The sequence below is a fragment of the Leptolyngbya sp. FACHB-261 genome, assembly GCF_014696065.1.
In the GTDB taxonomy this organism is placed as follows: Bacteria; Cyanobacteriota; Cyanobacteriia; order FACHB-261; family FACHB-261; genus FACHB-261.
In genome coordinates, this window is record NZ_JACJPL010000029.1 from 1 (window position 1) to 57,671 (window position 57,671).

Genomic DNA, 57,671 nt, shown 5'->3' on the forward strand with positions numbered 1-57,671 from the left:
GTGGTTTGTGCTGAAGAATTGGATGCGACAGCGATTGGATGAGTTTGAGAACTTTCGAGATTGTGTGGATGCTGCGTTCAAGCAATGTCCTAACGTATGCGCGTAGAGCTATACTAGACTGTTTTGCTAGTCTCAAGGAGAGGGATGTTGCAGCACCCATTTGTATCAAGAGATGGACTTGCACGGCCTCCAGAACGAGATCGATAACCTAAGAGCTGAACTGGCTAAGGTGCCACCCCTACGATCTAAGATCAATGATCTAAGGGCTAAGCTTGCTGCGGTGCCTAAACTTCAAGCAGAAGTCAAGATGTTCTGTTCAGAAGTTGCTGAGTTTCGACAGAGTATCACTCTAGCGCAGCAGTCGGGGCTATCAATAATGGCAATAGAAGCGCCAACAGAGCCTAAAGAAGCCGAAGGTTCATAACAGTGTAATTAGCGGCTTGTGAAGTGGAATCATTGGCACTAGTCTCTACATTGGGTCTGTCCAGCCAGTTCTAGGAAAGCCTTGCCAAACAGCGCCCTCTCTAAAGTCCATCCTTGCTAGAAACAACGGAACCAGCACATTGTCACAAGTTGTCGCAAGTTTGTAGTAGCGCAGGATTAAGGCGGTAGTAGAGCTGGTTTGTCTCGCCTTCGGGTAAAAGCAGACCTCGATCCACAATGGTTCGCAGTTCACGCTGTAGCGTTCGTCGTGATGGTTCTGGGCAAATCTCCTCAAAGTTTTGAATCGTTAGCCCTCCATGTTCGAGAGCGAAAGCTAGAGCCAGACACTGACGGTTGGAGAGTTGATATTGCTGCGCCAGTAGGTGGCAACGGCTGAGCGGCTGGGCCAAATTCGGCTCCTGCTCAGGCAAGGGGTCCTCGCCTATATAGGGCCGCAGATAGTTCATCAATAGCACCCGAATCTCCTCGTAGAGTTGCTTTCGGTGCGTCTGCCCACTACGTAATGCCACCAGAAGCAAGGCGTTATAGCTTTGGATACAAACCTCAGCAACCAGTTCAGTTTTCTGAATACTTAAACCGGGATTGCGAACCCGAAGTAGGCCGGCAAAACTTCGAATCAAGCCTTGGGTAAAGCTCTCATCAAATCGAGAGAACATCTCTGGAGCCACAAAATACTGGATGTAAACAACGCGAGGCCCTGGATGCTCAAAGTAGGCAGCAAAGCTTTCTACAATCAGATGAACCATTGGCTCAAGCGGCAGTCGAGCGATTTGGGATAGCAACCGATTGTGAATAGACAGCACCTGCTCCATGTGCCGTTCTTCTAGAGCATGGAAGATCGCTAGCTTGTCTGGAAAAAATTGATAAAGCGAACCGATTGCCGTCTGAGCCCGAGCGGCAATGAGATGGGTCGTCGCCGCCTCGTAACCGACCTCAGCGAACACCTCTGCTGCGGCTTCTAAGATGCGCTCGACTCGTTGTTGACTGCGCTTCTGCTTGGGCAGGCGACGCATGACTCCCCTTCTCCTGGTTGAAGCATTCATCGCTTGAGTGTACTTGACAAACACGAGTGATTGGTCATATTTTTCAGTTAGACACGAGTAATTCGTCGCAATTTGTTAGGCTATCATCCCTGAATTTGGCCGAGCTATCGCTCAGCTGATTCGGGCAATTTAATCAGGAGTAAAACACCCATGTCGATACTTGCTGGTGCCCCTTGGCTATTGGCGCACAGATCTATGTTAGGGATCAATAAACCCCAAAAATTATCTCTTTACGGCATTGATTATGTACTTTGGCAAGATAAAACAGGCAAGGTGAACGCTTTGCCCAATGCCTGCCCACACATGGGAGCCATGTTGTCAGAGGGCTGGTGTCACGAAGGGAAAGACCAGACGAGTGTGGTGGTTTGCCCTTTTCATGCACTGGAGTTTGATGGCGAAGGCTGCACGATTTTGCCAGGCTCCCAGAAGAAAACTTTGCCCCAGTTAGCTCCACTGGAGCTGATTATTCAAAATGACTTTATCTGGTCCTACGGTGGGCATGAACCTCAAATACCAATTCCTAACATCCTGAATGAAATCGCCTCTGAATATGAGTTGATCGGTCATACCGCTGATACCAGCGTAGAGACTGATTTGCTGACGATGCTATTGAATATGCACGACTATAACCATCAGAATGGCACTCACCGACCTTTATTTAGAATTGAGGAAGTTCTATTTAAGAGTTTTAGCGATCAGGGGCACCACTCCCACGCGTTTTATAGCATGCCAACAGCGTCTACTAACTTAGTTGAAAAACTGACCAACCTAGATTCGTTGCTGCTCCCCAAAGTCATTGAGGCTCATTTGGAGAATTATTTTCCCTTTCTGATAATATTTCATGTAGAAAACGATCTTGGTAAAGCCAAGCAAATTCACCTGTTTGTGCCGGAGTCCGAAACTCGAACCAGAACTTACGTGTTGATGTATGGGCTACCTAAAAACCCTGTGTTTAGACTTCTAGGGAAAAAGTTTCTGAATTTCGCCAAAGTCGTTGTCGAGCAGGATGCTGATATTCTGCACAAAATCTACCCGAACACACCTCAAAAGATCAAACTCAACAACGAAGTTGGCATGGATTGGGTAAAACGCAACTTCGCAAGTTGGCCGCAAGTTACGGAGCCCAATCTTTCTAAACAAGCTGATTAATCAAAGCTCTATGGCCACAAGCCTAGCTCATGCCTTTTATAACAATGTCTCCTGTCAGTCAGTAACTCCAGTGGCCACAGGAGCATTACTTTTCAATATCAGGTTTTCAATATCCCTAACTCACAGCAGATCTCAGCCTGAGCTTAAGAAACTGGCCCAAAACCTTCGTGACAGCCAATAGCAAGAAATCAGCCAGGTGAAGCAATGGTACCAGCAGTCATGCAGTTTAAAATTCCAATGCCCCACTAGCAACAGCTTTTTCAACTACAAAGGTCGTTGCTAGTGGGTAACTCCGTAGAATCAGTTACTAAAATTAGAAACAGAGTAATCCTTCTACATTGCAGGGCTCGCTTATATACCTTTACCTATATACAGGGCCATCCACGCCTCTCAGGATTAAATGAGATTTTTATTGCAAAGAATATAAAAATGCCTGAAGCCTTGGCATGTCCCAGCAAAATTGGTCAGCAGAATTCTCTGCGTATCTGGTACGCTGCTTACAAGTACCAGATACGCCAAAGCCTTGTTTTATACTCTATATTCAAGTATTTTGCGTATTGATTTCAGACTTCTCATACGGTTGTTTTTATAGGCTAGCTTACAACTTTTATTGGCTAGATCAATCGATCTCACCGCAGTTGAGAGGCTGAAAAGTGACAGCTTAGGGTTGAATTACCTGTCCTTTAGGCTCTGTGGAAACGCGATTATTAACTTCCCCTAAAGGCAATACGAAGTTTGTAAAACTCACTGATTTCTACTTGTCTTCTAAACAAAAAATGCTATGTTTGCATAGGTCCCAGTATCCAAAAGCTCTGGTACAAGCTTGAGATAAGGACCTGTTGAGCTGTCGACTTGAGGAAGAAAATATATTCCAAGCGCTCTCGATCATCTTAACCAGCCATTTTAAACCTGAGGGCTGTGGGGGAAGGTGTTGTTGGAGCATAACAAGTCAAGGCTTCATCGTTAGCTTCTGTTGTTCAAAGGTCAGGGTCTGCCGCTACCAAGCTTCCTTCTTGTAACTGTGTGTAAGGATTCAGAGCTGAAAGTGACATGGCCAAGGGACGCTTCAAGAAGGGTGAGTTCGGAGCTTTGCTCAACACCTTGCATCAGAGACGGTTTACTGGCAAATTACAGGTTCTCAGCGAGCAAGAGACATCGAGCCAACTGATTGAGCGAGTAATTTTCTTCAAAAATGGCTGGATCATTTATGCCGGTATAGGCGCGCCTACCATCGAGCTTTACATTCGTATCCTCAGCCCTCATCTCAAAAAAACTTGGGAGCGTATCAGTGCCGAAGCTGGCTTGAGAAAGCTGGGCAACATCAAAGTTCCATCGATTAATAACAGCTACTCTTTCTTGGGTTGGCTGGTCTACAAAGGGATCTTGACTTGGGAGCAGGTCTTATCGATTCTGGAGCCTCATGTGTTGCTTGTGCTGGAGCGTCTGCTGCCTAACTTAGGCACTTTTAGCTTGACCGCTGAGCCGCTCGATACTATCGCCATTGGCTTTCATGTTTCAGAGCTGCTCCACAAGGTGACCACTCGCCAGCGGCAATTGTCTACTCTTGCTCCCCAGCTCACATCGCTGAATGACAGACCAGTTCTTAATTCGCTACCCTGCCCTGAGTCGGCTGATATTCTCAACTCGGCTCAGTACAAAAGCTTTCAAAAATTCATCCCCTGGATCGACGGTGATCGCTCCATTCTTGACCTGGCCGAACTTCAAAGCCAAGACACCCTCAAGCTAGCTCACGCCTGTTCCGTCTGGAGTAAGGCGGGTTGGCTGCGCATGGTTCAGACGACTAGTGCGGCTTACGCACCCACCATTGTTGCCATTGACGATAGTGCAGTCATGCTGGAACTGGTCAAACGCTCGCTGAAGCAGTACCGGGTACTGACCGCACAGAGGGCAACTGAGGGGCTAGCTTTGATCTTTCATGAAAAGCCAGACTTGGTCGTGTTAGATGTCTCAATGCCAGAACTAGATGGCTTTAACCTGTGCAGTACGATCCGAAGCGTTGATTCTTGCAAGCATATCCCTGTGCTCATGTTGACTGCCAGAGATGGTTTTCTAGACAAGATGCGGGGGCGAATGGCTGGCACAACCGAATATCTGACCAAACCATTCGAAGGAGAAAAATTATGCGAGGTTGTAGACAAATATCTTCAACGAAAAATGGTTAATCATCAGGATTCTGTCTCCAAAACTGGATAAACAGGATTAAGGATGTAACTCGTTCTATCTTCGGCCTATCGTTTAGGCTCAACCCGAACGTAGCCAAAATCATAGGGTGGTTTGCCCGGTGTTGGATTGTCCAGTTAGCCATTAAATCAAGCGATATCGAAGGGGATGTCATGTCGAGAGTATTAGTGATTGACGATGTGCCCTCGCAGCAGGATTTAATTTGCCGGATGCTCCAAGAAGGCGGCATCAGCGTTATCCGAGCCAGCAGTGGCGAAGAAGGGCTTAATCGCATTCGTAAAGAAAAGCCGGACTTGTTGATTCTTGATATTGTCATGCCGCGAATGAACGGCTATGAAGTTCTGCGAGAGCTCCGAGCCGACGCAGCAACGAAGCGATTGCCAGTTGTGCTTTGCACAACCAAAGGAACGGACTATGACAAGTCTTGGGGCATGGATATGGGAGCAGATGCTTACATCACCAAGCCATTTGACGAAACGCAGCTGCTCAACACAGTCCGACGTTTGCTTTAAGCCCAAATTCTGTTGGGAGATAATCCTAGATCTTCATGACATCCTCCGCTATTACCCCCCTTAGTAAAGCTGCATTTCCTACGCAGTTCCTGGTATTTCAGCACCAAACCAGTTCTTTCGCGATCGAACTGCGCTTGGTGCAAGAAGTTTTAACCACCATTGAGCAGCCAATCACCCCGGTACCCAACACCGCCCCCATGTTGTTGGGATTAACTAATCTGCGGGGAGAAATTGTGCCAGTCGTAGATTTCGGCCAGTTTGTTGGTCTAGAGATTGTACGTCTCAATTCTCTAGAAAGCCGGATTCTGATTTTAGAAAATACTCAGACCAGTTCCAGCCAAACCACAGCTCGGCAAAATACCATTCGATTTGGCGTAGCGGTCGAGCGAGTTCAAGGCGTGGTGCAATTTCAGGCTGGGAAAATTGAGCCTTCGAGCAATGCCAGCCCGGAGTTAATTCCCTATTTACGGGGATTGTATGACTTGAATGGGCAATTGCTGATGGTGCTTTCTGTGGCAACCTTTGCCAATGACTCTCGCTGGTAGGCCCGCTGCCTAATCAACTGCCTAATTGGCTGCTAATTGGGGTGTTTATCTACCTTATCTACACTCTCGACATGCTTGGAGGAGCGCTCTGATATGTATACTTCACAACGGCTGGAAGATGGTGTTCGGGCCCTCCGAGCTGGGCGCTATGAAGAGGCAATCCAGCTATTAGAAGAAGGGCTTAAAGACGATCCATCTAATCTTGATCTGCGCTACTGGTTATCTAAAGCGCATCAGCAAGGGCAGCGAGATCTAGACACAGCGGTTGAACTTGACCAAGAGTATTTAACAGCTCAGGATTGGCCAGAGCGCAACGGGCAGAATGGCAAGTTAGTACGCAGGGCAGAGGCTTACAGGTCAGAAGCGGAAGACAGTTTTGTTGACGTCTCCACCACTACAAATGTTGACGACCAGCAAAGCTACGAGCGTTCTGGCAAAAACCTGAACAAGAGCCAATCGGAGTCAAACGCCAAGGATAAAAAGACCACTGTTCGCCCCTGGGACAAATTAAGTCTGAGAACTAAGGCAACTGTTTTAGCAGTCGCCTTGGGAACAGTTCCAGTCTTAGGGGTAGGGGCAACTGCCTACTACTTCACCAGTCAAAGAATCACCAACAACCTAATCAGCCAGCAGCAGGTTCGTGCAACCTCCATATCTAGTACCCTCAGCCGTCTTACTCAAGAGCGCTATCAAGACACGATCGGTCTTTCTACGCGGACTTTTCTCACCGACCCCAATGGACGAGCCGCAACTTCTGACCAGGTCAAGGTAACTTCGTTCAAGCAATACCTAGAAAAGGGTTACGACCTTGCTGGTTTTGCCGATCTCAATGGCAGAGTGCTGATCAAAGCAGGCGATGGTTTAGATGATGTGTCAGAGCGTGACTGGTTTAAGGCAGTGAGCAGCACTCAACGCCCGGTCATTATTCCTCCTCGAAAATCATCTGTGACCGGTGAGTATTCAATGTTTGTCGGTGCTCCTGTTGTAGATGGAACCACGGGCAAAATGATCGGGGTCGCTTATACGCGGACGCCTGCCTCCTATTTCAACGAGGTTTTTGCCAAGGAAGCAAAAGCAATCTCTGACAACGTAAAAGACTTCGGCTCCCAAAAATATCTAGCTATCAATGATTTGGGCAACGTTTTTATCGCCCCAGAAAAGAATTACTACGACAAGACGGTTCAAGAGGTTTTTGCTCGCGCCGCAGTTCAATTAAAAACGGTCAACAAAGTTGGCAGTGTCCAAGATACCAACCGGCTGGATAAACAAGAATACGTAGTGTCTTACATTCCTCTACCGGGTGGTGATGGCTTACCTGAGCTGAACTGGGGGGCACTGGTCGCACAGCCTACGGCTGAGTTGTTTGCGGCTCGCCAAGGACTTCTGTTCACCTTTGCGATTGGTATAGGAGTTGCATCTCTGCTAGTCGGGGTGATTGCAGCTTACTTAGCCAACCGAGCTACGCAACCGATTGTGGCGGCAGCAGGAGCGGTCGAGAAGTTGGGGCAAGGCAAACTTGATACCCGCATTGGGGTAAGCGGCGAGGATGAGCTAGCCGTTTTGGGCTCCAACATCAACCGCATGGCGGTGCAGCTTCAATCGTTGCTGAGCCAAACTCAGCAACAAGCCAGAATGCAGAAAGCAGAGCGGGAAAAACTGCAACGTCAGGTGGACGCCATCGCGCTTGCAGTAAATAGCATCGCTCAAGGTAAGCTCGACACCCGCATCCCGGCGTTGACTGGGGAAGGAGTGGTCAAAGAGCTAGCCGACCAAATTAACGGCATGACCGCTCAGCTCCAAGAACTGGTTGATGGGCAGATTGAGCTGGCAGCCCAGCGGAAAGCAGAAGCCGATGCCTTGACCGAGCAGGTACTCAAACTGTTGGGTGAAATCAAGGGCGCAGCTCGAGGCGACCTGACCGTTCGGGCTGAGGTAACCGAAGGCGCAATGGGTAGTGTGGCTGACTCCTTCAACTTCCTGGTCAGTTCCCTCCGCCGCGTGGTTAACGGCATTCAGGAAGTAGCCACGCAGGTCACTAGTACCACGGGTGATTCTATTTCTGCGACTCAAGAACTCGCGACCCAAGCTCAGACCCAGGCGGTTCAGATTCAGGGCACGCTCAGCCAGTTGGAGCAGATGATTCATTCCATCCGGGATGTGGCAGAGGCCGCCCGCATGGCTGAACAGGTAGCTCAAAAAGCAGCGCTGACCGCAGAGGACGGCGGTCAGGCCGTAGACAAGACAGTCGAGGGGGTCAATGAGCTGCGCGACACCATCGCTCAAACCACAAAGATGATCAAACGCTTAGGCGAAGACTCCCAAAAAATCGAGAGCATCGTCAGTGTAATTTCCAAAATCGCTTCTCAAACTAACTTGCTGGCACTCAACGCCACAATCGAGGCAGCCCGAGCCGGGGAGCAGGGTGAAGGGTTTGCAGTGGTTGCTGAAGAAGTCCGCAAGCTGGCCGAACGCTCAGCCGAAGCGACCGAAGAAATCGATGCGATTGTGCGTTTGATTCAAGAGGGAACCGCCCAGGTCGTCATTGCCATGGAAGAAGGCACGCAGGAGGTCGTCCAGGGCACCCAGCTAGCGGCTCAAGCCAAAGAGCGCTTGGTCAGCATCATCGAAGTCAGCCGCGAAATCAACCATCTGGTGGTCAACATCTCTCAAGCGGCTCAGCAGCAAGCCTCAGTTGCTGACGTCATTGCTGGAACGGTGCAGCAGATGAGCCAAGCGGCAGGTGAGACCTCCAAGAGTGCTGAGTCTGTGACTGACACCCTCGGTTCCTTGAATGAGGTTGTCGACCAGTTGCAGAACTCTGTGCAGAACTTCCGTACCACTTGAGGCTCTACCCCGACCTTAAACTTTGCAACCGTCTCCGGCGAGAACCGACTACTGTGAACCAGGAAGACTACCGCCAGCTTATCGGTGCCTTCATGAGCGAAACTCAAGAGTTCTTGCAGAGCCTTGAGCGCAACCTGCTGAACTTGGAGAAGGCCACCGATTCAGCGGCGCGTTCTAAGACGATCGAGAACTTATTTCGAGCAGCTCATTCAATCAAAGGCTCGGCCTTGATGTTCGGGTTTGAAGACCTCTCTCGCTGTGCCCACAGCCTAGAGGACTGCTTTGCGGTGTTGCGCGACCAAGCCGATCTCACACAGCCGGTCCCAGACATAGTGATCAATCTGCTCTTGAGCGGCTTGGATCAGCTTCAGGCAGCAGTGAGCTTTGCCCGTCGTGGCAACACCCAAGATCCAACCCGAGTGGGCACGCTGGCCAAAATCCTCGTTGAGTTAGAAGCCGAGTTTAGGGCGCAGGTTCCCACGCAGGCTCTCGATCAGCCGTCTAATCAATTGCCTCTAGTCTTGCCTAAAGAAACCACTGCCTCCGCTGCCATCCAGGCTGTATTCGCCAATGAGGTGTCAGAGATCTTGCAACAGCTGGGCACGCAGATCCAGCGGGGAGTCAAGCAGGGCAGCTACGAGGGACTAATCTCAGAAGCACGCAAGCTTACGGGTCTAGCAGGCATGTTGCAAATGCCTGGCTTCCAGAAGATTGCCCAACTCCTGGAAACTTTAGGCGACCTGAGCCCGACCGTCGTAGATCCAGAATTACTCGTCGCAGTTTACCCACAAGTTTTGCGGGAACTCCAGGCCGGCCAGGACGCGATCCTGAGCGGTCGCGCTGATGCCGCAGGTCCCAGTCCTGAGCTCCAAACCGCAGTGCTGCAACTTCAGCAGCAAGCTCTGAACGCTGACCTCAACGCAGAATTTAATTGGGACAGCTTCAGCACAGAAGCTGATCTAGCTGATCTGGACGAAGTTTCGCCTCTAGAACCGCTTTGGGACAGTGAACCTTTAGATACTGACCAATTCGCTGCCCTGCTAGATGCAGCCAGTGATAGCGAACTGAGTGAGCTAGGTGAGCTGAGTGAAACGGAGGTGGAGATTCAGAGCCTTGGGCAAGGCAGACAAACTAAACGGGTTGATGCAGATGAAATCCCGTTGCATCTGATTTTCCCAACTCTAACTGAGGTCGTCGAGACGCCTGTTTCTGAGGTGACGCTTGTAGATGCAAGTCTCTCTGGAACAACCCGAGAAGAGACAACGATCTCAGAAAGGATTTCAGAGACGACCATCGCTGAACCAAGTCTGAGCGAGGCAACTGTTGCAGAGCTAGAACCCGAACGCCTCAAAGACTCTCCACCTGCTTGCGAAGAGCCATCTGGGCCTGCGCCTGACTCTTTTATTCGAGTTGAGGCCAGTCGCCTGACCGAACTGCTCAACCTGGTTGGGGAACTGGTTATCAACCGTACCAACCTGGAAAGTCAGGTTGCTCAATTACGAACCACGGTGAAGCAGTTGCGCGGTGGCACAGCTGAATTACAACGAGCGGGGGCAGAGCTGCGGGAAGACTATGACCGGCTGACCGTGCCTCAACGGCAGCAACCTGCATCCCGTCCCTCACAAGCAGCTGCCGCCAATTCCAATGGCAAGCTCAGCGCTGGCTTTGATCCTCTAGAACTCGACCAGTATGGAGAGTTTCACATCCGCGCCCAGGGCGTCATTGAAACAACTCAAGATATTGACTTTGCCTCAGACCGCACCAATCAGATTGTGTTTGACGTTGAACGTGGACTCGATCAGCTGCGTCGAATCACCAATCGCCTGCGCTCGCGGGTTTTGCAATTACGGGTTCTGCCCTTTAGCCACATCGTAGATCCTCTGCCTCGGGCGATTCGAACCCTCTGTCGGACCTATGGCAAAGAAGTCAATCTGCTGTTGCTGGGCCGGGAGCTGGAATTGGATGAAAGCATCTTGGAGGAATTGCGGGATCCCTTGATTCATCTCGTGCGCAATGCTTTTGACCACGGGATTGAGCCCCCTTCAGAGCGTCGGCAGTTTGGTAAACCGGTTTCTGGAGAGATTGAAATTGCCGCCCGCCGTCAAGGGAGCCATACCCTGATTTCAGTGCGCGATGATGGCCGAGGCATCGATTTAGAGAAGGTGCGTGCCCATGCTGTAGAGCGCCGATTGGTGTCAGTGGGCAAGGCCCTGGATCTCAGCCCCGCCGATCTCTACAGCCTGCTATTCACCCCAGAGTTCAGTACCACTGACCAAGTCACTGCTCTCTCTGGCCGGGGCATGGGCTTAGACATTGTTCGGACAACCGTGCAGCGTCTGCGTGGTTCGATTGCCATTGATTCCACGCCAGGACAGGGCACCCTGTTTACCCTGAAGCTGCCGCTCGTGCTTTCGATTCTGCAAGCCCTGTTGGTGCAGGTGGGACAACAGACCCTGGCGGTGCCGATGGATGTGATCGAAGAGATGTTGCACATCGAACCTGAACGTATTCACACCGCAGGCCAACACCAGATGTTTCGCTGGCGGGGCGAGTTCCTAAGGCTCATTCGCCTGTCCGATCTGTTGTCCTACAGCCAGCCAACGGCTGAACTACCCAACACACTGGCAGACTCAACTCACCTTTCGTTGCTCATTGTCAATATCAGCAATGGCTACTTGGCCGTTTTGGTTGATCGCCTGCTGAGCCAAAAAGAAATCGTGATTAAGCCCCTGCCAGCTCCCCTATCCAAAACTAAGGGCATCGCAGGCAGCACCATTGTGGGCGATGGCAGCGTTGTCCTGATCGTCGATGTGAGCGATCTGGCAGCCGCTGCACCTGTGCTCAATCAGCTGAGCGAGCCGGTTTTGCCTTACAGTGCTCAGGCACAACGAGTTCGGCCGGCGCTCCCCTCTCAGGCTACAGCGGCCAAAGCCACGCAGTTCTTGCCAGTTCCTGAGCGGCCAGCGGTGACGGTAATGGTGGTAGACGATGCCTATGCCGTGCGTCGCCTAGTTGCTAACTGCCTGATGCGGCGGCAGTACCAGGTGTTGCAGGCAAAGGATGGGCAAGACGCCTTAGAGCAGCTTCAGGCTGGAGCCAAGTGCCACTTTATCCTCGCGGATATTGAAATGCCTCGAATGAATGGCTTTCAGTTATTGCAAGCACTCAGGGCCAATTCTGAACTCCAGTCAATCCCAGTTGCCATGTTGACCTCACGCACCGGCCAAAAGCATCGACAGATGGCTTTGGAACTGGGAGCCAACGCTCACTTCATCAAACCTTATAAAGAGTCAGAACTACTGGATACAATCGCCCGGCTCACGCAGCAGAGTAGGCTCTCCCCTTCTATTTAGCCCGCAGGACAGTAGCTGTAGTTTTTGACCTCTCACTTCAAATTCTCGTTTTGTTATGAGCAAACTTCCAGCTGACCGGACTCTAGACCCTATCGGAAGCCAATCGGATCTCTCGACTCTGCGCTCACAACGGCGACGAGCGGGTCTCAAGCTAGTCTGCTTCCGAGTCGAGGGCGAACATTACGCAGTTTCGATTGAGCGAGTTAAGCGAATCACAGACCTTTCTGGCGCCTACGGTCTGCTCAGCACCGGCAACAGCCTGATGGATAGCAACGGTGAAAATATTACGCTGATCAATTTGCATGCTCTAGTCCATGGCTCTGCCCAGCCGAGGTTACAAGCGTCGCAGAACTCAGCTCACAACGCTGCGCCCCAGCCCTATGTCATTGTTTGCTATACCGCTAACCGCCAGCTCATGGGAATTGCAGTTGAGCAGATGCCTGCCATCCATGCCGTTCCGGAAGCAGCTCTCCAACCGTTGCCCGATCTCTACCGACAATCGCTGAGTTCAGATTGTGTCAAAGCCTTAGTCCGGCTGCCTTCTGCACTCGCAGGGCAACCGGATCTGCTCTACCTGAATCTAGATCGGCTTGGTTAGAAGCTTGCCCAACTGAGGTAAATAGCTTTTCTAAAGACCTCAAACCGTTGCTGTTGCGTAGGCTAACCAGGCACGCCAGAAGATGTAAGTCGACATCAAGGCCAACAGGGTGCGAAAGGAAAAGGTGACCACAGCATCCGATAAGCGGGGTAGCCAACGGATACCAAAGTGAGCACCAAGCATTCCACCTACGCCCAGAATTAGGCCGTCTGCCCAGAGCACATTGCCGCCCAAGGCATGACCAATACAGGCAGACGAGGCAGCAATAGCCGTGACACCAAGGCTAGTTTGAATCGCAACTTTGATCGGCTCGCCAAGCAGCAAAATCTGCATTGGCACCAGAACCACGCCCCCACTAACACCCAAAAGACCGGCTAGGAGACCTGCGGTTCCCCCTGTTGTAACAATTGCAGCGAGGACCCTGGCCCTTCCGCTATTGCTTTTGTCCTTGCTAAGAACCGGATCACCTTGACGGACCAAACGCTTTTTCAAACCAATCAGATAGAAGCTGCTGGATAGAAGGATTCCATAGCAAATCAGTAGTATATGAGGCGGAAATCGGTTGGCAAGATAGACGCCAAGCTGAGCGGTCACAAGCGCCGACGAACCGAGGTAGAGCACTTTTCGCAATTTCAGTAGCCCCATCTTCCAGTTTTGCCAGGTTCCAGATAGGGCGACGATAACAATCGCTAAACTACTGGTCGCTGTAGCCTGTACTGGCTCAGCCCCCATAGTAATTAAGAGAGGGATCATCAAAATCGCCCCGCCAATACCGAAAAGCCCAGCTAACACACCTGACAGGACCCCACCGACTGGTAGAAGCAACCACTGCATATAATTAACAAGCGCAAACTAAAGCGTTACGCACACTTCTAAGGTCTAAATGCAGCTTTAGAGTAAGCCACAGTCCACCCGCTATGCTTCGATAGCTGTCTGTAGACTTAACTTACAGATAAGTTGTGGAAGTCTCAATGTGAGCTTCGAGTCTGAGGCGATTGACTAACGAGGCGTTGCCAGTCAGTAGTCTAAGCGAAGTATTCTAGCAGTGGCCAACAGGTCACTCTTTACCACCGGTCGAGTCTTTAATCTCATAAGCCTGCACCTTTCAAGAACTCACAAGCGCAGCGTAATCTGCTACGTCGCATCATAGGTATACCACAATTAAAATGTATGTATCACCTATCACCAAATACTTATTTCTACAAAAAGTAGGCCTAGAAAACAAAGAGCAGACAGGCCAATTCTACCCGTAGTGCCAGTCGGGGATGTGCTAATTGATACTAGCTATCGCTAGAGACACTAGGAAGTTGATCCATCGGTTTGTGCTCTCCGGTTTGTGCCTTCAAGGGTTTAGCGCTTCTCTACAATAAAATGTTTGACTTTCATGATAATACATCTGTAACTTTGTTAAAGTCCCCATCTCTTCTGACGCTTAGCCCGAGACTTAGGCCAAGACTTACGACTTTTTGAGCTGCAACGCAAGTATAAGGGCAGACTTGACTTATCTAAACAAACCCTGTCAAAATTCGTGTTGGCGTCTTAGCAGACTGGTTGTACCATTTGCTGAATTGCGGATAGTTGTGGACAGAGCAGTTGGCTCTTCGAGTGAGGCTGCGGCTGGTACTTGTGTTCTCATGTGTTCCCTTCTCAACAATAGCCAACAAGCAATTGTTTGCCGGAATTGTTGAACTGCATCGAAAAATTGTCCCCTACACTACCTAATCTATTTTGAGAGGGAGGAGAAATATTGATGGCTGATCTGTCTATTCGTAAGCTGTCGCCAGTGCTCGGCGCAGAGGTTCTTAACGTTTCGCTTACCGAGCTACTCGACGATTCAACCTTCGAGGCAATTCAAAAAGCCTGGTACGAAAACGTTGCTTTGGTGTTTCGTAACCAGTCTCTTTCAGCTGCTGACCTGGTTGCTTTTAGCTCCCGGTTTGGCCAACTTGACATCGCTCCCCCTAATGAAAACGGTCGGTGCTTTGTAGAAGGCTTCGAAGAGATCTTGGTAATTTCTAACGTGGTTGAAAATGGAGTAGCCATTGGTAGCCTCGGCTCCAAGGAGATTCCCTGGCACACTGACATGTCGTATACAGAAGTGCCCCCACTTGGCATTACTCTCTATGGGTTTGAGGTACCAGCCCCAGACGGTGGCAAAACCGAGTTTGTCAACATGTACCAAGCTTTCGAGACGTTGTCCGACGAATTGAAGCAGAAGGTTGAAGGACTCAGCATCAAGCATGACAGCAGCATCAATGCTGCCGGTTACCTAAGACTGGGGTCAGATCCAGTCATTGATGTTGTGACTTGCCCTGGTGCGATTCACCCAATCGTGCGTACTCACCCTGTTACAGGTCGCCAGGTGCTTTACTTGGGTCGTCGACGGAATGCCTACATCTGCGGCTTACCGGTGCAGGAGAGTGAGGAATTGCTTGACGCCCTTTGGGACCACTGCACTCAGTCTCAGTTGAAATGGCATCACCACTGGCAACCCGGAGATCTGCTCCTCTGGGACAACTTCTGCACAATTCACCGCCGGGATCAGTTTGATCCTAATAGCCGACGCATCCTGTATCGCACTCAGTTCAGACCCAAGTTGCCTCAGCTTCAAGAGCGCGCAGCAGAAACTGCTACAGCAGTCAAGTAAGCCTGTTACTAATCAATCATCATTAAGCCTGGAGCTTCTGATAGGGCTATAGCTTTTAGGTAGTGCAATTACTTATAGCTATAGCCCTTGTTTGGGTTAGCGTTAGTCGATACCGAACTGCTAGACCGTTGAGCTAGTAATTTCTAAAGCCCGCTGTACTGACCCTCGCGACCTGTTGGTCAAAATAAGGACAATCATATGAATTCGCTGTAGCGAACTGTAGTTTTCCTGATCAAGGAACTGCAGGTTCACCGGGTACTTCTGCACTCGTCCAGTTAATTTGGACAGTGGTTATGGAGATGAATAGGAAACGGTGAATAGAGAATCTGTGCGGAGCTTCTTAGTGGGTCCTGCAGTTGTGTGAGCCGCGTTATTAACAGCCACGGCAAGTGCTATCCAGACGGTACCAATGCCGCCCATTTTTTACACTCACACAAGTCTTGGTAAGATTTTGTAGCTTTTAGAAAATAGGGGTAAGTTCAATTGACATATTTATGCTTGATTGACAAGAATATCTGCCTATCCGATCAGCATTTAGAGCAACTGCGGGCCTGCGCTGAGGTCGAGTTCTTAGACATCTCCACGGCAAATGACTCTTTGCTAAAACGGGGGCATCTCCTATTGCTCCACAGCAAATTGCTGCCCGAGCAACTTCGGCTGATGCAGAACTGTCGTTATATCGGCCTGAGAGCACGCAATTTAGATTATTTGCCTGTTGAGATTGCAGCTGAGATGGGCATAACCATTCGCAATTTACCATCTCTATCAACCATCGCTGTCGCTGAGCACACCTTTGCCTTGATCTTTGCTCTAGCTAAGAATCTGATTAGATCTCATACCCAAACCGTTGCTGGTCAGTGGCGCACCAATCTAAGACCAAATTTTGAAATTTGTGGAAAAACTCTGGGGATTATTGGCTACGGAACCATCGGCAAGCAAGTCGAGAAGCTAGGCAACTGCTTGGGCATGAAAGTCCTCATTGCCACTAAGCCGAATAGTCATGAGCACAGTCAGGAAAACAACAGGTTACCCTTGGAGCACCTGTTACCGCAATCGGATATTGTTACCCTCCACCTGTCTTCTACTCCTAGCAACAGGAGCTACATTAACCAACACCGACTGTCCCTAATGAAGCCAGGAGCGTTGCTAATCAATACAGCCAGAGGCTCAGTTTTAGACTACACAGCCTTAGGGGAAGCGCTGAACTCAGGGCATTTGGGCGGTGCTGGACTGGACGTGTACGAGGTAGAGCCAGCCATACCCGCTCCTTTATTGGAGCTGCCTAATGTAGTCTGTACGCCGCATGTTGCTTATGCAACGGAAGAAGCCTTAGCTGGGAAACACAACATTCTAGTTGAGCAGGCATTAAGTTACCTGAAGGACCTGACACAAGGTCTTCTAGACTCCTAGCCAGTAGGCTGACCAAGCCTGCCAGAAAATATAGACTGCGACAAATGAGAGCAGAGAGCGAAAGATAAAAACGACAGCCGAATCTGGTAATTGAATAAGGTAACGGGTGCCGACCTGAGCTCCCAACAACCCACCCGTACCCAGAGTGATGCCCTCGATCCAGAGTAGATTACCATTCAAACTATGCCCGATACAGGCAGAAATAGCTGCAAGAACCGTGACACCAAGGCTAGTTTGGATAGAAGCTTTGATCGTCTCTCCAAGCAACAACATTTGCATCGGCACTAACGCAGCTCCACCGCCTACACCGAGAAAACCGGCTAGTAAGCCCGCAACAGATCCTGTTGCCAATCTTGCCGACACCAAGCCAAACTTTGAGGAATTGGCAGGAATTGGATCTCCCTGCTTGACCAGCTTTCTTTTCAAGCCAATCGAGTAGATGTTGAAGAGCATGAGGAGCCCGAAGCAAAATAGCAACACATAGGATGGAAACCTACTGGCAAAATAGACTCCAATTTGTGCCGTGACAACAGCGGCTAAGCTAAGGTAAAAAACCTTATGGAATTGTAGCTTCCCCATCCGCCAATTCTGCCAAGTTCCAGATACAGCTGAGATGAGGATTGCTAGGCTACTAGTAGCTGTTGCTTGAACAGGTTGAGCCCCTGTAGCAACCAAAATAGGGATCAACAGTAGGGCACCGCCAATCCCTAAAAGGCCTGCAAGGAAGCCCGACAGCAAGCCGCCAATTGAAAGAAATAACCAAGCTTCCAAGGGCATGGAGGGCAGACTCAGCAGCAGGGAGAGCATCAAGAAAAGCATCACCAGCGCAATGTTGAGCAGGTGTGTTCTCAACCCGCTGCCAGCTGATGATTGCCTCAAGCCAGCAGCTCCACAATGTGATGAATCGTATCGACGCTGTAGGTGAACAAATAATCCAGTCGATCGGCCAAGAGACCCAAAATCAGGTCGTTGTAACTCATGCCGTATTCTTCAAGCCCAATCGACACTAAACTTGTAACCTCATCAGTTGGCCGCTTCAAATCTGGTTTAGGATTAGCCTCCAAAACATGGAGGACACCATTGGCATCGGCTCTAATATCAATTCGAATTAGAGACCTCAAACTGAATTCCCAATAGAACCTTTGTGCCAATTTAATTAAGTTCTGCTTAAGCTCAGCTTCATCGTTGCCAACCAGTCGAGTGCGATTGGAAGTAATCGCCTTTTTATCCATTGAGGTAAAGATGGGTTCATCAGCCTCAAGAACCCGTTCCAGAGCGGAAAAGGCGAACGGATTCGCGTTCCTTGCCAATCTGCCATTTGCGTAAGTGACGTAGCCACAAACGGCCACACAGTATTCGCGTCCGGGTAGATAGGTTTCAATGAGAACCGTATTGTGGGTGAGCCGATGCACCTCACTAGCCATGCGCGGTAGATCATGGATCGACTCAACCAAATGCACATGGAGAGAAGCTCGGCCTGAAACCGGTTTGACCACGAAGGGTCCCTGATAGTCGCCAAAGACAGCTTTGAACTTGGCATCTACACTTGGCCTCAACAACCCACGAGAGGGGTGCCAAGTAATAAAGGGCGCTGTCTCAATGCCCAGAGCTTGGAGTTCGCGCTTAAAAGTATGCTTGTTATCTAGAATCGAGACGTTGAGAGGGTTATGGCCAATGTATGGTATCCCTAACATCTCCAGCATTGCTGGTGTGTGGCAGAGAGGATTGTAACCCTGGACGCCACCTGTATTGAGCCAAGCTAAATGAATCTCTTGCTCTCTTAAATTCTGAGCAAGAGTCATGTCATCTGGCATCAAAAAGACGTTTTGAAATCCAACTTCTTGAAGGGCTCGCTGGATATCTTTAGCAACTACTTCATAGCTTTTCCAAGAACGTGGGTTGTGAGTCCTGTGGATAACCGAGCCATCTCGATTCTTGTTGCCACCGTAGATAACAGCAATGCGTAGCTTAGATAGAAGAATATCAAGGTAAGGCGGCAGCAGACTAAACTCGTAATGAAAGCAAGGATCTACGAGAGCCTTGATCTCTTGAACCTGCGCTACTGTAACCATATCCATTGCCTTAAGCCCTCTCAATGTTTCTCAAGCGACCTCTAAGAAGTGCTGGAGACATCTCATTTGATCCCAATCCCAAGCATCTTGGAATTGGGCCCTCTATAACCAACTGCATTAATAATGAAAATGCCAGGTGAGGCAATTGAGAAGTCCACAACCCCTTAGCCTAGAAGCTACCCCACTTTACCTGTACAGAGTTATTGGACTAAAAACCTATGAGTCATTTATGTCCTGCTCAGGTTGGATCTAACCATACCATGTCTGAAAACATATGTATCGTTGGCCACTGAAATGCTACGTTTACGCCAACAATACTATTTGGGACATAAATTCGTCGTGCCATTGTTTGCATACCATACGTCTATGTGAGAGCGGTCACATAGACGTATGGTATTATTCCCCTGGTCAAGCGCCATAACTGATAGTTAGTGGCTAGTCTATCCTTAAAAATGGTGAGGGAAGTCTACTGTGAGCCTATCCATTCGCAAGCTATCACCAGCGCTTGGAGCTGAGATTTTTGACATCGATCTCTCTCAACCGCTTAGCGATATTACCGCTAGTGCAATTGAGAAGGCTTGGTACGAGCACTCGATCTTGCTCTTTCGTAATCAACACTTATCGGATGCTGAGCTGGTAGCCTTCAGCAAGCACTTCGGCGAACTTGATGCCCCACCCATAGGCACTAGCAACCGCTATTGGGTTGAAGGTTTTCCCGAAGTTCTGGTCGTTTCCAACGTAATTGAGAATGGTGTACCGATTGGCAACTTAGGTGCCAAAGAGGTTACCTGGCACTCTGATATGTCCTATGAAGAGGTTCCACCGATTGGCAGCATCCTCTATGCCCTTGAAGTGCCACCGGTAGGAGGCAGCACAGAATTCGTCAATATGTATGCTGCTTTGGAACACCTCCCTAGTGAACTGAGACGCAAGGTAGAGCACCTGAGCATCAAACATGACGGCAGCGTCAACGCTGCAGGGGATCTACGCTTGGGCAAGCAGCCGGTCACAGATGTTGTCACTTGCCCAGGGCCGATCCATCCGATCGTCCGCACTCACCCCAAGACCGGACGTCAGGCCCTTTATATTGGCCGTCGTCCCAATGCTTATGTTTGCGGTTTGCCTGTGCCAGAAAGTGAGGAAATCGTCAACGAACTTTGGAGCCGTGCTATCCACCCTGACTGGACCTGGCGGCTCGACTGGCAAGTTGGCGACATAGTCTTCTGGGACAACCGTTGCACAATGCACCGCCGCGATCCATTTGATCCCAATAGCCGCAGGGTTATGCACCGCACCCAGCTTAAGGAGAAGCTGCCTCAGCCCCCAATCGAACTAACACCAGACCGAGTTCTTGAGAGCCAAGCTGTCTAAGATCTGGTGTGTGAGCTGCGTGACAAGCTACAGCGATTCTTGAGTTATTCCTGCAGCTTGGTGTGGCACAAGCTCTGTACCAGGCAGCAGTAGTTCAGCCTTTACATTTCAATAACTGGTCAATGACTGGTCTCGCGGGCACATCTAATATTGATGTGCCTACTTGTTCTGTACAGCCCAAAGTTTCCCCAAGTTTGGGATAGCTCAGTTAGGCACGCCGCTATTCCCGTACGGGTTCCTGTCCATGTACCCAGATGAACAACCACAGCGATGCTAAGGTGCCACCCAAGTGGGCAGCCAAAATGCTGGCATTCGTTTGGACGACAAAAATATCAAACGCTCGGATGAACTGGTTAGGATCGTAGAAGGCTGCCGGTTGGAATTGAGCAAATGATTTTCCTAGCAGGGTCACAACTGTAATCTCAATCCCAAGGAAGGTCAGCAACATACCCAGCAGGTTAATGAGCAAGCCAATTCTCAAAGTGCGAGCAACACTCTCGCGCTTGGGCTTCATGCTGGGATTGGAGAGCTTCAGCCGTTTTCCCAGGCGTGTGTACTGAAAAGACCAGTAAATACTAAAGACCAAGACCAAAAGACCAGCTACTGCCAGGATGATACCCAAGCCAGCACCGGAGTTACTACTTTCGGTATTAAGATTACGCCCAGATAGAGAGAACAACAAAGTCAGAGCAGAGATAACCAAGAGTACAAGCTGAAGCAAAAAGCTGGTCCAGCCCGTCATGGTAAAAACAGTGGCAATTCCCCTAGTCCTCGGGGTTGCTGGACGGGTACCTAATTCGCTGGGCATACGAGTAGCCAATTACAAGATTGGTACACAACTATGGCTTGAGGATAGTGATAAGTCTCAACAGATGGCGCCAGTCTAACGATGGATTGAACTGCTCAACCAGCTCTATCAAGAAGCTTATTAAGCGCCTTACAACCAATTGAGGAGACGCAGCGATATCAGAAAGCCTTCAAAACTTGAAGTTCTGCGTTTGAAGCTTCACAGCTGCATTTGATCAATCTTCAGGAGTTTCTGCGTGCAACAGGCAACAAATAGAGCCCGCTTGCGCGGACTCTTCTGCAGATTAAGTGAACTGTTTAACTCTCTAAATTGAAAAGGGAATTTGGAGAGTCAAAACTGCTCAACTTCTAGATTTCAGCTCCAGCCTTGGGCTCAGCTCCCATTGGTTCAACGTAGTCTCTGAAGGTTGTGATCTGCTGTGCGAAATCTAGCGCCTTGATATGGTTCAGCAAATCCTCGGCTTGAGAAGAAAGCTTGTAGTCAGCAGGCATTGGGATGATCGTACCATTATCCATTCCTTGAGATAGCAAGTACCAAAACAGCAGCTTGGTAGTGGCGCTCATGGAACCATATTCACGACCGATTAGCGTATCAGCTCGGTTGATCAGATCCCGTTGTACTTGCAGCTGTTCCTCGTGGGACATGCCTTTGACTTGCTCAAATAGAGATTCAGCTACTGAAGTAGAGACAGTGCTTGCACCAGGAGCAGCTGGCGTAATTGATTTACCCATCTCGGTGTAGATAAACCAAAACAAAGCTAGTTGCTCATCGACCTCTAAATTCTGGAAGGCTTGAGCTTGTTGTTTAACAGTGTCGTCGCCCGCAAATGTCATTTGGAACCTCAAACGATATTAACAATTGAAATTTAACAAAAAAAAGCTAGCGTTTAAACTAGCTCAGGGCAGGTTAATATACCCATCTAAAGAGAGAAGTTAAACGAAACAGAATCATAAAGGCTGAGAGGGCTGCGGATCTATGAGTTTAGATACAGCCTGAGGGTCACTTCCCATCGACACTACAGCATCCCGCAAAGCTTGGATTTGCAAACCGTAGTCTAAACTCTGGATTGCAGCCATCAAGTTTTGAGCTTCCGGTTTAAGCTTATAGTTATCAGGGAAGGCAATAAGTTTTCCCTGATCAATTTCTTGAGCAAGATGGTGCCAAAAGGTTAACTTGGTATTTGCACTTAACGCACCATATTCCCGACTAATTGGTGTATCAACACGGCCGACGATCTCACGCTGTGCTTCCAATTGCTGAGCTTCTGGCATTTGGCGGATTTGCTCAATCAGCCCATCGGCAACTTCGGGTGAGGCTACGCTGGGAGAAGACGGGTGAACAGGACCTCTGACTTGAGTATAAATAAACCACAATAGAGCAAGCTGAGTATCAACATCCAACTGTTGAAATGCCTCTACAGCTCGGGCTGAGCTATCAATCTTTTCAGATGCCATAAAAAGCTCAAAACCGTCTATGTTTAGTATTCCCAAAAGGTTAGCAGATCTCAATATGATTTCAACCTGCTTTAGAAGGCTCATTGAACCTAACTGTAGATAGAGGCAGTTTTTATTCAGGTCAGGCAGGGTGAAGGGTGATGCAGAAATTTTCCCTTCAGCAGGAATCATTCAAAGGGATAGGTTGCAACTTTGTAACCTTGATCTCAACGAGGCAATCTACATTTCATGCCTGCTCATCGTTCAGCAATATCGGTCAAACCAGCAAGTTTTCCTGAGCAACAATGGCGAAACTGCTTTGCACTGGTTTCGCTCACTTCACTCTTGTCTGGTTGCACACCCACAATTCAGTGGCTGCCACCTTCATTGCCACCGAGCCTCACACAGCAGCCAACTATCGTTACCCTTGCTCAGTCTCCGGCTATTGCTGAGATAGAAACCAGTGTTCAGCAACGTATTAATACAGTCCGGCAGGCCAAGGGCTTAGGGCCTTTGCAGAGTAATGAAAAATTGATGCAAGTGGCCCGGAATTACAGTAAGCAAATGGCTAGGCAAAGTTTTTTTAGCCACACTAGTCCAGCGGGTGACACAGTCATTCAACGCGTCCGCGGGGTTGGAATTGCCTATTGGGTTGTGGGCGAGAATTTGGCTAAGAATACCAACGCTCCAGACCCTGCTACTGTCGCTGTTCAGGGTTGGCTAGATAGCCCAGGCCATCGCGAGAACATCCTACATCCAGCTTTCACACAGAGCGGGGTTGGTGTCTGGCGTACGGGCAATACCTATTACTTTACCCAAGTTTTTCTGCGTCCTTTATTTTAGGTCTACAGGGGCTGCATAACCAAATCCAAACAATTTTGGATAGCGTAAAGTCAAAGTACACGCTCATAAACTCAGAAACAAAAAGAGTGGGCGTCTACCCACTCCGGATCCTCTACTCTTCTCTTACTCTTGGGATTAACTCACTTAGCCAATGTCAATTTTAGATTATTAAGCCGCTTCCCACATTTGACGAATTTCGCCTGGCAAAAAGCCTGCAATTTCCTGGATTCGCTCTGAGCTTAGTTCATCCTTCGTAGCTGCAAAGACTGCTCGGATCGCCTCTTCTGGGCTGATACCACGGGGTAAACCGGCTTCCTGGCGAATTCTAAACAAGAATGTTTCCGGTTTGATGTGTAGTGCTGGCCGAATGCGACTGAGGAAGCTCACCAGAGGGTTAGTATCTTTCCAAAGCTCTGCAACTTCTCCTTGCAAAGCTTTGTCATCCGTTTGCACTGCCTCGTCGTGTAGTTCTGCTTCTACTCGATCTGATACCTCAGTTGGCATCATGTCACGCATAGTTCGGAAGACCACTTCAGCGACGTCTCTAGCGTCAAAAATGTCCTCCAGTTCGCCCCGCAGCATTACTTTCTCCAGGAAAGACATTTCCTCTGTGGCAATGGGTACAGAGGGGCCATGCTCCATTGATTTAGGAGGATTTTCATCCATTTTGGTCAATAGTTTGCGTCCCCGTTCTGTTAGTTCTGCATGACCAGAAAAGTCAATCACATGGGGCAGGGGACCATCGGAAGCAGCAAAGGTATTAGCAATCCTAAAGTCAAATTCACTGGGGTCAGTGGCGCTTGGCACATCGTCCTGGTTGGCGTAAGCGTTGCCTGTAAACTCAGCATTGATATATTGCTTCTGATTTAGATAATCTAAGTGAGCAAGCAGTGCAGTCTTGCTGCACCCCAAGCCTGCAAAGTCAGTTCCGCTAAAGCTAACTGACGTCTTGTTATCCTGGCTCTCCTGGATTTTTTTCAGAATAACGTATGCGATGTTCTCACTTAGTTCTAAAGTCATGCTTATTCTCCTCAGATATGGATTGAGGTTAAGGGTAGTTACTGCCACGCAATTTGAGACTATGATTCAGCCTGACGGAAGTCCATCCGTCAGGCGATTGATTTGAGACTGTTTCTTTGGATATATGTCTAAGGACAGAGCGAGAATATAGAGGTGAATCACGGGGTAAGGAGTAACCTCTCTTCCCGAAACGAAAAGATCTGTTCAGCGTGCCTAGCGATGAATCGACGGTCATGACTAATAAACAGCAAACCACCAGGAAATTGGCTGAGCAAATCGTCCAGTACTTCCAGAGATTCGATGTCTAAATGGTTGGTGGGCTCATCCAGCAGGAGAAACTCGGCTTTTGCTAGCAGCACACTAACAATAGCTGCTCGCATCAACTCACCAGCACTCAAAGTCGAAATAGGTTGCACAACTCTGTCTCGTCGCAATTTGGCCGCTCCTAGAAACTGACGAACAACAGGCTCCTCCAAGCCATAGTCCTTGAAATTGTCCAACAGAATCTCCTCTCGGAAATACTCGCGTACGTCCTGTGGAATATAAAGCCAATGCACGCTCTCATTGCGCTTGATTTGACCAGCGTCAGGCAGAGAATGACCTAGTAGGCAATTGACCAAGGTAGTTTTGCCACTGCCATTAGGGCCAACAATACCTACCCGATCCTGAGTCATCAGTTCTAAGTTGAGATTGTGAAAAAGCTGGCGTTTTCCTAAACGCTTGCTGAGATTTTGAGCTAGAAATACCCACTTTTTAGTCACGACATAAGGCTCAAATGCCAACTTGATTTTCTTCTCAACAAATGGTTTTTCTTGCTTTAGCTGCTCGATCATTTGTGTTTGTCTGTGCTCGACAACTTTGGCTCGCTTCGCCAATTTGGCAGCCCGTGCTCCAATGAAACCCTTATCCAGGGCGCCGATCTTCTCCTTTTCCTTACGATTCGACCAGACTTTTTTACGCAATGCCTCCTGCTCTAGGTGTTTGATTTTGCGCTGAATCTCTTGAGCATGCTCCTGACGGCTGCGAAAATCCTGGTCAAGATGTGCCAGGACTTGAGAATAGCCACCCTGAACAATTACAGCCTCGCCCTGGTTCAAATAGAGAGTTTGATCCGCAATCTGATCGATTAATACCCGGTCATGGCTAACCACCAGAAAGGATCGGCCCAGTTGCTTCTCTCGACGAATAGCAGCCTCCAAGTACAGTTGCATCGCAATATCAAGATGATTGGTCGGTTCATCAAGCACCAGCAGCGTGCTGTTGCTCAAGAACAGCCGGATGATCGACCAGATCTGCTGTTGCCCTTCTGAGAAGCTGGCGAGCGGACGTAGCAAATCCGGCTCACAGAAGCCAAAGGTCGGCAGCAAGCGCTTGAGCTTAGTTTCCAACTCGTAGCCACCTGCCTCAGCATATTCATGAATGGCGTCAGCGTAGTCCAGAGAAGCCTCGCAGTGCTGGATTCGCTGAAATGCAGCTCGCACATTGGGGCAGTCCAACAGCAAAAATTCCATTGCCAGTTGAGGTTCAAGTGCCCTTTCTTGAGGCAAAAATGCTAGTGTCAGATCCCGACGCTGTTGGATTGTGCCAGCCGAAGGTAGCAGCAAACCAACAATGCACTTCAGCAAGGTACTTTTGCCTGAGCCATTCGGGCCTGTAATCGCCATGACTTCACCTGGATTTAAATCGAAAGAAACTCGCTTCAAAACTTCTTGCAAGCCAAAGTTGACCTGCAAATTTTGCACATGCAGCATATATTCTCCTCTTTGTGGAGTTTAGGAGAGGCCAAGCTTTTAGAAGAATGGCCAAATGTTCTTACGTGAAATCAAGCCACGATCAAATTACAACTGAGGTGCAGTCAACAATGCACCAATTCGCAAAACGATTGCGCCAAAAGACTGTCAAGGGGCACACTAAATAGCCGTTCTGTTAAGAACTTGCTACGAGTAGACCCGGACAGATCTGGTTTTTAGGGGTAGGGATTAAAACTTCATTGTTGGGGAAACTTATTGCAAGGGCTAACTAGTCTACTCAGGCACTGAATCAGACAGGTCTCACTGGGCTCAAGTCAGTTGCAAGCCCGTGAATCCGTCTGAATTAACCTTACAAATCTAGAAGCTCATTGCCCTTTTACCTTTAGCAGGAGGTCGCTCTTTTCAAACTATACAATTTGCTCAAGCGGTTGTCTACTACTCCGAAACCCTGTTCGTAGTGCAAGGGGCGTTTTAGTCAATTCGGTAGTAAGTTCTGAGGGTTCAGATTCCAGCTAAGCCTTGCCCTTAAGTCTTGTCCTGTGCAATAGCCCCTAACGTGCCGTTTACCGCTCGCAGGTAGTCAGCAGGAGACAGCAAAATTTGCGTGCCGCGCACGCCAGCGGAAATTGAGATTTGATCAAATAGCTCGACCAGTTCATCAACATAAACTGGGTAGTCTTTCTTACAAGCTAGCGCCGTAACGCCACCCCGGATATAACCAGTCAACGGCTGAACTTCTTTGAGGGCAACTGGATCTACCTTGCGATCGCCACTCAAGCGAGCCAGCGCTTTGAGATCGAGTTGAGCATTACCAGGAACCACAGCCAGACAGATACCGTTCCGATCGCCTCGCACAACCAGGGTTTTGAATACCTGTTCTGGAGCAAGACCAATTTTATGGGCCACACTTTCAGCAGCCAGGTCATCGGGATCGACTTCGTAGGTGCGCAGTTCGTAATCGATCCCCAAGTTATCTAGAACGCGCACCGCGTTGGTTTTCATCACCGAGCTATTTCATAACCCAGCCAGTATCTAGCGCTTTTGTGAGCGCGGATCAAGGGCATCGCGCAGGCCGTCTCCCACCAGGTTAAAACCCAGCACAGTCAGCATAATCGCTCCGCCGGGAAAGATCAGAGTCCAGGGGGCCTGCTGTATAAATTGGCGGGAATCCGCTAGCATCTTGCCCCACTCTGGCGTAGGTGGCTGGGCTCCCAGTCCTAAAAAGCCCAGAGCCGCCGCTTCTAAAATCGACGTGGCAACGCTGAGACTGCCCTGCACCAAAATCGGCGCCAAAGTATTGGGTAGGATGTGAGCGAACAAAATTCCGGCATCGCCCATACCAATTGATCGTGCCGCCTGCACGTAGACTTCTTCGCGCACCCGCAATACCTGGCCGCGCACCAAACGCCCGAACGTAGGCACGTTGATAATCGCAATCGCCGCCAGAGCATTTTGCAGCGATGGTCCTAGTGCAGAAACCACAGCAATTGCCAGCAGCACACTGGGAAACGCCAGCAGAATATCGAATACCCGCGAAATAATCAGGTCAGCCCAACCGCCGTAGTAAGCCGCCACAGATCCCAATAGGGTACCTAGCGCTGAGGCCCCCAACACCGCAAAGACCCCGACTTGCAACGATACCCGCGATCCATAGACCACGCGACTGAAGGTATCTCGGCCCAAGTCATCGGTGCCAAACCAGTGCCGGCTATTGGGTGGCGAAAGGCGGTTGGCCAGATCGGTAGTCTCGTAACCGTAGGGGGCAATGGGCGGTGCAAATAGAGCGATCAGAATGAACAGCAGAAGGATTAGCCCACCAACAACCGCAATTGGATTGCGTAGCAGCGTCTGTAGTGCCTTGCGGCTGGGCGATAGGGGAATAATGGGGAGAGCGACGCCCTGCTGCGCACCCTGCGGCGGATTATCAGCAGGCTGAACTTCTTGGGTCATGGCCTCAGCGGTAGCGAATGCGCGGGTCTATGAAAGCATAAAACAGGTCAACCAGAAGGTTCACCACAACGAAAATGATCGCCAGTACCAGCACACCGGATTGGATCACAGGAAAGTCGCGGAAGCTTATGGCGTCGTAGATGTAGCGCCCAACTCCTGGCCAGCCAAATACGGTCTCGGTTAGCACCGCTCCCCCTAACAGGAAACCAAACTGCAAGCCGATCACCGTCCACACGGGAATAAAGGCGTTTTTCAAGGCATGCAAGTAGATCACCTTGAAGGGCGGCAAGCCTTTGGCGCGGGCTGTGCGCACGTAATCTAGCTTCAGCACCTCCAACATGCTGGAGCGGGTCATGCGGGCAATGATTGCCATCGGGATGGTGCCTAAGGCAATTCCCGGCAGAACCAGATGGGCGACCACATCGCCAAACTGCCAGAACTGGCCTTGCACCAAGGTATCGATCAGATAGAAGCCAGTGATTGATTCGACTGGATAGCGCGGGTTAGTGCGACCTGAAGAGGGGAGCCAACCTAGAGTTTGCGCAAATAGCCACTGCTCCAGCAGCCCTAGCCAGAACACCGGCATCGAAACGCCTATCAAGGCTCCCACCGTTGAAGCATAGTCGGCTACAGAATTCTGCTTCCACGCGGCCAAAATGCCAATATTGATCCCGACCACCACGGCGATGATCATGGCGACCGAAGTTAGCTCTGCCGTAGCGCTGAGGTAGGGCAAAATCTCACGAGAGATTGCCGTGCGCGTACGCAGGGAGGTGCCTAGGTCTCCCTGAAGCAGGCTACCAACGTAGTCAAAATACTGCACCAGCAGTGGGCGATTGAGGCCATACTGCTCGCGAAAATTTTCGATTGTAGTCTCAGAAGCCTGCTGGCCAAGAATCACCTGGGCCGGATCGCCGGGGATCAGATGAATGAGCAGGAATACAACGATCGATAGGCCAATCAGCACAGGAATGAGCTGAACAAGGCGCTGGAGGGTATATCTCAGCACGGCTGATTCTAGGGGGATAAGCAGTCAAACTGAACTTGGGCACTGAACTTGGGCACTGAACTTGGGCATGGTCTCACTGCTGACTGAGAAAGCTTAAGCTCAGAGGCTCAGCCACTAGTAGGGCATGCTATAGGTCACGAGCCCCAGCAGTTTTAAGGTAATGAGTACCTAAGTTAAGCACTGGCTAAGCTGGGCACTGGCAGTCTTCGCGTTTGGTCTTATCTGTTGCAGAGTCGTTGGAGAGTTTGGTTTAGCAGCGAATCGACTTGAGGCTTATCGTAACGGCTGTTATTGTTGCCCAGATCATTGCTTACCGCTAATATTTTGCCCTCCAACCCCAGGCATCCTCAAAGTAGTACGTTAGTGCAAACAGAAAGCCCTACAGTGCTAGCGTCGCTTTTCTAGCAAGGGTCAATACGTCAACCCTGTAGGGACAATCTAGCTTTTAGAGCAATAAGCTCTGGCTGTAGTTGAGACTGTAGTTGAGATTGTATTTCAGGCTAAGGACACTCAGGCGGATGCTCAAGCTAAAGACTTAGGGAAGCTTAACTGGACGTCGTGACCTCGGCCATTGATTCCGTACCGGCCACTGGGCTGGGTTTAAAGTTTTCCACAGTCTTGCGGCTGGCCATTAGAGGCGTGGAATGGACCAACGGCACTACTGGCAAGTCTTGGTGGATAACCGCCTGTGCCTGCTTGTAGAGGTCATTACGCTTGGTCTCGTCTGCCGTAGTCTGAGCTTCGTCCAGCAGTTTATTGACCTGCGCGTTGTTGTAACGGCTGTAGTTGTTGCCAGGAATGTTGGCACCGTTGAGCAACACGTTCAGGAAGTTAGAGGCGTCGCCGTAGTCACCCGTCCAACCGATCAAACCGACCGGATAGTCACCCGTCCGCATCTTTTCAAGGTAGGTGGCCCACTCGTAACTGATGATGTTGGTCTGAACTCCGATCTTGGCAAGATCGGCCTGAATCGCCTCAGCAATCTTGCGACCATCCGGCATGTATGGGCGAGGCACAGGCATGGCTAGAAAATCAGTCTTAAAGCCATTGGGGAGACCGGCCTCAGTTAAAAGCTTCTTAGCCGCGTCTGGATCATAAGCGTAGTCCTGCACATCCTGGTTGTAGCTGGGCAACGAAGGGGCGTTCAGGTTAACCGCTGGAATGGCGTTGCCACCGTAGAAGGCATCAATCAGGGCTTGCTTGTTGACTGCATGCGCCAAAGCCTGCCGCACTTTCGGGTTGTCGAAAGGCTTCTTGGTATTGTTCATGGCGATGTAGCCCACATTGAAGCTCGGGCGCTTCAGCAATTCCAAATTGTTGTCACTGCTCACCTGACTGACGGCATCAGGATCGAGGTCATCCATCAGATCGATCTCACCGCTCTTGAGGGCGGTCAGACGAGTGGCGTTTTCAGGAATGGCTCGGAAGATCACCCGTTGGGCTTTGGGCTCTTCTGGATTCCAGTAGTCTGGGTTGCGCTCTAGGGTCACGCTCTCATTGCGCTTCCATTCCACCAGTTTGAAGGGACCGGTACCGGTAGGATTTTCGTTGAGCTTATCGGCAAACTTCTCAATCGCAGCGGGTGAATTGAAAGCGAAAGGCGGCAACACCAGGCAGGCGATGAAGGGCGCGAACGGTTTCGACAGCTTAAATTCAACTGTGTTGGGATCGACGGCGGTAACAGACTGAATTAAATCAGTGCCGAACACATCGTTGAAGTAGCTGAAGCTTTCGTTCTTACCACCAGACTGCCAGCGTTTGAAGTTGGTGGTCACAGCATCGGCATTGAAATCAGTGCCGTCCGTGAACTTGACCCCCTGCCGCAGCTTAAAGGTGTAGGTTGTCGCATCCGGGCTGGCTTGCCAAGACTCTGCCAGTTTGGGAATAACGTTGGTGGTGCCATCTTCGAGGTCCACCAAGCCTTCTAAAATGTTGCGCGTCACTCGGAAAGCCTCACCATCCGTAGCAACTGCCGGGTCGAGCGTGGGGGAATCCCCGCCTCTGCCAAACACTACTACGGCTTGAGGCGCATTGCCAGGACTGTTGCCGCCGCCTTGCTCAGCGGTCGTGTTACTTGCGGGTGGCGGCTGACAGGCGGCTAGACCGACAACCATTAACAGGGACGCAAAAAACAGCAGCAGCCAACGCCACAATCGACGCGAGCTAAACGCCAACTCAAGCTCCAATGTATGCACCAAATTAATGAAATCTCGAGGTCTTAGGGAACGCATCTCTACTATGGGGGCTTATTTAATCACAAGCTACTGCAATCCTAACCAGGATCGGCTACACTCAACCGAGCCTGTAATCTGCTCATCACATCCAGGCCAATTCCAGACCAATAGAGATGTTGAGAGTTATTACTGTCTGTGGGTTGGGGGGTCTGATTCAGGCGTTAGAATCTAGGGCAGGTTAAATGGAGCGTTTAGGGCATCCTGGCGCTGAATGCCCGAAGTACATGGGGAGGGATAATGGCACCGTTTAAGTTCAAGAATGACCAAGAGAAGTTCGATTTTCTGCTAGCTCTGGTCTTCTTTGTGCTGCTAGTTGTTGCCCTGCGAGGACGCTAAACCACAAGGAACGCTGAGGCTACACAAGGCAACTGTCGTTTGAGGTTTAACCACTGAGTCCAAAAGCAGATGATCCGAAAGCCCCAATTTTTGACCTCCGTTTTTGACACTCGTCGTCGCAACCCTATTGCCCTTTCAGGTTGCCATACAGGCTGTCATTGCATTGTCACCAGATTGCCTTTTGGCTGTCACATTATGACCTTAAGCTAAGTTTTCAGAAGTGGTGAGAACAGTTCTAGTAAGAACCCTAGTCCCTCACTCCGGAGTTGGTTGCTAGCAACAACGTTCACCTCACTCCACTGCTTCTGGTTGCGCCTTGCCTCGCAGCCAGAAGTTTTTCGTTGCTATTTATTGCTTATATTTATTTACTTTCTGTTTCTCTTCTATTCCTCGATGTTGAGGAATATTTTGGGCATTTGGTTTAGGTGAATCACTAGCCCTGTGAATCAACTAAGGGACAAGGGAGGGGCTGGTGTTCAACGCGATTCAGGCAAAAACTCTAGCGAAGAAGCGCTGGCTAGAGCGCTGGAATTGGTTAACGCGATTAAACTTAACAAGGCATTCCTTACAAGAATTAGGAGCCCTAAACTATGGCAGAAACCACAATTTTGACAGAGGGGGATCAAGGCGCTACAGTCACCAAGCTTCAGAATCTTCTGAAAAAGGCTGGCTTTGACCCAGGTCCCATTGATGGCATGTTCGGCCCTAGTGTGACCAAAGCGGCAATGCGCTTTCAGCAGGCCAAGCGCCTACCCATGGACGGTGTTGTCGGTCCTCGGACCTGGGCAGAGTTGGAGGCGGCACCGCCACCCTCGCCGCCGCCCTTCAGCTTGATTAATGTCTGCAAGTTCTACAACAAGCAACCCCACCAAGACCAAGCTCTAACCTGGCTGCAAGGCCAAATTCCGCAAGCAACTTTGGATGAGTTCGTCAAACGTTGGCGTGGTCCGGCTAGCCCGTAAATCTGAGCCCGCTAACTTGAGCCCGTAAACCTGAGCTCGCAAACCTGAGTCTGATTATCCGTTGGCCACAACAGCCCCCTGATGCTAGTCAGTTCAATAGGCCAGTTAAACAGGCCAGTTAACCAGGAAAGTTAAACGGGCCAGTTAGACAGATCACCCATCAGGGGCTTTACTCAAAGCAGATTCAACCTGACGACGACGCATACCAGTCAGCGTAGGGCGTCTGTTCCACGGACTGATCGCTATAGTCGGGGGCTCCGTCTGTCCACCAGACTGGCCCCCGTTCCCCCAAAGCGACTTTGGCTGTTCGCACCCGCGCTCTGGCAGTCCGTAGAGCCATTGCGTCTCCAGAGCGCAGGGCTGCCTCTGCCGTGCTCTGGGCATTGACCAGATCTTCATGCAAGCGGGAGCGAGTCACTTCATCCAGGAGGGGATTTGGACAGCGGCAGAGGCGGCCCTCGCTCACAAAGTAGCGTCTGTCAGGCGTGATTCGCTGAGTGGGCGTTTGCTGGTTGACCCCATTGACCTCTCTCACAGATTGCTGAGCCGCTACAGTCAGCCATTGTTCAAGATCTTGGATCGTGATTGGCTCTACTAGATAGTCAGTAACTAGATGGGCATTAATTTGAACCAGCAATTGTTGTTCGACCCGCTTAGCCAGTGGTTCATTGGTTTTCAATTCGCTAACAAAAGCCGCACATAGCTGCGCAAACAAGTGCGCCTGGAGCCCCTCTCGATAACGGGTGGGGACTAAACCCAAGGAGGTTTGGAGAGCCGCCTGTAATAACTGGTCTCGGACTACAGTCACTAGGTCCTCAGGCAGTTCTGCCTCCGGACTCAGGAGTGAGTTGTCCTGAAGGGTCTGTCTTGAGGGGTGATTCACAGGTTCGCCCGTGGCGGGCGAGCTAACCTGGCTCAAGTTTGCGGCTAGCTGCTCTAGATGTTGATCAAGCCATTGCAGCTCATTGCGATACTCGGCTGGATAAATGGAATGCCCTCGATACTTACGAGGTGATAATTGCATCAAGCTTTCCCGACAGTCCAGGGCAATGTTTTGCTGCGCAAGCCAAAAACAGCGTTGGCTCTTCTGGTGAAGCTCATCCTGAATCGACTGAGCATACGGCTGAAGCTGAAAGGAATGAATAACCCCCTGAAAACCAAGCCGAAAGGCTATACCAGCACCATTTTTTTGCCTGTCCAACACAGAACCGGGGATAACCTTGTCTAAAGACAAAGACTGCCCGACCGACAGTGCACTACCCAGAGTTGCGCCTAGAGCGATCCAAGCAGCTTCATTCGGTTTGACATAGACCATACTGACTCTTCTCCCATACTTGCTCTTCCTGCCGACTCACAGCAGGAACTCTAAAGTCCTAACCAACGCCCTAACTTAAGCTCCTACTGCACCCGAACCCGAACCTGCTTAGGAACTTATCTCTCAGCATTCAGCCCCTCTGCTCCAGCTCAGGATTTCGGCTGAGCCTTTGGAGCCTTCTAGGACCGAGATATTAGCCCTAGGATTAATTGGTCATAGCCTAGGTAGGTTACTATCAAACTGCTTTGGCCCTGATGCAGAGAGTGCAATAAGAGCGCAATGTTTATCAGCCTGATCGCGGACTATGGTACAGGTGACCCAGCCTTTACAGAAGTGGCTCAACGCCTGCAAATGGCTCTACCTCAAGCGCAGTTGCATCTGCTGTCAGTGCCGCCTTTCAGCACCCTTGCCACCGGCTTCTGGATTGCCCAGCTCGGTTTAAATCCTGGTCCTAAAGAGCGGTTGATTTACCACAACTGCGCACCTCGCCAGGATGACCCCGAAGCCCGACGCGATAACGAAGGGGAGGGGCTGACCTATGCGCTCCTGCCCAATGGCGTCAAAGTTGTAGGCGTCAATGCAGGCTATACGCTCTCCTTCATCAAGCATCACGCGAAGGTTCTCCACACTGTCAACGTCGACCGGGGTGGCTCACAGTTTCGGTCACGAGATGTGTTTCCGCCTGCGGCTGCGGCTCTAGCCAACGAAGACTTTAAGCTGTTGGGAGAGCTTCTGACGCCTGAGCAGATTCCCGATGTTCCCTCAGACCGAGTTGCCTGGGTCGATGGCTACGGCAACCTCAAAACGACCATTCCTGCCCACACCATTCAGTTAGAGCCACAGACCAAAGTGGTGATTCGGGTAGGAGATGCTGTGAGTGATGCCGTCTATTCCGATGGCAGTTTCAAAGTTCCAGAAGGGACATTAGCCTTTGCACCGGGCAGTTCCGGCTGGTCCGCACCTGGTGAAGCCGAACCGCAGCGCTGGATGGAATTGTTCCTACGAGGCGGAAGTGCTTGGGAGCGCTTCGGCAAACCTCGGCTCAATCAAAAAATCACCCGAATTGCTTGAGGCCAGTCTCAGGTCAATTGGTTGAAGTTAGTTGCTTAGAGTGAACTGATTGGAGTGGATTAATTCAAGTTGGGCCAAAATCATTCTGCTAAGAAGTCGAGAATGGCTACGTTAATTTGCTTACGGTCAGTCAAAGCTCGACCGAAGCCCGCAGCATGACCACTGATCGATTCGATCACTGCTACGGTCGCCTGGGCAATTAAAGCAGCCTCTCGCGCAACATCTGAAATAGCAAAATAGGCATCTGTTCGGCTAGGCAGAAATAGAACTCTGGCCTTGATTTGTACTAGCACTTGCTCTAAAGATCCCTCCATACCAGGGGTAAGAGCAACGTCATGGGTAGCCCAAGTTTGCAGATGGCACAGTAGATTATTGGCATCCTTCAGGTGATAACGGGTGCGCCATTTGCTCAGGAAATCCTCTAGAGAGCCCGCACACGTGTCTTCATAATTTTGATATGCCTGCAAGGCATAAAACTCTGGCGAAAAGGCCCAGGGTGCCCAAGCCTCAGACATACGAGAAAGCCCGACTAGGGGCGGTGTAATGTAGCGTCCATTGTTGAATTTGGGATCCGATTGGATGCAGTTCGCGAGAGAGTGTAAAAACAATTGCCCATGCCAATGGGTGCGGCAACTGCCTACAATCACTACCGCTTTCTGAACCCGCTCCGGATAGCTCACAGCCCATTGAATTGCCTGCTGACCGCCCATGCTAGCCCCTATCACTGCCTGAACCTGAGCAACGCCCAATTGATCGAGCAGGGCTGCTTGCAGACGGACATTGTCTCGAATGGTCACAGCCGGAAAGTCAGGACCTGCAAACGGTGGGGGCAGATTGCTAGGCGAACTACTACGCCCATTACCCAGTAGCTCAGTGTGGATTAACCAATTTTGCTCAGGATCTAATGCCAACCCAGGCCTACGTAGATAGGCTAAATCATCGTAGGTTTGAGAAAAGGCCGTACAGGTCAAAATGGGCAGGCTGCCGTTTGGCTTGCCGCTAATCTGGTAAGCCAACTGAACCTGTGGCAGCACAATCCCTGATTCTAAGCGAAAATCTTTGAGTGTAAAAAGGTCAACCATCGTTCGTCTGAATACACTTTGAATTGAGAAATTCTGCTCGATTGAACTTAAGCGGTTCGTAGCTTACAATACAGCTCATCTGAGTTGCATTGGGCACTCAAATAAGTGCTAAATGCTCAGATTAATCCTTGATTTTTGGGCATTTCAAGTTGGTTGGCTCAGTGATCAGGCAAATTATCTCCAGTGAAAACCTCAGGTAAAATTTTCAGGTAGAACTTCTAAGTAAAACACTATGTCTGAATCTTATAAACCACAGCCTCTAACGCCACTTGATCCAACAGTGGATGTAACTCAAAATCACTATTGGAGTTACCACAACATTGAGGCGCTACTGAGCTGCAAAAAACCACTCACCGCATCTCAAGACGAGGACCTATTCATCGCCGTTCACCAGATTTGTGAACTCGGGTTTCATCAGATGATTCTTGATTTGGATCGAGTTCTAGAAGCGATTGCAACTGCCTTTACCGATCCTCAAGACCCGATCATCGGCGATACCCGTGAGGCGTGCTATTTTTTCAAACGCGTTTTCCGGCTCTACGAAGTAGTCGTAATGACCATGCCCATTCTCACTACCATGCGGGCCTTCATCGAGTTTCGCAGCACCATTGGTCCAACCAGTGGCTTTCAATCTTTTCAGTTCCGCCAATTGGAAGTTATGAGCGGCGTAGCTAAGTCCTATTGGACGGGCGGCACTAACGACGACGAGGGCAAACCTCACGTTGCTGAGACTGAATTCGACCGGCGCTACGGAGCTGAAGTCGCAGCCTGGTTTGAGCGCTACCACAAGCACAGCCTGGCGTTTTACTACCAAACTCTGCTCAGTCGGGCACCGGGTGAATCCACCGCAGAGCGCATCGCTTATTTGCAGACTCACACTCAGGCCAGTGCGCTGCTCAAGTCGATGCGAAGCTACGAGGAACTACAAAACCGATTTCATCAAGCGCATCTCGGTTTAGCAGTTCAGCAGTTGGAGATGGTCGGTGTTCAGATTGGCACTGGCGGCACATCTTTCCGTGACTACCTAGTCAAATACGGCAAGGAAGTTGCACCCCTCTTTCCTGGCCTCACTTCTAAAGGCGCTTCTAGTTTAGAAACCTGAACGGCTCAGTTCCTGGCAGATAGCGTCTTGGCTTTGAGGGTTACACTTCAACTGCACCAGCGCTTGGCGGTCGGCCCAGACTCGGTAATGGTTCTCAGATTCACTGATCACAACCTTCAAGCCTTTGCGCAGTAGCCGACAACCTAAGGCATGGGCTAACAGCTTTTTAGTACTGCTAAAAACACTGACCAACTGATAGGGGGTGCTAGCAAAATACATTCCCTGAGCTATGACGGTCCCGCCACTGATATTGAACGGGTCGATCGCGTCCTCAGACACAACAACAGGTAACATTACTGAAGCCTTGCAAAACCAAAAAGATAAAGCAAACTTACCCGGTTTTGGCATTGCAAAGATCTCCGCCAGCCCTGGCTTAACCGAGCTTTATAAAAGCATCATCTAAGTTCGAGCGCAACTTAAAGTTTTGGGTTTAGCCACTTTCAGCGTTCTCCTAGAGGAGCAACAGTCATTGCAGAGCCACCGCCTCGACGGACCGGTTCTGCTGCTGCCAGCATCGTGCCGTCGGGATTGATCACAATGCCATTGGCTGCGCCAATTTCTGGCAATGACTCAAACTTATGTCCCAATGCAGCCAAAGCCTGACCCACTCTGCTAGTGGCGAAACCGCCATCCACCTGGGTCACTTCGCCGTTACGCTGGGACAGACGGGGCGCGGTAATTGCTTGGTCAAGGGGTAGCCTAAAATCAATCAGGTTCATGGCGATGCCTAGAACCGTGGTGATAATGGTAGAGCCGCCCGGTGAACCGAAAGCAATCACGCGGCCATCGGGGGCTAAGGCTAGGGTCGGTGCAATGCTACTGCGGGGACGCTTGCCCGGTTCAGGACTATTTGCATGAGGGCTGACTGGATCAAAGTCGGTCAGTTCATTGTTCAGCAAGAAGCCATAGCCTGGAACTACCATGCCCGATCCGCCTGTAGTCTCAATCGTCAGTGTGTAGCTGACCACATTGCCAAGACGGTCGGCTACAGTCAGATGCGTGGTCGAGAGCCCCTCATGGTCCTGGGCCTGCGCGACTGGCATCGCCATCCGGCTCGGACTGGGGTCATCTTGGTAAAGCCAAGGCTCACCCGCTACTGCAGATGCCATTTTGCCCTCCGGAGCCCTAGCACCAATTTGTTGCTGGCGAATTTGAGCATAATCGCGGCTGAGCAACCCGGCTACTGGCACATCTATATACTCTGGATCGCCCAAGTAGGCATTGCGGTCAGCATAGGCTAAACGCTCAGCCTCAAGTAGCCAATGCCATGCTTGCACTGGGTCTGAGGTCGAAGCTGGAGACGCCAAAGTTTGAGTAGCTAGCAGATTTAAGGTTTCAAGGCTCGTGATGCCACCACTGCTGGGCAACCCCATACCGTAAAGCTGGTAGCCCCGATAATTGATGCTAACTGGCGGACGAATGCGCAGATCGTACTGATCCAAATCGGCCAGGGTCATGCTGCCAGGCAGCACGCGAAAGGGTGGGTTGGCAACGGTCGGTGGCTTGCGTACAGTCTCGACAATTGCTCTGCCAATTTCGCCTCGGTAAAAAACATTAGGGCCGTTCTGAGCAATGAGACGATAGGTTTTTGCCAAATCCGGATTCGTGAGGTGAGTGCCAACTTGAGGCGGTTTGCCCTGGGGCAGAAAGAGCGCCTGAGTCGGAGCAAAGGCTGCAAAACGAGCTTGATTTTGAGCGACTTGTTGAGCAAAGGTTGCGTCAACTTCAAACCCTTTTTCTGCTAGATCAATCGCTGGCGCTAGTGCCTGTTCCAGCTTCAACGTGCCATAGCGATTGAGGGCTTCCACCCAAGTTAGAACCGTACCAGGAACGCCAACGGCCAAGCCATTGCTGATTCGGTTGGGGGAAAAAGGCAAATTGCCACCTGCGGGGTCATCGGGGTTTTTGAACATATCAACCCGAGCTGAGGCAGGCGCTTTTTCTCGTCCGTCCAGCGTGATCACCTGTTTATCAGACTGGCGATAGAGCAGCATAAAGCCACCACCACCAATGCCCGCCGAAAAGGGCTCAGTCACACCCAGCACTGCAGCAGCAGCAACAGCTGCATCGACAGCGTTGCCCCCCGCTTTGAGAATACCAATGGCGGCTTGAGTGGCATAGATGCTTTCGGTTGTCGCCGCTCCGCCTCGCCCCCGCGCCGTTGCCTCACTCGGTGAACTCTGAGCTCGGGGCGGTGTGCTACTCAGGGACAAAACCAGCCCCAAACAGAAAATGGCGCTTAGAAGCGCTGCAAGGCGTCGTCGCACGGCAGGTCCCCATTGGGTACGACGCCTTATCTTATGGCATTTTTCGGTGGAGAGCCTACAGGTTCTATAAGCCTACGGCTGCTCAGAAGCCGCACGGTTGCGACGATTCTGCCGCCGCCCATCGAGTTGCTGAGCCAGTTGTTGCCGCTGCGTAGAAGTGAGCACTTCACGCATTGCCATCATGCTGTCAAAGCGAAGCTGCTCAATTTCCTGCCGCAGCGCTTGCACTTGACGGTACTTTGTCTGCACTTGACTCGCCGGAGCCGTGCCTGCCATCAGCTGTCGCAATTCTTGCTTAGCTTGGCGCAAAGCCTGTGTTCGCTGTCTGATCCCAGGCTGATTTTGAGCCCGGATGGCTTGCAAGCGTTGAGTCTGTTCTGGCGTCAAATTGAGCTGTTGCAACCAGCCCAGTCCGCTCCGTTCGCGGCGGGATCCCATCTCTGCGGTGTCATCCTGGGGACCCATCTGCGCCAGTAATGGCTCTGTACTAGCGATGGTGCTGCTGAATGCCAAAACTAGAGCCGTTAAAACGGAAGCATAACGAAGAGACATCACTACTTTGTCCTTTTACGAATGAAATTCAAGGCACGGGAAGTTCTGAAGCAAAAACGTTGGGATCGTCGTCATTAAGAACACCGTTCCAGTTGTTCTCCAGGAAGGTTTCTAGGCCAGACAACTCACCCCTACTAGCGACTGAGGGTGGCAGGACATGATAGCTAACCCAACTCAACGCAACACCAGCAACTAGAGCTGACGGCACCCACAAAAGGACTCGACGTCGCCTGCCCCAGAACTGTTGCTTAGAGTGTTGTTTGATCTGTTGCTTGGCTTGAAGTTGAGTTTGCGCCGCTGCCATAATTTGGTCTTCCAAATCATTTGCAGGTGTCGGCACCGAAGAACGATATTGACGCAGAAAATCAGTCAACCGAGAATCACCTGGTGTTGGCTGGCTCATAGCTGCACCCCTTCTTGCTGCAAAAACTTGCGCACTTGAGCACGCGCATAAAAGAGACGCGATTTAACAGTTCCCACTGGGATATTTAGCGCTTCAGCAATCTCTTTTTGAGGCAACTCCTCTAGATCATGCATCACTAAAACTACCCGGTGTTCTAAGCGCAATTGCGCGATGCTCCTCTCTACCAGATCTTGATAATGCAAGTGCATTAGATCGAGATCTTGATAATGTTCAGAGACTAGAGTTGATAGGTTTTCTAGATGGGAGCGCAGCCTAGCAAAGCCCCGCCGTTGATCGCAGGCAACATTCCAGGTAATTCGATAGAGCCAAGTCGAAAACTGCGCCGTTCGCTGAAATTTTGGCAGTCCTTTCCAGGCTCTCAGGAAGACTTCCTGCACCAAATCATCTAGATGTTCAGCACCGCAAAGAGGGTAAAGAATGGATCTAACCTTCTGCTGATGACGCTGGTAGAGCTGACGGAAGCTCTGGGAATCACCCTGCAAACACTGTTGCACCAGATCATGATCCGGCTCACGAGCTGAGGGACAGCTGTTGATCACTGTGGCTGGTCCAGCTAACCTCTGCGCTGTCATCGGACATCCCGAACCTTTTTCCCTGTTTGAATGACCCTATAGAATCAGACTTTTTGAGGGAAGAAAAGGTTCAAAGGTAGGTTCAATATCCCAAAAACGGCTCAAGAGCGACGTTGTTCAAGCTGGCGGTGCAGTTCAAGAAGCTCGGCTCGAAGCGCTGCTTGTTTTTGTTGCAAGGTCTGTAAGGGGGCCTGTTCACGCAGCATTTGCCCCTGCGTTTCTTGCAAGTCCCGCACTGAGAATAAGAGTTGGCGGTAGCGCCGCTCAGCATCTTCTAGTCGGTTCTCAAAGCGACTTATTTGTTCCTGCTTAGGCAGAACTTCGGCTTCTAAATTGAGCTTACGGCGCTCTAGATCTTTAAGACTCTCAATTGTCTGGTCACGCTGCTGCTGGGCATTCTCAAGTTCGCGCACCAGCTCAACTTGACGACGCTCTAGAAAAATTACTGTGGTTTGCAGATCACTCAAGCGATTTTGCTCGATCTCGGAGTTAGCCTGTTGCAACCCCGTCAGCAAGTGATCGAGCAGTGCATGGCTCTCCTGCCGATACTGCTGCGAAAGTTGTTGATAATCCTGCTGAAGCTGGAGGAGCTCTGCTTCTAGCCTGTCGTAATCAGCCTGAGCTATTTGAACAGACACATCTAGCTCATTTGCCTCATCCACTGCCTCAGACTGAGGTAACTCATCGAGCTGAACGTGCTGGTCTAGTTCTGGCTCAACTTGCTCTAGCTCGACTGGTTCTGGGTCAATTTGCTCTAGCTCAATTTGCTCTAGCTCAATTAGGGTGACGGAAGTTTGAACCAGCAATTCATTGTCTGCCCCATCCATTGAAGATGAGGTTTCTTGAAGCAGCACAGTTGTCTCTATTTGAGGCTCAGAATCAATCTTTAAAAGTTCTTCTGGCTCTCCGGTAGCTTCCTCAGTCTCCAGTTCTAAGTCAAGGCTGAAGGCTGGTACTGGCTCCTCACTGAAAGGCTGTTCACCCACTGGCGCTTCGCTTAGCTTAGGCTCAGCATCATATTCTGGTCCCAGTGGTTCGAGTGACTCTACGTTTGCCCCAGTATTAGCCACAGGATGAAACTCTACAGTCTTAGGCCTGTCCCAGATGTCTTCAACCTCGTCTTCTTCGTGTTCGTAATCTTCTTCGTACTCATAATCATCCTCAGACGATTCTTGCTCGTATTCAGCTTCTGCAATTAATTCTTGTTGAATCCGGCGCAGGAGTGCTTGATACGGCCGAAGGTGCGGGCGAACCAACCACCGAATCAGAGGATTGCCAATGCGTTGGTCGAGAAGCTGATCAATTTCGGCACTGAGGCGCAAACAGTCCATGAGGGAGCGTGAACCATCGGAGTTGGCCTTCCCCCCATCCTAGCCGCGATCCCTATTTCCACTTCGCTCTACGAGCTGGGCTAAGAGTGACCCTAGCGGACGGAGCCGAGTTATCTGAGGTGATCCGATTTAAGAAGCAACTATAGCGATTTGTCGATTGAGATCGCAGGCTTCGAGCAGTTCCAGCAGCAAAAATGAAAGTTGACCATGAGTGAACCTTTGGATTTTCAATCTCTGAACCTCTATCTCCGCGAATCTTGGCAAATCACACCGCTAGGTCCTAGACCAAAGTCACCGCCTGCGCCGGACCAGGGTCCTTCGTACACCAGCTGACCATTGCTATTGGCATAACAGTAAGCCTGCTGACTTTCGCTGCGAGACTGGCGATCAGCCTCGGCGGTAGTCCGTGGTCGGGCCCGATTTGATTGAGGCTGGGGTGGGGACTCAGCAGGACTCGGGATTGGGGCTGGTTCTGGTTCTGACGACGGCTGCGGTTCCGGCTCGGGTGCAATCTCTTGAGCAGAGGGCTGGGGTTGGGATTGAGGCGCTGCTGGTGTCGCTGGCTGGTCGGGTTGCACAGGCTCCGGAGTATTTGTTTCCGGGGTTGTCTCCGGTATGCTTTGGTCCTCAGTTTGAGGCTGTTGTCCTTGTTCTGGTTGCTCAGTCTCAGTCTCTCTGGGTTGGCGGGGTTCTCGCTCCTGCTGCCTAGGTTGTTCTGAATCTTGTCTAGAATCTTGCCCGGCATCTTGTCTAGAATCCTGACCGGACTCGGGTCGGCTTCTGATCATGGGGTTTGAAAAGAAACCTGAGTCTGGGGCTGGGCTAGCAGTGTTATCTGGGTTCGGTTGAGCTGGGTTTGAGGCTGGGTCACGCGCATCAGGCTTGTAAGCAACCATGAACCCAACTACGGCTGCCCCCAAGGTTGCTCCTATCAGCAAGGGCAAGCGTTTAGTGGAAGAGGCCGAATTCGGCGACTTTGGCGGACTTGGCGGCGAAACGACCTGTGTTCCCCCCGCGGGCGATCCAGGAGGCGGTCCAGGATTTGCAGGTGCAAAGGGGACGGTTGCCTGCCGCGATAGGGGCAACCCTGAGGGCATTTGGGTTGGCGGTGTTTGGGTTTGGGGCGCTGACGTTGGATATGGCGCAGCCTGCCCCAAGGGAGGAGACGCAACTGGAGGGAGCACCACATGGGTTTGCGACAGTCGCTTGAGCGCTTGAAGCACTTCCGTCGCGCTTTGGTAACGGTCCTTGAAATGATAATGAACCATCTGACTTAGCACTGCGGCAAGCGCTGGGCTCGCTTGCGCATGGGGCTGCCAGATTAGCTCGCCCGTCTCGGTATCATCAGGCAGCTGAGTCGGCGGAAAGCCAGTCAGAGCCTGAATTGCAATCATGCCCAGCCCATACAGGTCGCTGTTGAAGCGAGGCTTGCCCAGCCCTTGTTCGTTGGGCATGTAGCCAGGCGTACCAATAGCAACAGTTGCGTTCAGATGTCCCTCAACCGTAACCTGTTGGGTTCGCACCTGCTTGACCGAGCCAAAGTCAACCAGGACTAATCTACGGTCGGGTTGTCGCCGGATGATGTTGTCTGGCTTAATGTCTCGGTGGATCACACCCTGGCTATGCACGAAGTGCAGGATCCCCAACACATCTTCGAGCATCGCCACCACTTGAGCCTCACTCCAGCGCTGACCTAGCTGTAATTCGGCACTGAGCGTCTGTCCCTCAATGAAGTCCTGGACCAGGTAGAACTCTTGGTTCTCCTCAAAATAAGCAAGCAAGCGGGGAATTTGGTCGTGCTGCCCCAGCCGCTCTAGCGTTTCAGCCTCACTTTTAAACAGACGCCGCGCCGTCTGCAAAGACTGAGGGTCGCGACTAGCAGGCTGAAGATGCTTGACCACACAGGTTGGGTTACCTGGTCGGCGCGTGTCTAAAGCGACATAGGTCTGACCAAAGCCGCCTGCGCCTAAGGCTCGGGCAATCTGGTACCGCCCATCGAGTAGCTCGCCGATCATGAGGTAGGTGCTCTTGCTTTTAAACACCCAAGATAGTGACCCTCTGGGCAGGAAGCAACCTCTCTAATGAGGCTTACTGGTTGGAGCGTCCCTGAACAGCTTATAAACAGAGGGTTCTGTCTAGTCTGAACTTAGCCAGGAACTTACGATGTCTGGGCCCAGCTCGAGCACCCTAGCTCAATCGCTGCCAAGCGGCAAGAAAATCGTTAGCGTTTCGCCCTGGTCTTCACCCTTGGTCCCTTGGCGTTCTCGCACCTTGAGTTTGCCGCCTAGAGCCTGAAATAGCGATTTGGTGACACCCAAGCTCAGGCTAACTGAACCCGTATCTGGTTGCAGCATCAACAAATGACCTAAGGCTCGGAGGGGACTGACATCGGGACAGTCTTTTTGGGGTTCGGCGCGCGATTGCAATTGCAGCTTGAGCTGTTTACCCGCCAGCATCACTTGCACGCGGATGTGGCTGCCTCCCGGCAAGCTGCGCGTAAAGCGGTCTACCAAGCCTGTCAGCATCTGGCCTAGCATCTGCGGGTCACTAACTACGGTAGGCAGTTCTTGGGGCATGCTGACCGAGAGGGTCAGGTTGCGACGGCTAGCCTGTTGCTGCCAGTGCGGAATGCTCTGCTGGAGCACCTCCGCCAGCGACACTCGGCTCAGATGGAGGGTCTGTTTCGGGGCAGGCGCATCCTGTAACTCCACGGCTCGGAAGATCAGGCTGAAGCGATTGATTTGATCAGTACACTCTCGCTCAATGCTCTCTAAGCGCTTCACAACCTCTGGAGCCAAATCTTTGCGTCGCAGCAACGACCGAGTCAGCGTTTGAATCGTCGCTAGAGGAGTTCGGATTTCGTGCGCCAGAGCTTGCAGCAACTCCGCCTCCGGCAGTGCCTCCTCCGAGCTGTCAGCGACTGGCGCTGGTGCTTGCTGCAGCGCAGCAGAGAGAGCTTGGTTGGGCAAATTGAGACGAGGGGTCGAGTTAGTTGCCAAAGTAGAGGCTCGCCGCAGAAGCAGCGCACTGAACCGCAAGAGTAAACGCGGATTGACTTCTAAACTCTGGCCTGCCAGCAAGTCACCAACCCGTTGTGCTAGATCGGCCATACGGTGCGGCTGGGTCAGCATCACACGAGGGCTCAAATACTCCCAGGCTCGCAACACAGCATCAGGCTCAAATGAGAACAGAAATTCAGCCTGTTCGCCTTCGCTCTGCCCCAACACCATCACTGCCCAGAGATTGTGGCTCAGGACCAGGCAGAACCGCTCTGTCGATAGTGGGTCCGCCGGTAGCAAGGGCACAGTTTGGTTGGGTGCGTTTGTATCCAGGTTTGGGGTTGGGGGTTCTGGCTCCGGCCTTTGACCATCGGCTGGCATCAAAGCCAAAAAACTAGAGAGGTCTGGCGCAAACTGCCAGGTTTCTAGACCTGGAAAGCTAGACCAGTCCAGACCAGCACTGCTCAACACCAAACCATTGGCAGGAATCTGCTCACGTACAAGGTCAGCCAGCGCTGTAGTCGCCAGCAGCCAGGCAGGTTCGCCTGTTGCTAACTCTGGCAGAGTCTCCGGCTCAGTTACTCCCCCTCGTAAGATTTCGCGCAGCGTTGGTAGCAACCAATGGTCCATGATTCAGTAACGCAGAGGGTCTTTTCTGAAGCTTCTACGTGACTTGCTTTCCTCCTCCTTGAGGTTATCTGTACCAGAAAGATAATAGAGTCGTAAAACCGAACCCTAGGGTTAGCGATTGCCCACAGCTACTATTGCCCACAGCTACTAATTAACCCACGCCTGAACCCACAGCATCAGCTCGGGCGTCCGCTTCCCATCAGATAGAGCAAGGCCATCCGCACTGCTACGCCACTGGTCACTTGCGCATCGATCAAACTGAGGCGTGGATCATCCATCAAATCCGAACTAATTTCAACACCGCGATTGACGGGACCGGGATGGAGAGCTTTCACATCCGGCGCACAGTGCTTCAGGCGCTCTCGAGTCAAGCCATAGAGGCGATGGTACTCCCGCAAACTGGGGATGAGATGGGCACTCATACGTTCCTGCTGTAGCCGCAGAGTCATCACAAAGTCCGCTCCCTCCAGTGCAGGAGCCAGAGTCCAGTGCAATTGAACACCCGGCCAGTGGCCAAATTGTGAGGGCAGGAGCGTGGGCGGTGCAGCCAGGTGGACCTGGGCTCCGCTAGCTGTGAGGCTCCAGAGATTGGAACGGGCAACCCGAGAATGCAAAATATCCCCAACGATGGCGATCTTTTTGCCCTTGAGCAAGCCGATGTGGGGAACGTCATGATCTAGCAAACTGCACAGCGTAAACAAGTCCAGCAAAGCCTGGCTGGGGTGCTCGTGCCGACCATCCCCCGCATTGAGCACTCCCACACTCCGGCCCGCTTCAGTACTCAGCCGGTCCATCGCCTCGGCAATAATCTGAGGCACACCGGCTTCGCGATGCCGGATCACCATGAGGTCAGTGCCCATCGCCAAAAATGTCTTGGCAGTGTCCAAAATCGTCTCACCTTTGGTGAGCGAAGAGGTTCCAGGCGCAAAGTTGAGTGTGTCTGCGGATAGACGCTTGGCTGCTAATTCAAAACTGTTGCGGGTGCGTGTAGAGGACTCGAAAAACAGATTTGCCACCACTTGCCCCTGGAGGGCAGGCACCTTCTTAGTGCGACGGGATAGCACTTCCCGAAAGCTTGCCGCCGTCTGGAGGACAATGTCGTACTCCTCGGGCGTAAATGTTTCCAACGATAGAACGTGATGGCGGTTCCAGGTAGAAGTCATTCGCTAACTATCCACTCGTCAATCAGTCCAGCAGGTGGCACCACCTCAATGCGTCCAGCTGCTAGATCAACCACAGGGGCAATCGGCTCAACGAAGGGAATCAAGGTTCGGCGTAGCTTGCCAGTGGTTGGCTCGACTCCCTCGATCTCCAGCAAATCGTTTCCCGCCGGAATGATAGTGACCACGGTCCCCAAAAGCTGGCCGGTTGGCTGGTGAATTACACTCAAGCCCAACAAGTCCTGGATTAAATACTCATTATCCTCTAGAGTAGGGCGCTCAGCCGCAGATATAAGCAAGGTCGCGCCGCGCAGAGACTCAGCTGCATCGCGGTCAGTGATTTCAGCAAACCGTACGACGTAGATGCCTTTACCTGGCAAATAGCGTCCTGAGCGCAGTGTTAGCAGTTCGAGCGGAGCGCTTTCAGACCGTTGCAACCAACGCTTTCCCGGGTTTTCAAAGCGCTCTGGAAAATCAGACATCGACAGGACGCGCACTTCGCCCCGCAGTCCTTGAGCCGCAATAATTTTGCCGATGACGACACAATCGGTTAGGGGATCCATCCTGTTGCTGCCCTGTAGTTGTTCCCTACTAGCTTTGGATCCCCATCCTGGCAGAAAGCGGCTCGATCTGGTTGAACGTTTAAGCTAAGACCTAAGCAACTGGGTCTAGGCTACTGACCCTAAGCCGCCACTAAGCCACCGTCTCTAGGTATTGATTGAGATCTTCTACTAAGCGGGTCAACTCCGCTTCAGTTGTGATCCGAATGCGTTCATCCCGTGCTGTAATCAGCACCTTGGCGGCAAAGGGTGTCGGCCAAATATTGGGATTGCAGAACACCTCTAAGAACACATCACCCATATAGCGATACTCCATAGAGGGCTGAGGGGCTTTGCGTGCCCCTCCCGTGGTTGTGACTTTCAAGCGCTCTAACAGGAGTGCAATTTCAGCCTTGAGAGCCTGAGCTGCTTCAACGGGAAAGGCAATTGACAGGGAGCCTTCTACGAGATTGAGAGTCAGAGGCTGGGTCATAATAGCGAATCCTTATGGTTTAAACCAGTCAAAATTGATTCTTGTACAGCTTGGTATAGAACCAGTATGAAACAAGGCAGCGACACTCAGAAGTGTCAGCGCTGAGGCGAATTTCGTACTAAATCTGCATTCGCCAAAAAATTCTGGCTTTGTGGGCCATAATTGACCCGTCAACTCGCATCTAGTGTGAGGGTCTGTCAAATTTCTATGTCTGTACTCAATTCCTGGTTTGGCTCTGCTCAAAGAGCCCTTGGGCTGGCAGTGGCCCTCACTCTTCCTGCACTGATCGCCCTATCTCCTGCCGAGGCTCAGCAGCAGCCCCGTCCCCGACCGCCAGGACAACCTGCTCCGGGGCAGCAACCGGGTCAGCCGGGTCAACCGGGTCAACCGGGTCAACAACCCGCTCCGCAAACACCGCCTGCAAATCCCAATGCACGCCGTGTCTACACACCAATTCCTATGCCGTCTAATAACCAGGTCAGTGAAACGCTGACTCAGGGTGATATTCCTAATGGGCAGGGCGGTTTTGCTCGGGACTACACCTTCAGCAGCAGGGCCGAAGATCGCGTCGAAATCGACCTGAGTTCTGACGACTTCGATACGCTGGTGACTGTTCTCAATCCTGATGGCACATTTTTAGCAGAGAACGATGATGGTCCCGGTGGCGGCACCAACTCTCTGTTATTTGCTCGTTTAGACAAAGCCGGAACTTATACGATTCGAGTACAAGCTTTTGGTGGCGCTGGGGGCGGTCCTTTTACACTGAAGGTGACACGCCTGAGACCAGTACAGTAGGCCATCTTTCTTTTAAGAGAGATTAGTTAGAGCTCTACTGGTATCAGTCTCAGTTTGGGCCTGAATGTTATAGCCTGCACCGCAATAAACACACAAAACTCACCCATCTTTGCGGCCTGCATAGTTCGGAAAGGTGGGTGAGTTAATTCGTTATTGTTAATTACAGTGATGGATTAAAAGCCTATGTATAAATTTGCAGCAGCTTCCGAAACTGAAACGGTAGTATTCGGCGCGGCCAGGCCTAGACACGCTGAGAAAGAAGTATCGCGCTGGATCAAGTTTATGCACGAGCAAGGAATGCAGCGAGTTTGCTGTCTACTTCCTCAAAGTCAGCTAGCACCCTACCCCAATTTGTTAAGCAGATATCAACAGGAATTCGGGGCTGACAAGGTTCTTTGGGCACCCATTGAAGATTTTCATCTAGTCGATCAAGCAACACTCACTCAGAGAATTCTTCCCTTTCTATTGGAGGCTGATCAACAAAATGAGCAAGTCGTTGTGCATTGCTCCGGTGGAATTGGACGAACAGGATATATTCTTGCCGCATGGTTGGTCGGTGGCCGGGGATTAACAAACACAGCGGCAATCTCTGCGGTTAGAAAAACCGGGAGAAATCCTTATGAAGCAGCAATAGCCGGAATATTGATGGCAAGAAATCCCTGGAAAGCAGTCCGAGTTCTCAATTCACTTTTAGATGCTTGCCGTTAGTAGTCTATGCCTTGAATTTACACCGATATTCCTCCCTTGACTCTGGATACTTGGGCTAGTTTTATACGATTAGTTTGATGTTGGTTGTGTTGTGAGCCCTGAAGCCTACCACTGTTGGCTACTAGAGCTGTTTGAGCAACACAGTCTCCGTGTATGCAATTTTTTATACAGGCCATGCGTATAATTTAGGGATGTAATTTTTACTTAGTCTACGTAGGCTAAATAGGACAACCCGGACAGCTGCGCCCCGATTAGCAACTAATTGGGCCGTAGCTTTTCGGCTTGCAGAGGATAGTGGTGTGAGTCAACTAGTACGTATTCTTCTCATTGACGATAACCCGGATGATCGAGCCCTAGCCATCCGTGAGCTAGGCCGTGAACTTCCCGGCTTGCAAGTTCAGCAGATCACTGAAGCCAGCAGTTTTGACCAAGCTCTTGAAGCAGACGATTTTGATCTGGTGATCACAGATTATCGACTCAATTGGAGCGACGGCCTAACCATACTCCGTAACGTCAAAGCTCGGTACTTCGACTGCCCAGTTATCATGTTCACCAACACTGGCAGCGAAGAAATTGCCGTAGCAGCAATGGAAGCTGGCTTAGACGACTATGTGATCAAGTCGCCCCGGCAATTCATCCGTCTGGCGCGCTCAGTCCGCGCTGCACTAGAACGAGCAGAGGTTGGTCAAAGAGCCTCCCGCTTGGAAAACCGCCTGCAAACCTTACTCAATCGGCTGAATGTTGGCGTGTTTCGCTCCACTCTGGCTGGACAGCTTCTGGAGAGCAATCCCGCTTTTCTCAGATTGCTGGGGGTGCGTTCACTCCTAGAAGCTCAAAGCCTAGAATTACCAGAACTGTTTTTGCAGGCAGAAACGGATCCTGAGCTGGAGTATTGGGAGCGCACCGTACAGTTGCGCCGCTCCGATGGCCTCACGACCTGGGTGTTATTGAATAAGGCATTGAGCACCATGAACGGTGAGGCTGTCGTTGATGGCTTGGTAGAAGACATTAACGAGCGCAAGGCTGCCGAAGCCGCAGTTCAGCAACTCAACGAAACACTTGAACAACGGGTTTCCGAACGCACTGCTCAACTAGAAGAAGCGAACCAGGAACTCGAAAACTTCGCTTTCTCGGTTTCCCACGACCTGCAAGAGCCCTTGCGAGCAATGCAAGGCTTCGCCCAAGCTTTACTCGAAGACTACGCTGAGCAACTGGACCCCACAGGGCAGGACTACGCCCGTCGCGTTCGAGCGGCAGCGGAACGCATGAGCGTCCTGATTCAAGACCTGCTAATCTACAACCGCCTAAGTGGTGCAGATCTGACTTTTCAGCCCGTTAGTCTCTCGGCTGTTGTCACCGACGTACTCACTCAGCTTGAGAGCCAAATTCAAGAGCGACAGGCCCAAGTGCGCGTCGAGCCGCCACTGCCCCCTGTGATCGGCAACTATGTTGTCCTAGCCCAGGTTCTCACCAATCTCCTTACCAACGCCCTCAAGTTTGTGCCTAGAGGCGTGCAACCTCGAGTGCGGCTCTGGGCTGAGGCACGGGGACAATGGATTCGCCTCTGGATCGAAGACAACGGCATCGGCATTGATGCCAGCAATCTTGGGCGTATTTTCCGCGTCTTCGAGCGTCTGCACGGCAGTGAAACTTACCCTGGCACAGGTATCGGTTTAGCAATCGTGCGCAAGGGTGTAGAACGGATGGGGGGGCGAGTTGCTGTGGAGTCACAGCCCGATCAGGGCAGTCGCTTCTGGGTAGAACTTAGAGTGGCAGACTGAGCTGATCTAATATCCGTGTCCGTTCTCGATTTAACTCGATTTAATTAGCATTAACTCCTTACGATCCAGGCCGAATGCTCAGCCAGCCGCTACGTCTTCTTTTAATTGATGACAGTTCAGACGATCGTGCTCTAGCGACTCGGGAACTGCGTCGTGAATTCCCTGACCTTGAAGTCACGGCGATCGCAGCAGAAGCAGCTTTAGAGCAAGCGCTCGCTGAGGCGCAATTTGACTTAGTGGTCACCGATTACCAATTGCGTTGGGGGACTGGACAAGAGGTCCTGGATCGAGTTAAGGCTCGCTATCCCACCTGTCCAGTGGTTATGTTTACCAACAGCGGCAGCGAGGAGATAGCCGTCAAGGCCATGAAAACAGGTCTGAGCAACTATGTTCTCAAAAGCAACCTTCCTCGCCTACCCGTAGCGGTTCAAGAAAGCTTGGAAAAAGCTAGGTTGCAACAGCAGTACCAAGATGCCATCGTCCGGTTACAGCTATCTGAAGAGTTGTTTCGCACGATGGCGGATAGCGCGCCTGTGCTGCTCTGGATTGCTGACACTGAGGGCCTCTGCTATTTCTTCAATCAACCGTGGTTAAACTTCACCGGGCGAACCTTAGAACAAGAGCGCGGTCACGGTTGGGCAGAAGGGATACACCCAGAGGACAAAGATTACTGCTTGGAGGTCTACCTCAAAGCCTTCAATGCCCGTCAAGAGTTTGAAATGGAATATCGGCTCCGACGCAGCGACGGCGAATACCGCTGGGTTTTAGATCGGGGTACGCCTCGCTTTGCCTCAGATGGTGGCTTCGCAGGTTATGTCGGTTCTGCGATTGATGTTACTGAGCGTAAGCGCGTCGCAGCAGAGCGAGACCAGTTACTGTCTCGTGAGCAACTAGCTCGGGCTGAAGCTGAAGCGGCTGAGTGTCGCGCTGCATTCTTGTCTGAAGCCAGCAGGCTGTTTACAGCCTCACTCGATTACGAAAGCACGCTAGCCAGCGTAGCCCGCTTATCAGTTGCGCACCTAGCAGACTGGTGCATCGTGGACTTGATTCAAGACGATGAATCTCTGACTCAAGTCGCCAGTGCCCACGCCGATCCGGACCAGGAAAAACTCTTGCATGAGCTGTGCCAGCGCTACCCCCTCAGTCAAAACCCGAATAGTGAGGTCTGGACAGCACTGCAAACCGGACAAGCTGTGCTCGTTCCTGAGTTATCCGAAGCTCAACTCAAGGCTCAGGCATTGAATGACGATCATCTCAACCTTCTCCATCAGCTCAATCCCAGATCCTATATGCTCGTGCCACTTCTGTCGCGAGGTCAGAAATTAGGAGCGATTGGCTTTGTATCCGCCTCAGAGCGGCGCTACAGTCCGGCAGATTTGAGTTTAGCCGAGGAGTTAGCTCGTCGGGCAGCGATGGCAATGGACAATGCCAGAGCGCATCGCCAGTCTCAGGTCGCTAATCGGATCAAAGACGAATTTCTTGCAACTCTTTCCCACGAGTTGAGGGCACCGCTCAATGGCATGCTCGGTTGGGCTCAGCTTCTGCGACGGGGCAGATTAGATGCCGCTACAACCACTCGTGCGTTAGAAACCATTGAGCGCAACACTAAAGCCCAATCCAAGCTGATCGACGATCTACTCGATGTTTCTCGGATTATTACGGGCAAGCTTCGTCTAGAAGTTCGCCTTGTCCAACTCGCTACTATTATCGAAGCTGCCATTGATGCTGTGCGTATCGCAGCTCAAGCAAAAGATATTGAGATCAAAGCGGTCCTCGACCGTAACTTAGAATTACCTGCAGGCGATCCAGATCGCCTACAACAAGTTATCTGGAATTTGCTGTCTAATGCCGTTAAGTTCACACCCGAAGGCGGACAAATTCAGGTTGGGCTAGAGCGAGTTCATTCGCGTGTTCAAATTTCGGTTAGTGATACAGGCCAGGGCATTAGACCTGAGTTTCTGCCCTATGTTTTCGACCGCTTTCGCCAAGCAGATAGTTCAATTACCAGAGCGCATGGCGGCCTAGGCTTAGGGCTTGCAATAGTCCGTCACTTAGTTGAACTACACGGTGGCACAGTTCAGGCAGAAAGCCCAGGTGAAGGGCAAGGTACTACCTTTACAGTACAGCTTCCTATTGCTGCTGTGCGTAATGAAGCAGCACAGCTAGAGCACAATAAGCCTTATGAAGATCAACTTGTTAGAGAAAGCCTACTAACCCTGCAAGGGATACGAGTGCTGATCGTTGACGACGAAGCGGATGCTCGCGAATTACTAACCATTGCCCTCGAGCAATTTGGGGCGACAGTAACAGCCACCGCATCAGCCAGTGAAGCTTTAACTGTCTTACAGCAATTGCGACCAGATGTGTTAGTGAGTGACATTGGCATGCCTGGTGAGGATGGTTATATCCTGATCAGGCAAATCAGAGCTCTCAAGGCAGAACAAGGTGGTCAAACCCCAGCCGTTGCGCTGACAGCCTATGTCCGAGAGGAAGATCGCGCCCTCGCGATACGAGCAGGATTCCAGGTTCACGTATCTAAACCAGTTGAGCCCGTTAAGCTAGCGATGGTAGTCGCAAGCCTTACTGTTAAACCCTTGGGATAGAGCGCGTGTTGCAGCAACCCCACCAAACACGCTTGAGTGTATAGTTCTATTTTGACGGCTCACTGCTATCAACCTGCTATCAGTTGTTTTCACACATCATGTAACTTATCATACATACATGCACTACTCAAACCTCTACATGAGATGGCTATGACTGTTGGTTTCCTTCCTTCAGTTCAAGGTGAACCACCTATTTTGGGAAAGCTCTTGTAAAATCAAGGTGGAGCATTCGCTAAATGGAGAGTGAAAGGATACAGAATGGCAGTAGGAAATTAACAGTGACCTCTCCAAATTCTATTGTCTTTTCATCATGGCAAAAGGTGGTAGTTCCTCAGATCGCAGGCAAGTAACATAAACCTGTTCACAGTTTCCTCTCGCCGAATACGGCACACCTCAGCTGCTCTCAACCGTTTGATTCCACTCAATCATCACATGATCAAGGGCTCACGCTTTAGATATAAATAGAGAATTTGTTGCTTTAATCCTATATGTGCTGCGTAGTTTATTTAGCAATAGCTCTATTGAACACGCCTTAAAACCTAATCCCATCTATAGGCAAACTTCATAAGACAACGGCCTACCGGATCACCCAGAGCTATTGACACTCAAGAAGCCAGCTAGGTATCGAGGCAACAACTTCCCTGCGCTTGTCCAGGGGAGCCAGGACTACCAAACTCTTCATAACAACAAAAAGAGCCAATAGGAATGAAGATCTCTCTGGCTCTAGCCCTAAAGGCAACTCTTAACTCTTCCAATTCAGGTACTTACTCAACTTCAAAACGAGCAAAGTTGTACGGGGCAGTGAAGTTGTTGTAGCGAATGCGCAGGCGTCCTTCAAACTGCTTATCCAGTTCTTCAACCTGTTGAGCAAAAGCTGATTCCTTATCCCAAGGGATTAGAAATGCGGCATTATAAGCCATGTTGTCAGTTAGTAAATTGCCCTCAACATAGCCCTGGATAGGATCGCAGGCTAGGGGACAGAGAGCAGACTTGAAGGTGTTAATTACTGACTGACGGCGTTGCTCTAGAGTATCTTCCAGTTCCTTACCGATGGCGATCACACTATCCATACTTAAAGCGCTACCGGCCAAAGCGTCACGCTTATCTTTCAGGAGTGGATTCTCAGCTAGTAAGCGCTGCAACTCTGTTTCCTGCTCCCAAAACAACTTGACGCTAACTTCACGATGCCCGTCCAGTTGCCGAAACAGCTTTTGTAGTTCCTCATCGTGGGCCCCGATCAGATTTCGATGCACTTGCTCCCAATCTGTGACAACCACGCCAAACTGAAGGGGCAGCAGATTGGGATGCCCCTCTGCCATCACCTTCTCCAGAACTGTCTCGTGAGCTAGCAAGTTTAGGCGGCTAGCAAGGTAGCGCTCCTGTTTTGCCTCACTGTAGAGAGCAGAGAAGTCTCCCAAGGTTTGTAAATGCACGGGTTGTTTATCTAAGCCGAAGAGGGGACCAACCGCGCTCAAATTGTAGTGGGGCGTGTTGAGCAAACCGTAGAGATAGAAACTCATAGACCTAGGAAACTGGCTTCGGGTAAGTAGGAAGAACTGCTCTCTAGAGTTCCCCCTAACTCGGTGATTCTATCGAGAAAGACATATGTATTCAGCAGGACTACTGGTTATCCAGACGTTAGTTACTTTCGCTACGCTAGATAGTCCACCTCTGCATCGGGCACTCTACCAGAAGACACCTTTGTTGTGACGGCTCCAGATGACTCTCTGGAGTTTTTCCTATTTAAAGTGCCTCTCTTTAAAGCGCTCTCTAAATCAATCCTGCTTCTCCGGAAATTATGTATATCTTTACACCGGTGTGAAGCTTATATGTAACACGTCAGCCCATCCGGTCAGAGCCTAGAGCAGCAGATCTGTAGGGGCAGTTGCTCCTAGTGATTACCATGATTCGGCAGATCCGGCCCACAGCCGCTGAACATGCCCGTGTTCAGGTGATCACCTCTCTGCTTGCGCAATTCCTGGGCGAGCAAAACGTTACTACCAAGATTTCCCTTGCACAGGGGCAGTTAAAAATCCTGCTCCAAGCCGACCCATTACCCGATCAACAGGCTATGGTCCGGCTGGTTCAACGTAGCCTTCAGGAACTGCCAAGCGGCGAAGTCCAAATGGTTCGAGTGTACGGTAGGCTCAAGGGCGAGCAGCGGCCAAGTTGGGGCGAGCAATTCACTCCTGATGGTGTCAAAGTCAGCTCCAGGCTTACAGTTGTTCCCTCCTCTACCGGTACCATTCAAGAGCTTCCTACCACACCTCATTCGAACGAGCTTCGTCAGGCGCACGACAAACCTGCTTCAGCTGAGAGGCCAGTAGCAGATCCCGCTCCCATTCCTCCTCTTCCACCTCTTTCTTCTTTTCCTTTTCCTCCCTCAACCAGGCTTGATACTGCGGTTCCCAAAGTTTCTACGACCAGTAGCAAAAAAAATTCTGGCCGCTTCACAAACCTGTCAGGCATTCTTGGCTTAAAAACCCGTCGGTCGCCCTCGAATCAGGCTGTAGTTTATTGCACATTTGCTCTGTGGTGCGTCTTGGGTATTGCCTTGGTTGGCGGGCTAATGCTGGCCTTGCTTAGGAGCACTGCTAACCTAGATAAGGCCGCTGCCGAAGGAACCGAGCAGTCTGTAGCCCGCCCGAGACCTCAACCCTCACCGCAAAAGGACCCGCCTGGGACTGTAACTTCTCAAAAGCTGCTGTCTTTTCACGATTTGCTGAATCAAGCTGGACAGGCCAACGTTGTAAAGCGAGTTTCGGCTTACACCTGTTCTGAGGGGGAGATCAGTGACACGGATGTTTCTGTGTTTGTCTCCGATACCTTTGGCAAAGGCACACCTACCCAGAAGTTAGAATATGCCCGCATGCTCCAGCAGGCATGGTTGAGTGTGGAACCTAACCCGAAGGCAACCCTACGTTTGTGCTCTCCTTTAGGACTTGAACTAGCACGCACTGACCAGTACGGCGTGATGTACCTCAGGAACTAGGCAACAGGCTGCTAGAAACGAGCCGGCTCGATATCGGGTGTAAAGGTTGATGCGAATAAGCGCTTGACCCGCTGCCAGGCGTCTTGGGTAGCCGCAGGGTTATAGCTGCTGCGCTGATCGCAAAAGAAGCCATGGTCGGCGTCGTAGAGGTGGAGGCAATGATCAATGTTCTGTGCTTGCAGTTCCTGCTCCACAATCTCTACGTGTTCGTTCGGGATGCTGGCATCTTGAGTACCCAAAAACAGCTCAATGCGGCCTTGGATCTCGCGAGTTCGTTGTACGGTGGGAGCACCGCCCCCAGCAGTCATCGTGGCAATCCCAGCGCCGTAGAAGGAAGCTGTTGCCCGGATGTCTGCTAAGGTGGCGGCGAGGTAGGCAACGTGTCCACCAAAGCAGAAACCAATGCAGCCGATTGCCTCAGGTTGAACTTCAGGTAGGTTGCGCAGGTAAGACAGCGTGGCACGGGTATCGCTCAGCAGTTGCTCAGCAGTGGTGCGGTCTTTGTAACTGCGTCCAATTTTAATATTTTCAGCTCCGTAGCCCAGTTCTAAACCCGGCGCTGTGCGCTGATAAAGAGCAGGTGCAATGGCAACATAACCCTCACAGGCAAGGCGTCGAGTAACGTCCCGGATATAGTCATTGACGCCAAAGATCTCCTGAAACACAATGATCGCCGGTAGGGCTTGGTCAACCTGTGGCTGAGCCAGATAAGCATCGAT

At 51.0% G+C, this 57,671-nt stretch carries 47 protein-coding genes and 1 pseudogene (1 of these 48 running past the window's edge); 20 read left to right on the plus strand and 28 right to left on the minus strand.

The genetic code is table 11. The features are described from left to right. Positions 1 to 106: pseudogene (locus H6F94_RS24620) on the plus strand (IS630 family transposase); the annotation flags it as partial. A gap of 460 nt (positions 107 to 566) precedes the next feature. Here H6F94_RS24620 and H6F94_RS24625 read toward each other — a convergent pair. After that, positions 567 to 1,457, minus strand: coding sequence for a TetR/AcrR family transcriptional regulator (locus H6F94_RS24625; RefSeq protein ID WP_242041408.1), 891 nt, complete (start codon positions 1,455 to 1,457; stop codon positions 567 to 569). A 180-nt stretch (positions 1,458 to 1,637) separates the two neighbouring features. Here H6F94_RS24625 and H6F94_RS24630 point away from each other — a divergent pair, with 180 nt between their 5' ends. The 7 genes from H6F94_RS24630 (at position 1,638) to H6F94_RS24660 (ending at position 12,690) form a co-directional block, all read left to right on the plus strand. Then, positions 1,638 to 2,636, plus strand: a complete 999-nt coding sequence (locus H6F94_RS24630) for a Rieske 2Fe-2S domain-containing protein (protein WP_190804932.1) — start codon at positions 1,638 to 1,640, stop codon at positions 2,634 to 2,636. Between the two features lie 1,050 nt (positions 2,637 to 3,686). Continuing rightward, the gene (locus H6F94_RS24635; protein ID WP_190804933.1) at positions 3,687 to 4,850 is read left to right on the plus strand and encodes a response regulator; all 1,164 of its coding nucleotides are present in this window, start codon (positions 3,687 to 3,689) and stop codon (positions 4,848 to 4,850) included. Positions 4,851 to 4,990: 140 nt separating this feature from the next. After that, entirely contained in the window at positions 4,991 to 5,350 is a 360-nt protein-coding gene (locus H6F94_RS24640; protein WP_190804934.1) for a response regulator, read from the plus strand. 35 nt (positions 5,351 to 5,385) lie between these two features. Further along, positions 5,386 to 5,895 (plus strand): chemotaxis protein CheW, encoded by a 510-nt coding sequence (locus H6F94_RS24645; protein WP_190804935.1) that lies wholly within the window; start codon positions 5,386 to 5,388, stop codon positions 5,893 to 5,895. A gap of 93 nt (positions 5,896 to 5,988) precedes the next feature. After that, positions 5,989 to 8,739 carry a methyl-accepting chemotaxis protein gene (locus H6F94_RS24650; RefSeq protein WP_190804936.1) on the plus strand — a complete coding sequence of 917 codons (2,751 nt, stop codon included), beginning with the start codon at positions 5,989 to 5,991 and terminating at the stop codon, positions 8,737 to 8,739. Between the two features lie 53 nt (positions 8,740 to 8,792). After that, positions 8,793 to 12,092, plus strand: coding sequence for a hybrid sensor histidine kinase/response regulator (locus tag H6F94_RS24655; RefSeq protein ID WP_190804937.1), 3,300 nt, complete (start codon positions 8,793 to 8,795; stop codon positions 12,090 to 12,092). Positions 12,093 to 12,147: 55 nt separating this feature from the next. Next, positions 12,148 to 12,690 (plus strand): chemotaxis protein CheW, encoded by a 543-nt coding sequence (locus H6F94_RS24660; RefSeq protein WP_190804938.1) that lies wholly within the window; start codon positions 12,148 to 12,150, stop codon positions 12,688 to 12,690. A 39-nt stretch (positions 12,691 to 12,729) separates the two neighbouring features. Here the strand turns inward: H6F94_RS24660 and H6F94_RS24665 are convergent, their stop codons facing one another. Continuing rightward, a complete protein-coding gene (locus H6F94_RS24665; protein ID WP_190804939.1) occupies positions 12,730 to 13,524 on the minus strand; it encodes a sulfite exporter TauE/SafE family protein in 795 nt (264 codons plus the stop codon). A gap of 916 nt (positions 13,525 to 14,440) precedes the next feature. Here H6F94_RS24665 and H6F94_RS24670 point away from each other — a divergent pair. Beyond that, positions 14,441 to 15,337 carry a TauD/TfdA dioxygenase family protein gene (locus tag H6F94_RS24670; protein WP_190804940.1) on the plus strand — a complete coding sequence of 299 codons (897 nt, stop codon included), beginning with the start codon at positions 14,441 to 14,443 and terminating at the stop codon, positions 15,335 to 15,337. Positions 15,338 to 15,835: 498 nt separating this feature from the next. Then, a complete protein-coding gene (locus H6F94_RS24675; RefSeq protein WP_190804941.1) occupies positions 15,836 to 16,747 on the plus strand; it encodes a 2-hydroxyacid dehydrogenase in 912 nt (303 codons plus the stop codon). Here H6F94_RS24675 and H6F94_RS24680 read toward each other — a convergent pair. Together H6F94_RS24680 and H6F94_RS24685 are read right to left on the minus strand one after the other, a co-directional pair. After that, entirely contained in the window at positions 16,736 to 17,626 is an 891-nt protein-coding gene (locus tag H6F94_RS24680; RefSeq protein ID WP_242041409.1) for a sulfite exporter TauE/SafE family protein, read from the minus strand. The two genes, H6F94_RS24675 and H6F94_RS24680, sit on opposite strands and share 12 nt — an antisense overlap. Further along, the gene (locus H6F94_RS24685) at positions 17,623 to 18,825 is read right to left on the minus strand and encodes a D-alanine--D-alanine ligase family protein (RefSeq protein WP_242041410.1); all 1,203 of its coding nucleotides are present in this window, start codon (positions 18,823 to 18,825) and stop codon (positions 17,623 to 17,625) included. The genes H6F94_RS24680 and H6F94_RS24685 overlap by 4 nt, the downstream gene beginning before the upstream one ends. Positions 18,826 to 19,290: 465 nt before the next feature. On the opposite strand from H6F94_RS24685, the gene H6F94_RS24690 reads away from it, so the two are divergent. Continuing rightward, positions 19,291 to 20,190, plus strand: a complete 900-nt coding sequence (locus H6F94_RS24690; RefSeq protein ID WP_190804942.1) for a TauD/TfdA dioxygenase family protein — start codon at positions 19,291 to 19,293, stop codon at positions 20,188 to 20,190. 220 nt (positions 20,191 to 20,410) lie between these two features. Here H6F94_RS24690 and H6F94_RS24695 read toward each other — a convergent pair whose 3' ends face one another. The 3 genes from H6F94_RS24695 to H6F94_RS24705 form a co-directional block, all read right to left on the minus strand. Then, positions 20,411 to 20,998, minus strand: coding sequence for a DUF3611 family protein (locus H6F94_RS24695; protein ID WP_190804943.1), 588 nt, complete (start codon positions 20,996 to 20,998; stop codon positions 20,411 to 20,413). A gap of 347 nt (positions 20,999 to 21,345) precedes the next feature. Continuing rightward, positions 21,346 to 21,831: an orange carotenoid protein N-terminal domain-containing protein gene (locus H6F94_RS24700; protein ID WP_190804944.1), complete on the minus strand. Its 486-nt coding sequence runs from the start codon at positions 21,829 to 21,831 to the stop codon at positions 21,346 to 21,348. A 114-nt stretch (positions 21,832 to 21,945) separates the two neighbouring features. After that, on the minus strand, positions 21,946 to 22,623 hold the full coding sequence (locus H6F94_RS24705; protein WP_199320650.1) for an orange carotenoid protein N-terminal domain-containing protein: 678 nt from the start codon (positions 22,621 to 22,623) through the stop codon (positions 21,946 to 21,948). A gap of 57 nt (positions 22,624 to 22,680) precedes the next feature. On the opposite strand from H6F94_RS24705, the gene H6F94_RS24710 reads away from it, so the two are divergent. Beyond that, positions 22,681 to 23,274 (plus strand): CAP domain-containing protein, encoded by a 594-nt coding sequence (locus H6F94_RS24710; protein ID WP_190804945.1) that lies wholly within the window; start codon positions 22,681 to 22,683, stop codon positions 23,272 to 23,274. 168 nt (positions 23,275 to 23,442) lie between these two features. On the opposite strand, the gene H6F94_RS24715 is transcribed toward H6F94_RS24710, so the two are convergent. The 6 genes from H6F94_RS24715 to H6F94_RS24740 form a co-directional block, all read right to left on the minus strand. Next, positions 23,443 to 24,294 carry a DUF2267 domain-containing protein gene (locus H6F94_RS24715; protein ID WP_190804946.1) on the minus strand — a complete coding sequence of 284 codons (852 nt, stop codon included), beginning with the start codon at positions 24,292 to 24,294 and terminating at the stop codon, positions 23,443 to 23,445. A 158-nt stretch (positions 24,295 to 24,452) separates the two neighbouring features. Further along, entirely contained in the window at positions 24,453 to 26,045 is a 1,593-nt protein-coding gene (gene abc-f, locus H6F94_RS24720; RefSeq protein WP_190804947.1) for a ribosomal protection-like ABC-F family protein, read from the minus strand. A gap of 525 nt (positions 26,046 to 26,570) precedes the next feature. Next, positions 26,571 to 27,047: a Cys-tRNA(Pro) deacylase gene (ybaK, locus tag H6F94_RS24725; protein WP_190804948.1), complete on the minus strand. Its 477-nt coding sequence runs from the start codon at positions 27,045 to 27,047 to the stop codon at positions 26,571 to 26,573. Between the two features lie 30 nt (positions 27,048 to 27,077). After that, positions 27,078 to 27,995: an ABC transporter permease gene (locus H6F94_RS24730; protein ID WP_190804949.1), complete on the minus strand. Its 918-nt coding sequence runs from the start codon at positions 27,993 to 27,995 to the stop codon at positions 27,078 to 27,080. 4 nt (positions 27,996 to 27,999) lie between these two features. Beyond that, positions 28,000 to 29,004 (minus strand): ABC transporter permease, encoded by a 1,005-nt coding sequence (locus H6F94_RS24735; protein WP_190804950.1) that lies wholly within the window; start codon positions 29,002 to 29,004, stop codon positions 28,000 to 28,002. Between the two features lie 545 nt (positions 29,005 to 29,549). Beyond that, on the minus strand, positions 29,550 to 31,235 hold the full coding sequence (locus H6F94_RS24740) for an ABC transporter substrate-binding protein (RefSeq protein WP_190804951.1): 1,686 nt from the start codon (positions 31,233 to 31,235) through the stop codon (positions 29,550 to 29,552). 929 nt (positions 31,236 to 32,164) lie between these two features. Between H6F94_RS24740 and H6F94_RS24745 the strand changes: the two genes are divergently transcribed. Continuing rightward, complete coding sequence (locus H6F94_RS24745; RefSeq protein ID WP_190804952.1) at positions 32,165 to 32,536, plus strand: peptidoglycan-binding domain-containing protein; 372 nt, start codon at positions 32,165 to 32,167, stop codon at positions 32,534 to 32,536. A 184-nt stretch (positions 32,537 to 32,720) separates the two neighbouring features. Here H6F94_RS24745 and H6F94_RS31820 read toward each other — a convergent pair whose 3' ends face one another. Continuing rightward, the gene (locus H6F94_RS31820; protein WP_199320651.1) at positions 32,721 to 33,851 is read right to left on the minus strand and encodes a hypothetical protein; all 1,131 of its coding nucleotides are present in this window, start codon (positions 33,849 to 33,851) and stop codon (positions 32,721 to 32,723) included. Positions 33,852 to 34,130: 279 nt separating this feature from the next. Between H6F94_RS31820 and H6F94_RS24755 the strand changes: the two genes are divergently transcribed. Then, positions 34,131 to 34,922 carry an SAM hydrolase/SAM-dependent halogenase family protein gene (locus tag H6F94_RS24755; protein ID WP_190804953.1) on the plus strand — a complete coding sequence of 264 codons (792 nt, stop codon included), beginning with the start codon at positions 34,131 to 34,133 and terminating at the stop codon, positions 34,920 to 34,922. Positions 34,923 to 35,002: 80 nt separating this feature from the next. Here H6F94_RS24755 and H6F94_RS24760 read toward each other — a convergent pair whose 3' ends face one another. Next, positions 35,003 to 36,004 carry an alpha/beta fold hydrolase gene (locus H6F94_RS24760; protein ID WP_190804954.1) on the minus strand — a complete coding sequence of 334 codons (1,002 nt, stop codon included), beginning with the start codon at positions 36,002 to 36,004 and terminating at the stop codon, positions 35,003 to 35,005. Between the two features lie 232 nt (positions 36,005 to 36,236). Here H6F94_RS24760 and H6F94_RS24765 point away from each other — a divergent pair, with 232 nt between their 5' ends. Continuing rightward, positions 36,237 to 37,106 carry a tryptophan 2,3-dioxygenase family protein gene (locus H6F94_RS24765; RefSeq protein WP_190804955.1) on the plus strand — a complete coding sequence of 290 codons (870 nt, stop codon included), beginning with the start codon at positions 36,237 to 36,239 and terminating at the stop codon, positions 37,104 to 37,106. On the opposite strand, the gene H6F94_RS24770 is transcribed toward H6F94_RS24765, so the two are convergent. The 11 genes from H6F94_RS24770 to H6F94_RS24820 form a co-directional block, all read right to left on the minus strand. Next, positions 37,095 to 37,400, minus strand: a complete 306-nt coding sequence (locus H6F94_RS24770; protein WP_190804956.1) for a hypothetical protein — start codon at positions 37,398 to 37,400, stop codon at positions 37,095 to 37,097. The two genes, H6F94_RS24765 and H6F94_RS24770, sit on opposite strands and share 12 nt — an antisense overlap. A 146-nt stretch (positions 37,401 to 37,546) precedes the next feature. Continuing rightward, positions 37,547 to 39,373, minus strand: a complete 1,827-nt coding sequence (gene ggt / locus H6F94_RS24775) for a gamma-glutamyltransferase (RefSeq protein WP_190804957.1) — start codon at positions 39,371 to 39,373, stop codon at positions 37,547 to 37,549. Between the two features lie 72 nt (positions 39,374 to 39,445). After that, entirely contained in the window at positions 39,446 to 39,925 is a 480-nt protein-coding gene (locus H6F94_RS24780; protein ID WP_190804958.1) for a Spy/CpxP family protein refolding chaperone, read from the minus strand. 28 nt (positions 39,926 to 39,953) lie between these two features. Next, the gene (locus tag H6F94_RS24785; protein WP_190804959.1) at positions 39,954 to 40,328 is read right to left on the minus strand and encodes a hypothetical protein; all 375 of its coding nucleotides are present in this window, start codon (positions 40,326 to 40,328) and stop codon (positions 39,954 to 39,956) included. Continuing rightward, entirely contained in the window at positions 40,325 to 40,921 is a 597-nt protein-coding gene (locus H6F94_RS24790; RefSeq protein WP_190804960.1) for a sigma-70 family RNA polymerase sigma factor, read from the minus strand. Before H6F94_RS24790 ends, H6F94_RS24785 begins: the two co-directional genes overlap by 4 nt. A 101-nt stretch (positions 40,922 to 41,022) precedes the next feature. Next, positions 41,023 to 42,252 carry a hypothetical protein gene (locus tag H6F94_RS24795; protein ID WP_190804961.1) on the minus strand — a complete coding sequence of 410 codons (1,230 nt, stop codon included), beginning with the start codon at positions 42,250 to 42,252 and terminating at the stop codon, positions 41,023 to 41,025. A gap of 242 nt (positions 42,253 to 42,494) precedes the next feature. Then, a complete protein-coding gene (locus tag H6F94_RS24800) occupies positions 42,495 to 44,267 on the minus strand; it encodes a serine/threonine-protein kinase (protein ID WP_190804962.1) in 1,773 nt (590 codons plus the stop codon). 177 nt (positions 44,268 to 44,444) lie between these two features. Then, on the minus strand, positions 44,445 to 45,881 hold the full coding sequence (locus tag H6F94_RS24805) for a histidine kinase dimerization/phospho-acceptor domain-containing protein (RefSeq protein WP_190804963.1): 1,437 nt from the start codon (positions 45,879 to 45,881) through the stop codon (positions 44,445 to 44,447). 176 nt (positions 45,882 to 46,057) lie between these two features. Next, entirely contained in the window at positions 46,058 to 47,044 is a 987-nt protein-coding gene (locus H6F94_RS24810; protein WP_190804964.1) for an aspartate carbamoyltransferase catalytic subunit, read from the minus strand. Continuing rightward, entirely contained in the window at positions 47,041 to 47,604 is a 564-nt protein-coding gene (gene rimM, locus H6F94_RS24815) for a ribosome maturation factor RimM (RefSeq protein WP_190804965.1), read from the minus strand. Before rimM ends, H6F94_RS24810 begins: the two co-directional genes overlap by 4 nt. Before the next feature lie 130 nt (positions 47,605 to 47,734). Continuing rightward, positions 47,735 to 48,073, minus strand: a complete 339-nt coding sequence (locus tag H6F94_RS24820; protein WP_199320652.1) for a hypothetical protein — start codon at positions 48,071 to 48,073, stop codon at positions 47,735 to 47,737. A gap of 207 nt (positions 48,074 to 48,280) precedes the next feature. Here H6F94_RS24820 and H6F94_RS32605 point away from each other — a divergent pair, with 207 nt between their 5' ends. The 4 genes from H6F94_RS32605 (at position 48,281) to H6F94_RS24840 (ending at position 53,960) form a co-directional block, all read left to right on the plus strand. Further along, entirely contained in the window at positions 48,281 to 48,868 is a 588-nt protein-coding gene (locus H6F94_RS32605) for a PPC domain-containing protein (protein ID WP_242041411.1), read from the plus strand. Between the two features lie 183 nt (positions 48,869 to 49,051). Next, complete coding sequence (locus tag H6F94_RS24830; protein ID WP_190804966.1) at positions 49,052 to 49,576, plus strand: protein-tyrosine phosphatase family protein; 525 nt, start codon at positions 49,052 to 49,054, stop codon at positions 49,574 to 49,576. A gap of 299 nt (positions 49,577 to 49,875) precedes the next feature. After that, entirely contained in the window at positions 49,876 to 51,357 is a 1,482-nt protein-coding gene (locus tag H6F94_RS33115) for a sensor histidine kinase (protein WP_190804967.1), read from the plus strand. Positions 51,358 to 51,431: 74 nt separating this feature from the next. Beyond that, entirely contained in the window at positions 51,432 to 53,960 is a 2,529-nt protein-coding gene (locus H6F94_RS24840) for a response regulator (protein WP_190804968.1), read from the plus strand. A 764-nt stretch (positions 53,961 to 54,724) separates the two neighbouring features. On the opposite strand, the gene H6F94_RS24845 is transcribed toward H6F94_RS24840, so the two are convergent. After that, positions 54,725 to 55,480, minus strand: coding sequence for a GvpL/GvpF family gas vesicle protein (locus H6F94_RS24845; protein ID WP_190804969.1), 756 nt, complete (start codon positions 55,478 to 55,480; stop codon positions 54,725 to 54,727). 383 nt (positions 55,481 to 55,863) lie between these two features. Between H6F94_RS24845 and H6F94_RS24850 the strand changes: the two genes are divergently transcribed. After that, positions 55,864 to 56,952 carry a hypothetical protein gene (locus H6F94_RS24850; protein WP_190804970.1) on the plus strand — a complete coding sequence of 363 codons (1,089 nt, stop codon included), beginning with the start codon at positions 55,864 to 55,866 and terminating at the stop codon, positions 56,950 to 56,952. A gap of 11 nt (positions 56,953 to 56,963) precedes the next feature. Here the strand turns inward: H6F94_RS24850 and H6F94_RS24855 are convergent, their stop codons facing one another. Beyond that, positions 56,964 to 57,671: the 3' portion of a dienelactone hydrolase family protein gene (locus tag H6F94_RS24855; protein ID WP_242041412.1), read on the minus strand. 63 nt of this gene lie beyond the right edge of the window; the window shows 708 of its 771 coding nt (coding positions 64–771); the start codon falls outside the window, past its right edge; its stop codon occupies positions 56,964 to 56,966.

Excerpts from the sequence above, each read along its gene's own strand:
- H6F94_RS24625 (WP_242041408.1), bottom strand. The coding sequence starts at position 1,457 with ATGCGTCGCCTGCCCAAGCAGAAGCGCAGTCAACAACGAGTCGAGCGC.
- H6F94_RS24630 (WP_190804932.1), top strand. The coding sequence starts at position 1,638 with ATGTCGATACTTGCTGGTGCCCCTTGGCTATTGGCGCACAGATCTATG.
- H6F94_RS24635 (WP_190804933.1), top strand. The coding sequence starts at position 3,687 with ATGGCCAAGGGACGCTTCAAGAAGGGTGAGTTCGGAGCTTTGCTCAAC.
- H6F94_RS24640 (WP_190804934.1), top strand. The coding sequence starts at position 4,991 with ATGTCGAGAGTATTAGTGATTGACGATGTGCCCTCGCAGCAGGATTTA.
- H6F94_RS24645 (WP_190804935.1), top strand. The coding sequence starts at position 5,386 with ATGACATCCTCCGCTATTACCCCCCTTAGTAAAGCTGCATTTCCTACG.
- H6F94_RS24650 (WP_190804936.1), top strand. The coding sequence starts at position 5,989 with ATGTATACTTCACAACGGCTGGAAGATGGTGTTCGGGCCCTCCGAGCT.
- H6F94_RS24660 (WP_190804938.1), top strand. The coding sequence starts at position 12,148 with ATGAGCAAACTTCCAGCTGACCGGACTCTAGACCCTATCGGAAGCCAA.
- H6F94_RS24665 (WP_190804939.1), bottom strand. The coding sequence starts at position 13,524 with ATGCAGTGGTTGCTTCTACCAGTCGGTGGGGTCCTGTCAGGTGTGTTA.
- H6F94_RS24670 (WP_190804940.1), top strand. The coding sequence starts at position 14,441 with ATGGCTGATCTGTCTATTCGTAAGCTGTCGCCAGTGCTCGGCGCAGAG.
- H6F94_RS24685 (WP_242041410.1), bottom strand. The coding sequence starts at position 18,825 with ATGGATATGGTTACAGTAGCGCAGGTTCAAGAGATCAAGGCTCTCGTA.
- H6F94_RS24695 (WP_190804943.1), bottom strand. The coding sequence starts at position 20,998 with ATGCCCAGCGAATTAGGTACCCGTCCAGCAACCCCGAGGACTAGGGGA.
- H6F94_RS24700 (WP_190804944.1), bottom strand. The coding sequence starts at position 21,831 with ATGACATTTGCGGGCGACGACACTGTTAAACAACAAGCTCAAGCCTTC.
- H6F94_RS24705 (WP_199320650.1), bottom strand. The coding sequence starts at position 22,623 with ATGATTCCTGCTGAAGGGAAAATTTCTGCATCACCCTTCACCCTGCCT.
- H6F94_RS24710 (WP_190804945.1), top strand. The coding sequence starts at position 22,681 with ATGCCTGCTCATCGTTCAGCAATATCGGTCAAACCAGCAAGTTTTCCT.
- H6F94_RS24715 (WP_190804946.1), bottom strand. The coding sequence starts at position 24,294 with ATGACTTTAGAACTAAGTGAGAACATCGCATACGTTATTCTGAAAAAA.
- abc-f (WP_190804947.1), bottom strand. The coding sequence starts at position 26,045 with ATGCTGCATGTGCAAAATTTGCAGGTCAACTTTGGCTTGCAAGAAGTT.
- ybaK (WP_190804948.1), bottom strand. The coding sequence starts at position 27,047 with ATGAAAACCAACGCGGTGCGCGTTCTAGATAACTTGGGGATCGATTAC.
- H6F94_RS24730 (WP_190804949.1), bottom strand. The coding sequence starts at position 27,995 with ATGACCCAAGAAGTTCAGCCTGCTGATAATCCGCCGCAGGGTGCGCAG.
- H6F94_RS24740 (WP_190804951.1), bottom strand. The coding sequence starts at position 31,235 with ATGCGTTCCCTAAGACCTCGAGATTTCATTAATTTGGTGCATACATTG.
- H6F94_RS24745 (WP_190804952.1), top strand. The coding sequence starts at position 32,165 with ATGGCAGAAACCACAATTTTGACAGAGGGGGATCAAGGCGCTACAGTC.
- H6F94_RS31820 (WP_199320651.1), bottom strand. The coding sequence starts at position 33,851 with ATGGTCTATGTCAAACCGAATGAAGCTGCTTGGATCGCTCTAGGCGCA.
- H6F94_RS24755 (WP_190804953.1), top strand. The coding sequence starts at position 34,131 with ATGTTTATCAGCCTGATCGCGGACTATGGTACAGGTGACCCAGCCTTT.
- H6F94_RS24760 (WP_190804954.1), bottom strand. The coding sequence starts at position 36,004 with ATGGTTGACCTTTTTACACTCAAAGATTTTCGCTTAGAATCAGGGATT.
- H6F94_RS24765 (WP_190804955.1), top strand. The coding sequence starts at position 36,237 with ATGTCTGAATCTTATAAACCACAGCCTCTAACGCCACTTGATCCAACA.
- H6F94_RS24770 (WP_190804956.1), bottom strand. The coding sequence starts at position 37,400 with ATGTTACCTGTTGTTGTGTCTGAGGACGCGATCGACCCGTTCAATATC.
- H6F94_RS24780 (WP_190804958.1), bottom strand. The coding sequence starts at position 39,925 with ATGTCTCTTCGTTATGCTTCCGTTTTAACGGCTCTAGTTTTGGCATTC.
- H6F94_RS24785 (WP_190804959.1), bottom strand. The coding sequence starts at position 40,328 with ATGAGCCAGCCAACACCAGGTGATTCTCGGTTGACTGATTTTCTGCGT.
- H6F94_RS24790 (WP_190804960.1), bottom strand. The coding sequence starts at position 40,921 with ATGACAGCGCAGAGGTTAGCTGGACCAGCCACAGTGATCAACAGCTGT.
- H6F94_RS24795 (WP_190804961.1), bottom strand. The coding sequence starts at position 42,252 with ATGGACTGTTTGCGCCTCAGTGCCGAAATTGATCAGCTTCTCGACCAA.
- H6F94_RS24800 (WP_190804962.1), bottom strand. The coding sequence starts at position 44,267 with ATGATCGGCGAGCTACTCGATGGGCGGTACCAGATTGCCCGAGCCTTA.
- H6F94_RS24805 (WP_190804963.1), bottom strand. The coding sequence starts at position 45,881 with ATGGACCATTGGTTGCTACCAACGCTGCGCGAAATCTTACGAGGGGGA.
- H6F94_RS24810 (WP_190804964.1), bottom strand. The coding sequence starts at position 47,044 with ATGACTTCTACCTGGAACCGCCATCACGTTCTATCGTTGGAAACATTT.
- rimM (WP_190804965.1), bottom strand. The coding sequence starts at position 47,604 with ATGGATCCCCTAACCGATTGTGTCGTCATCGGCAAAATTATTGCGGCT.
- H6F94_RS24820 (WP_199320652.1), bottom strand. The coding sequence starts at position 48,073 with ATGACCCAGCCTCTGACTCTCAATCTCGTAGAAGGCTCCCTGTCAATT.
- H6F94_RS32605 (WP_242041411.1), top strand. The coding sequence starts at position 48,281 with ATGTCTGTACTCAATTCCTGGTTTGGCTCTGCTCAAAGAGCCCTTGGG.
- H6F94_RS24830 (WP_190804966.1), top strand. The coding sequence starts at position 49,052 with ATGTATAAATTTGCAGCAGCTTCCGAAACTGAAACGGTAGTATTCGGC.
- H6F94_RS24840 (WP_190804968.1), top strand. The coding sequence starts at position 51,432 with ATGCTCAGCCAGCCGCTACGTCTTCTTTTAATTGATGACAGTTCAGAC.
- H6F94_RS24845 (WP_190804969.1), bottom strand. The coding sequence starts at position 55,480 with ATGAGTTTCTATCTCTACGGTTTGCTCAACACGCCCCACTACAATTTG.
- H6F94_RS24850 (WP_190804970.1), top strand. The coding sequence starts at position 55,864 with ATGATTCGGCAGATCCGGCCCACAGCCGCTGAACATGCCCGTGTTCAG.